Here is a 57,671-nt window from a genome sequence, read left to right on the forward strand (position 1 = left end):
TGACAACCTAATGCAGAGGATGGTGCAGGCACAACCTTGTTATATCAAAAATATTAGTAATTAAATGCCTAAGTCAAAAAAACTATTTAGCCACGCAGGCCTATTTGGGTCTGGCTACACTCAATCAAAAACTAGAAAGACATGACGAAAGCGTAAAAAACGCTAAAAGTGCTCTATCTCTGGCCACTTCCAACCAGTTTTACAGAGAAGTTGTTATGGCCAATGAAGTACTTTCTAAGGCTTATGAAAATTTAGGGTTGTACGAACAGGCTTTAACGAGCAACCGCACTTTGCTGAACGTAAAAGATTCTATTTTTACGGTAGATAAACTAAAAGCAGAAGCCAAAACTTCGGACAAAATTCAGTTTGATTTTATGGGAGCTGAAATAAAACGGCAAGATAAAAAAATAGAAGAATTAAGTGCCTCTGCGAGTCGATCTGAAATTACAGCCATATTAACCTCTGCTTTTTTAATCATCATTTCCATTTTGGCAGTTTCGCTCTATCGAAATAATCAAATAAAACTTAAAACCAACGATTTACTTCAAACCAAAAACAACGAACTGCAATCTGCACGAGACGCCGCATTATTGGCTATGGAGGCAAAATCTAACTTTTTATCTACCGTAAGCCATGAGCTGCGCACCCCTTTGTATGCGGTTACCGGTTTAACCCATCTTTTGTTGGAAGAAAATCCGAGCAAAGGGCAAATGGAACACCTTAAGGCATTAAAATTTTCAGGAGACTATTTGCTTAATTTTATTAATGACATTTTACAAATCAATAAAATTGATGCCGATAAACTAGAAATGTTGAGTGTAGAAATGAACCTTAAAAAGGTGATAAACGATGTTATTGGTTCCCTACAACAAAGTGCAAAAGAAAATAACACCAAAATAATTTTAGATTACGACAAAGACATTCCGCACCAACTCATGAGCGATCCTGTGAAGCTAGGTCAAATTTTGATGAATTTATTGGGAAATGCCATAAAATTTACTAAAAATGGGGCGGTTTCAATTACGGTGAAACTTCTTAAAAAAATGGAGGACGAGGTACGCATTTATTTTGAGGTTAAAGATACCGGCATTGGGATTTCTGTAGATCGACAAAAAAACATATTCGATAGTTTTGAACAAGGTTCCATCCAAATTAATAGGGAATATGGTGGTACTGGCTTGGGACTTACTATTGTTAAAAGCTTATTAGGTCTCTTTGGAAGCAAAATAGAACTTCAAAGTGAATTCGGGAAAGGAAGTAGCTTCTTTTTTGAGCTTCAATTAAAAAGCAAGGATGATATTTTAGATGATATTCCTTTTGAAATAAGTCCCAAAGAATACGATCTTAAAGGATTGCATCTGCTCTTGGTAGAGGACAATAAAATAAATCAAGTAATAACCAAAAAAATGCTGCAAAAAAAAGAGATGAGTTGCGATATTGCCAACCATGGTATGGAAGCGGTTCACTTGGCAACGCATAATCATTACGATTGCATTTTAATGGATATTCATATGCCCGGTATTAGTGGCGAAGAGGCTACTCGGCAAATAAGGCAATTTAACTCCGATGTCCCCATTATTGCCCTTACCGCCATTTCCTTAGACGATAGTCTCGAAAGTTTTTACGCTGCCGGATGTAACGACGTTGTTACAAAGCCTTTTAAGCCGGAGGTGTTTTATCAAAAAATTGGGGAAAATGTATTTCATTCAAAATCCAAGAAAACTAGCGTATAGCCTTCCGAATGGCCTCTAAAAAATGAGCCTCATCGTCTCCTAAAAATTGATGTGCAATTTCCAAATAATACAAATTTTTTACCTTTCCCTTTAACTTTACAAAATCTTTTTCAGTAGTAAGTACCCTAGTTTTGGTATTTAAAAGCGCAATGTCTGCTTGGGTAAAATAATGATGATCCGCGTAGCGCATATGATCTGTTCGTAGTCCACGCTGTGCAAGATAGTTTAGCATGGGGCTAGGATTAGCAATGCCTGTAACCACCGTAAGCGGTTCATTCAGAAAATTACCTAACGTTACGGGTTGTGCCCCACCTTTAAGTTCATGGTGATATTGCAATGTACTAAATAGTACTTTTTGATGGGGCAAAGGATGCAATTTTTTGGTAATAACGGCTCGTTCGGATTTTGATAGTGTCTCCGGACATTTGGTAACCACAATGACATCCGCTCGTTGGGAAGCACTACGGCTATCTCGCAAATTTCCGACAGGCAAATAGCAATCATCTGCGTACAAATTAGGGTAAGCGGTAAGCAACACCCTAAAACTGTAGTTCACCTTTCGGTGCTGAAAGGCATCGTCCAAAATAATAAGCTCGGGCTTTTTTTGTCGTTCTAATGCTGCAATGCCGCGTGCCCTATTACCGTCTACTGCCACAGATAGCTTGGGGAATTTGCGATAGATTTGATAGGGCTCATCGCCCAACGACTCCACAGTTGAGGTAGCATTGGCTAAAAGAAATCCCTTAGATTTCCTTTTGTAACCCCTGCTCAGCACGGCCAATTGCATATCGTTTTGCAAGGCGCTTATCAAAAATTCTACCATGGGTGTTTTTCCTGTGCCACCCACACTAAGATTGCCTATACACACCGTAGGCGTTGTAAAAGATTTCGAAGCAAAAATACCGCTATCGAAAGCCCGGTTGCGCACAAACACAATAAAGGCATACAACAGGGAAAAGGGATAACCTAATTTTCTCAATCCTTTCATCGGAACGAAATTATAATATTTTATCTTTGAAAATCGTATAAAACCACAAAATGATTGTAAACGAGCTTACTGCCATCCTGGAAGAATTGGCACCCCTAGCCTATGCAGAGGACTTCGATAATGTAGGGCTCCTAGTGGGGCACCCTGATATGGAAGTCACCGGCGTATTAGTAACCTTAGATACGTTGGAGGCTGTAGTAGATGAGGCTATAGAAAGGAAATGCAACCTCATTATAAGTTTTCATCCCATTATATTTGGCGGCCTTAAAAAGCTAAATGGCCATAATTATGTAGAACGCACCGTGCTAAAAGCCATTAAACACGACATAGCCATTTATAGCATGCACACGGCACTAGATAACTGTCCGTGGGGTGTAAATGCAAAAATTTCCGAAATCTTAGCACTTACAGATACGCGCATTCTTATTCCTAAAACAGGAACCATTAAAAAACTAATCGTACATGTTCCACAGGAAAGTGAAGAAAGCGTACAAACGGCTTTGTTTACTGCGGGCGGAGGTACCATTGGTAACTACAGTCATTGTAGTTTCGGTGTTACGGGATTAGGCTCATTTAAACCCAACGCTCATGCGAATCCTGTTAAAGGCCACCGAGGTGAAGTACATGTAGCCAAGGAAACGCAATTGCACATCACCTTTCCCAGCGATCGAGAGTCGCACATAATGCAAGCGCTTTTTAACAGCCACCCCTATGAAGAGGTAGCCTACGAAATAACTACCCTAGATAACACCAACCAAAACATAGGTATGGGAATGATTGGCAGGCTTCAACAACCCATGGAAGAAGCGGTTTTCTTGGACTTTCTTAAAGAACGTATGAAAGCCTCTGTAATACGCCATTCTGCCCTATTAGGGAAAAAGATACAAACCGTAGCCGTTCTGGGTGGTAGTGGTGCTTTTGCTATTGCCAACGCCAAAAAGGCCGGCGCAGATATTTTTGTTACCGCCGATGTAAAATACCATCAATTTTTTGAAGCCGAAGGAAAAATGATCATTGCGGATCTGGGACATTATGAAACTGAGCAGTTTACAAAAAACCTCATAGTTGATTATCTTACAAAAAAAATCCCTAATTTTGCAATCGCTAATTCAGAGCGCATAACAAATCCAATCAAGTATTATTAGATATGGCCACAAAGACAGAAATAACAGTTGAAGAAAAATTACGAGCATTATACGATTTACAATTAATAGACTCCAGAATAGATGAAATTCGTAACGTTAGAGGTGAATTACCTTTAGAAGTAGAAGATTTGGAGGATGAAGTACTTGGGCTAAAAACGAGACTGGATAAGCTAAAAACGGATTTAGATACGATCACGTACGAGATAAACGCCAAAAAAAACTTGATCGATGACGCCAAAATCCTAATGAAAAAATACACAGAACAGCAAAAGAATGTACGAAACAGCAGGGAATTCAACTCCCTTACAAAGGAGGTTGAATTTCAGGAATTGGAAATACAATTGGCCGAAAAAAACATCAAAGAATTTAAAGCACAAATAGAGCAAAAAAAGGAAATCATTGCTGAAAATAAAGAACGTCTTGCCGAAAGGGAAAACCACTTAAAGCACAAGAAAAGTGAACTAAATGCCATATTGGCCGAAACAGAAAAGGAAGAAAAAGCCCTTATCGCCAAATCATTAGAATTCCAAGAGGAAATTGAAGAGCGATTGGTAAGCGCCTACAAGAGAATTCGAAGCAACGTAAAGAACGGTTTGGCTGTAGTACCCATTGAGCGTGGTGCTTCCGGAGGATCTTTTTTTACCATTCCGCCACAGGTGCAAGTAGAAATAGCCTCGCGCAAAAAAATTATTACTGACGAACACAGTGGCCGTATTTTAGTAGATCCCGTATTGGCCGAAGAAGAACAGGAAAAAATGAACACTTTGTTTGCTAAATTTTCTTAAGGTTAGTGGTTAACTTAGGTGTACCAATAATCGCGCTTTAGCACGTATCAACTTTAAAACCATCCCTCAAAGGATGGTTTTTTGTTTAAAGCAAACTTAGTATTTTATCTTCAACCACTTTGCTGTCCCAAATTTTAGCTATTTGGGGCATTTTCATTACCTCTTGCATAATTTTTTCCTGCGCATCCCCTTCTGCTAAGGCCTCGGCATAAGATTGCTCTGAAAAGGTAACCCGAGCATATAGCGGTACCCATTTGTCCGGATATTTGTTCGCAAAATGTTTTTCTATTTTTTTCTGAAGTAAGAACTGAGCATCTGCTGTCTTGCTACTCATTTCCTTAAAATTCCGATAACTCAATTCGGCTATGGCATCGGCATTGGGTTTTCGCAATTGCTGATAGTGGCTAAAAATAGTTTCCCAATCATCGCCATGCCGCTGTGTTAAGCGGTACAACTCATAAATATCTTCAAAGCCTGCGTTCATTCCTTGCCCGTAAAAAGGAACTACGGCATGTGCCGCATCGCCTACCAAAGCCACTTTGTTCCAGTATGTCCACGGATAACATTTCATAGTTACCATGGCACTGGTTGGGTTTTTAAAAAAATCATCTAAAAGATGATCTATATCGCCCATTACGTTTGGGAAATAGGTAGTAAAAAATGCCTTTGCGGATGCCTTGGTGTTTAGACTTTCAAAAGAATGAGGCCCTTCAAATGGTAAAAAGAGCGTGCAGGTAAAACTTCCATCAATATTGGGCATGGCAATAAGCATAAAATTGCCTCTAGGCCAAATATGAAAAGAATTCTTATCTAATTTATGACTGCCGTCCGCATTGGGTAAAATGGTCAATTCTTTATAGCCTACATCAATAAATTCCTGTGCATAATCAAACCTGCTTTGGCGTTGCATTTTATGACGCACTCTGGAAAATGCCCCATCACAACCAAAAATAAGGTCAAAATCATATTCTTGCCATTCCCCTTTTTCGCTTGCTCCTGTATATACTTTTGCTTCGGCCAAATTCACATCCCACACACGCTCTTCAAACCTAAACGTAGTGCCGGCTGCTTCGGCAAAATCTACCATTTTTTGGTTTAGCAATCCTCTTGAGGTAGACCAGATGGCTTCGTCTTCCATTCCGTATTTTTGATGATACTCCGGTTTACCCACCACATGCATGGTTCGTTTATCTAGAGGTATGGCAATCTTTTTAATCGCATCTACCAAACCAACGGGATCTAACGCCTTCCAGCCTCTGTTGCTCAATGCTAAATTAATGGAGCGACCCGAAAATTGTACGTTACGGATATCGGGACGGCGATCAAAAACAGTAACCTCATGGCCCAATTTTCGCAAGTAAACCGCCAATAAGGATCCTACCAATCCGGACCCAATGACGGCTATGTTTTTTGATGTTTGCTGCATATGCGTACTAAAAATAAGATGGTAAGGGATAAATGTACTAAAATAAAACTACGTAAGACCTCAACCGAACACTGCACCAAAAGCGCAAGACATCTTTTAAAAAAACACGCCAGATAATCCGAAAGTTCCTTTTATACGTATCTATAGTACATTCCGCTCAGGCGTCCATATATATTAAAGTCCTTTGAATATGCATATTCAAAGGACTTTTCTTTTTCTTAAGTTAATCTATTGCTACTTTGCAAAGCGCACTAACGAAAATCCTTTTGGTTTGGCAACGATCCCTAAGCCGCTCCTAATGGTATTCGTAGCATTTAGGTTCCACCCTCGTTACATCCGTATAGCACAAACACTTCGGATTAAAACAACGGGGCACCTCATTAGCGGCTCCAGTTAAAAACCCTCCTATTCTACTATGCCATCAACAATACCGTAGGCTACGGACTCCTCAGCATCCATCCAATAATCGCGATCGAGATCTTTCATGACCCTGTCATATGGTTGCCCACAATTTTCAGATAAAATCTGAGCGCCAATCTCTTTGGTTTTAATAATTTCACGTGCCTGAATCTCAATATTAGAAGCCTGTCCTCTGGCACCACCACTGGGTTGATGTATCATGACTTTAGCATGAGGCTGTATAAACCGCCTGCCCTTTTTTCCTACCGAAAGTAAAATAGACCCCATAGAAGCTGCCAATCCGGAACAGACTGTAGAAACCGGACTTTTCAGCGACTTAATGGTATCGTAAATTGCAAAACCCGAGGTAACATAACCTCCCGGACTATTAATGATCAATTGTATTTCTTTATGATTTTCCAAATCCAAAAACAGCAACCGATCTATCACGTGTTTGGCAGAATCATCATCTACCATACCCCAAAGAAATACTTTTCTTTCGGAAAGTAATTTTTCATCAATCGCTTCTTGTATTTTTCCTTTTTTTGAACTCATATCGTATCTTCTTAATTGAGTTTCAAAATTAATCATTTTATTGAGAATAGCCGATGCGATAATCCTTTCGATTTATACTTTTATAAAATGAAAAGCTACTATCTTTGAAAAAAACAGTGTAATGAAAACTAAACTAAGCATTCCGTGTTTCCTTCTACTTCTCCTAACCGCCTGTAAAACAGAAAAAAAGTCGGACAGCACCCCTTTAGAAAAGGAGCAGTCTATTTTAGAAAAAGTAGCCTACGCTCACGGGTTTCAACATTGGAAAAACGTAACTAAATTACAGTTTACCTTCAACGTAGAACGAGATACTTCCCATTTTGAACGCAGCTGGGTATGGTATGTAAAAACCAATGACGTTTTGGCCTTATCTGGCCAAGACACCCTGAGGTACAATCGCAGACAGATGGACAGTGTGGCTCTAAAAACCAATGGCGGCTTTATCAACGACAAATATTGGCTCATGGCACCTTACAATCTGGTGTGGGACAAGGCGAACTTTACCTACAAACACCACCCGGAAGCCCTAGCACCGATCAGCAACAAACCCATGCAAAAACTGACTATTGTGTATGGCAACGAAGGCGGATATACGCCCGGAGATGCCTACGATTTTTTCTTTGAAAATGACTTTCTCGTAAAAGAATGGAACTTTAGAAGAGGAAACGCCGACGAACCTTCTATGAGCACTACCTGGGAAGCCAATATAGAGGCCAATGGCCTAGTGCTTAGTACCGTCCATAACAATGCGGAAGGCAATTTCAAACTGCATTTCACAGGAATTGTAGTAGAAGCCAATTAATCCCAGTGGCAAAGCCAAGCTCATTAGCGCAACTATTTTCGGTGCAAAAAAGATATTTGTATTGTAATAAATCCTCAGAAAAGTCGCTGTTTTGGCGTTACCCAAGGGTCAGGCTTTCCGTTTTCATCTTTTTTTAAGGGTAGCCTTAAAAAAAGGATGTCCACTGCAATCCTTAACGCGGGGCATGCGGGCAATCCCGAACTATCGCTTTCGGTGAAGCGTTAGTGTGGCCAATAACACTAAAATAGCGCACCCCAAAAGGGCTATAAAACTGAGTTTCAAGGAGGCACTTTCCGCTATAAAACCCAAAACCACGGGACCCAACAAAAACCCGGAATAGCCCGTACCGGCAATAAAAGAGACGCCTTTAGAAGACTCTACCCCTTTTATAGTACCTCCTAAACGGAATAATTCGGGAATAATAGCCGAAAATCCGAGGCCAATAAATCCAAATCCAAGGATGGCCAAATAGGTGTAGGTTGTAAGTACCAATATGTAGCCCACGATCGCTAAAAATATACCTACTGCCACCAGAGGTATGGACCCCATGCGGGCACTAATACTATCCCCCATAAAACGTCCAAGAGTCATGGTCACCGAAAATGCCAAAAATCCGGTACCGATTAAAACCTCAGGCGCCCTACTTATTTCTTGGAGGTAAAGCCCACTCCAATCTACAATGGCACCCTCACTTCCCATAATCACAAAGGATATGATGCCAATAACCAATAAGGGTTTAAAAAGTGAAAAATTAAAAGGTTCCTTTTCTATAGGTGCGGCCACCACATTGCGATATTTTTTATAAAAAAAAAGATTCACCAAGAGTACCAAGGCTATGGCGAGTACCATGTGAATCAAGGGATTCCCAATTACAGGAATCAAAAAACTACCCAAACCGGCCAAAACACCCCCCAAACTAAAAAACCCGTGGGCGGCAGACATAAAGTGCTGCTTGTCTTCCTTTTCTATTTCGGTTACCAAGGTATTCATAGAAATATCCGTGAAGCCATGGGTTGCCCCCATGAGATACAAACCCAACATTAAACCATACAGATTGGGTGCCAATAACGGTAATATACCCGAAACTGCAATGAGTACTACTCCTACCGAAGTGGCTTTGCCCACCCCAATTTTATTGATAATCTTGGAAGCTACCGGAAACGAGGTAAAAGAACCCAATGCCAAACAAAATATGGCAATACCCAAACTAGCCTTGTCGATACCTAAATTTTCCTTTACCGTAGGAATGTAAATCGCCCAAGTGCCAAAGAGTATATTAAGGCTGGCAAAAACCCAAGCCGGCCCAAAATAGCGTGGGTTAGAAAGAATGACCAAAAGTGATTTCATAGTGTAGTGTAAGGGTTGGTTACTAGCATAAAGCTCGATGTAAAACTACTAAAAAAGAATGTTTATATCCTTAGTGCATAGACAACAGTCCCGCTTTAAGAATTTGTCCAAAATGAAACATATCGGCATAAGAGCAATAAAACGGTGCGGGTGCCAAACGAATTACATTAGGTTCCCGCCAATCGGCAAGAACACCATGGCGCATAAGGTATTGAAATAAGGATTTTCCTTGACCATGTAACAATACGGATAATTGACAACCCCTTTCTTTTGGCGTAATTACTTCAAAAGAACCCTGCGTCTCAACACCAATTTCGAACAGCACAAATTCTAAATACGCCACCAGCACATCGCGCTTTTTTATAAGTGCCTCCATACCGACCTCTTCAAAAAGCTCTAACGATGCCAAATAAGGCGCCAAAGATAATACCGAAGGGTTACTCAATTGCCAAGCATCGGCATTTTCTATAGGTTCAAATTGGGGTTTCATCAGAAATCGGGTTTCCTTTTTGGTACCCCACCAGCCTTCAAATCGCTGTATCTCGGAATTTTTATGATGTCTTTCATGAATAAAAATGCCGGAGGCATTACCGGGGCCGCTATTCATGTATTTATAACTGCACCAGGCCGCAAAATCAACCCCCCAATCGTGAAGCGCTAAGGACACATTCCCTGCGGCATGTGCCAAATCCCATCCCACAAACGCCCCCACGGCATGCCCCGCTTTTGTAATTTCTGCCATACGGAAGACCTGTCCGTTGTAATAATTGACACCACCTATGAGCACCAATGCCAATTCGTCTCCCACCGCATTAATGGTGGTCAGGAAATCTTCGGTACGCCAATGATGTTCTCCGGGTCTTTTTTTAACTTCTACGATAGCCTCGTCAGGATCCAGCCCATGAAAGCGGACCTGACTTTGCAACATATACTGATCCGAGGGAAAAGCCTTTTCTTCGCAAATAATTTTGAAGCGCTTTTTTTCCGGACGGTAAAAAGAAACCATCAACAAATGCAGATTAACAGTGAGCGTATTCATTACCGATATTTCTTCCGGTTTGGCTCCCACGACCTTTGCCAAAGGCTTTGCCAATCGTTCGTGGTAATCCCACCATGGTTTCTGGGCATGAAAATGGCCTTCCACTCCCAATGTCTTCCAATCATGCATTACCTCATCTACAAACTGTTGGGTGCGTTTGGGCTGTAATCCCAGTGAATTACCTGTAAAATAGATCACATCTTTTCCGTGCAATTGAGGAAAATGAAAAGCATCTTTGTAAGCCCTTAGTGGGTCTTGCGCATCTAATTGAGTAGCATAAGCAAGCGTATTTTGGAACGACATCATTCTATTTTTAGCAAAAATACAATTTCAAAGGTGATAAATCTTTCTTTTCCGATACCACTGCCCTACGCTAATCGCATTTGTAGTATATGCTTTCTAAATCCGGCCTTTTCATAGGCCTTTATCGCCGCCGCATTATCGCAGTACACCGTAAGTCTTATTTCGTATAGCCCTTTGGACGCAGCCCAAGCTGTTAGCGCTTCTATTATCTTTTTATTGATGCCCTTTCCACGGTGTTCCGGAACGGTGTACATAAACCCCAAATTCACATATTCTTCATGATTTAGATAATGCCGTGCCCTTTTAATGGTGGCATGGCCCGATCCTACCAAAACCCCATCATCTTCTGCTACAACTACGACTGCCCTATCCGAGGCTATAAGTTGTGCTAGATTATAATACGATATCGTTCCATCTCTTAGGGTAAGGTCGTAAGGTCGTTCGGCGGCGATCACGCCTTGTTCAAAGTGCAATAAAGCCTTAAGATCGGATAAAACCGCTTCTCTTATCCTAATTTTTTTGTCCATTTCTCATGTTTTTTAAGAACAACGCCATCTTATGTTGTGCTATAATAACACAAATTTCAATAATTTTAGCCAAAAATACGAGATGCACTTTCTCTCTGAAGATTTAGAAGACTACATTATCCAAAACTCCCAAACCGAACCCGATGTTTTACGGGAATTAACTCGGGAAACCCATTTAAAGGTTTTACGACCGCGTATGATTAGTGGGCATTTTCAGGGTAGGGTATTAAGTATGTTATCTAAAATGATACGCCCAAAAACAGTGTTGGAAATTGGCACCTATACCGGGTATTCTGCTATTTGCTTGGCTGAGGGTCTTCAAGTAGGAGGTGTGCTGCACACCATAGATACAAACGCAGAGTTATTTCCTATACAACGTAAGTATTTTAAGAAAAGTGGATTTGGCACTCAAATTATTCCACATACGGGCGACGCCTTGACTGTTATCCCAAAATTGGATTTGATTTTCGATTTAGTTTTTATTGATGCAGAGAAAACAAGCTATGACGCCTATTTTGAATGTGTGCTTCCTAAAACGAGACCGGGCAGTATTATTTTGTCGGATAATGTGTTGTGGTCAGGAAAGGTGGTAGCTCCTTTAGATGCCACGGACAAGGCAACAAAATCTTTAGTAGATTACAACAAAAAGTTGAAGGAAGACCCCCGTGTAGAAACCGTACTATTGCCTATCCGCGACGGACTTACCCTTTCGAGGGTGCGGTAATTCGCACATGAATGGTATAGATTGCAATGGCAGAAAGGGTACCTACCAATACTCCTACAAGGATATCTAACGGAAAATGTACGCCGACATAAATGCGACTTGCCGAGAATAACACAGGCCAAAGGTAAAAAAGCCATACCCATTTTATTTTACGCCTCAAGAACAGCACTATCAGCGTGGTTATCGCAAAAGAACTTGCTGCATGTCCGGAAAAAAAACTGTAATCTGTAGGGGTATGCAGAATCCGAATTAACGCATTTAATTCCACATCATTACTGGGGCGCAGTCGGGCCACATATTCCTTGGTTATAAAAGTAAAGAGCAACACAAAACCAACGAGAACCAACACGGTAAGAAACATGTGAAAGGCTTTTTTTTTGGGAAATTTTAGAACTAAAAGGAGAAAGAATATAATAAAAAGCGGAATCCAAGTCGTAATTTGGGTAATGATCGTCCAAAAGGCATCATAGGTTTCTATCCCGAGGCTGTTAAGGTATACAAAGGTGTTTCTGTCCCATTCTAACAGTTTTTCTAACATTTGTTATTTCCGCTTTATGACACCGGTAACATCTTCTACGTTTTTCTTTACTTTATCTATTCCTTCTTTGATATCTTTTGTAAAACTGGTGTCTATACCCTGCTTATCGGCACTTTTCTGAATTTCTTGTTTAATGTCCTCTGTCGCATCCTTTAATTGCCGCATCCCTTTTCCGAGACCTTTGGCAATTTCCGGTATCTTATCTGCCCCAAAAACCATAACCACAATAAAGAGAATAAAGAAAATCTCTCCGCCACTAATAAATAAAAAAGTCATTGCAACCATACCACAAATATAATGAGAAGTTTTTCAGTTGAATAAAAAAAGCCCCATAATTTATGGGGCTCGTTGGGGAAGAATTTTATTTTAGAAAACCAATTACACAAAATCGCCTTTACTGACCTCTAATTTGTTCTTTGAACGAATCAAATTCGGACTTGGTATCTTTTTTTGGCCAGGCATTATTGGTGACATCAATATCGGCTGTTTCCGCCCTGGGGTCTACCACAATACCAACCAGTTCTTTTTGACTGGCAATGACCCGTTTAAAATCGGCATCGCTTTTTCTCCATATTTCCGCCGGATAGGTGATTTGTTCGGTGCTGCCATCCGCATAGGTATACTCCACTATTAACGGCATTGGCAATCCTCCCGTTTTTTCATAAGTGATCTCATAGAAATATTTAGGCTCTTTTACGGCTGCTCTTTCTGCTGCGGTTAGGTTATCCATCATAAACGCCTTTAAATTTTGAGATACCTCTGAAGGGGTTTTCCCAACTAAACTAGCATCTTCATCGGTGCTGCCCACCTCGGCAAGGTACACCTGAGGCATAATGTCCGCCTCAGTTATATTTCTAGATGATAGATACTCCTGCAATTTCGTTGTAGGCGTATTGGTCACGTGATAGGTTTTTACTTCCTTAACGCCCATATCCACGTAATCCGTTGTATAGAACCAGCCACGCCAAAACCAATCTAAATCTACCGCAGAGGCATCTTCCATGGTGCGGAAAAAATCTTCCGGAGTAGGATGCTTAAATTTCCAGCGATTAGCATAGGTTTTAAAAGCATGATCAAAAAGTTCCCTGCCCATAACCGTTTCTCTTAAAATATTGAGTGCTGTCGCCGGTTTGCCATAAGCATTAGGACCCAATTGAAAAACATTTTCGGGATTTTCCATGATGGGTGCTATCGTACTCTGATCGCCACTCATATAAGGCACAATTTTAGAAGGATCACCGCGTCGAGAGGGATATTTAGACTCCGGGGCTATAGCTTCCGGATAGGTTTCTCCAAATTCTTGCTCGGCCAAGTATTGCATAAAGGTATCTAGCCCTTCATCCATCCAACCCCATTGGCGTTCATCTGAATTTACAATCATCGGGAAAAAATTATGACCTACTTCATGGATAATTACGCTAAGCATTCCAAATTTTACCCGATCAGAATACGTGCCATCCTCATTGGGTCTTCCGTAATTCCAGCAAATCATGGGATACTCCATGCCTTGGTTTTTGGCATGTACCGATATGGCTTTGGGATAAGGATAATCAAAAGTGTGCTTAGAATACGTTTTTAAAGTACTAGCCACCGCCTTTGTGGAATAGGCTTCCCATAGGGGATTGCCTTCTTTTGGATACATGGATACGGCCATAACATCGCGATTCCCTAACTTTACGGCCTGCATATCCCAAATAAATTTTCGAGAAGTAGCAAATGCAAAATCCCGTACATTTTCTGCTTTTAGTTTCCACGTTTTCTTTTTGTCGGAAAAACCTTTTTCCAGGGCTTCTACCTCGGCTTGGGTTACAATGATAACCGGTTTGTCGTACGATTTTTTTGCCTGTTCATAGCGCGCCAACATCTCTTTGGTATATACTTCTTTTCTGTTCTGCAACTCTCCGGTACCATCTAAAATATGATCGGCAGGAACGGTAATGTTTACTTCGTAATTACCAAAGGGTAGCGCAAATTCGCCATTACCCCAAAATTGGTGGTTTTGCCAGCCTTCAACATCGCTATACACTGCCATTCTGGGAAAGAACTGGGCAATAACATAGGCACGATTACCGTCTTTAGGAAAATACTCGTATCCAGATCTGGCCCTATCTGTGGTATGATCCGGAATATTATACCACCATTTCACCGAGAACGAAATTTTTTCCTTGCTTTTCAAGGGCTGTGGCAGATCAATCCGCATCATGGTCCAATTTACGGTGTAGGTCAGCGCCTTTCCAGCTGCATCTTGCACATACTCAATGTTAAAACCACCATCAAATGAGGGCTCTACATAATTTTTAAGAAAACTTTGGGGCGGAATAGCCTCTGAAATTGCATCGCTGTTCTTTAGCAAGGCTTTAGAATCCTTTGTTCTCGTATTTTGATCTAATTGTAACCACAGAAACTCCAATTGATCGGGAGAATTATTGGTATAGGTAATGGTTTCTACGCCATAAATTTTGGCATTTTTATCGTCCAATTCAATATCCATCTTGTAATCGGCCTGCTGTTGATAATAGGCCGGTCCGGGCGCACCTGATGCTGTTCTAAACATATTGGGCGTTGCAAATTCTTCATACAACTGCTTAAACCTGCTTTGGCTGTAGTGCCCGGGTTCCCGTTCTTTTTGCGTTTCCTCCTGAGCACTTACAAAGGCCACCATAAGACCTAAAATAGCAACTAAATTATAGCTGAGCTTTTTCATAACTGATTTCTGAATTTTGTGCGCCTAAATTAAAGTTTTTTTTACGTAAAATACACATTAATGTTACAAATTTAACAGGCCTTTAGCGCTGCCTCGAACCAGCACAAAACTCTTTTTTCGTTCTTGCACCGTTATATGCACTACATTTTGTTGATCCTCAAACAAATCGTGAAGGACTTCGTTTTGTATTTCTATAGCATTTAGATGTTGAAATCCAATATTAGGCAGCTCCATATAACAAACCATAACATCATTATCCGCTTTTTTTCCGATGAAATCAAAATCCCTTGTGTTACCGTTAATACGCACTGTAAACTTGCTTCGAAGGTACTTTTCTAGATACGCATCGGCCTCCGTAGATTCCAGTTCTGTTCCCAATTGCGCCGTTAGTCCGTAACGCTCCTCCAGCAATTGATCCAGATCATCTGTAAAAATCCGAGTAGTTATTTGCAACGCGTCTTCCTTTTCAGCATACGTAACATGGCTAACGCTGACATAAAATTTATGAGATGGCGAAAAAGCCATCAAGGACAACACTAAAATTAACATCGCTTTTCGTAGCATAGTTCTAATTTTTTATAAGTTCCTAAAATGGCATCGCCTGTAGTTCTTTATTCTCTTCGTATGCCTGGTACATGGATCTATTTTTCTAGGAGATTTTATCAGGGTACGTAAGGGCTTATTCCCAGCCATTGTTTCGTCGATACACCACACTTTTTTTTCGCATATACTCCCAAATTTGTAGTTTATCGCCACGGTCTACCAACCTCTGGAAATGAATATCTATTTCGCAGAAGTACATAAAATCATCGATTTTCGCTAACGGAACTTTTAAATCAGTAACAAAAAGAGAATCGGCATAAAAGGCACGAACACGCTCGGTTCTGGCATATTCCTTTTCCCTTTTTACTTGTTTTTTTAGCATTTTAGTTCTTCCGGTAATGGCATTAATTAACGGATCGAAACTCATTATCGGGTTGGCCGTTGCTGCAAACAAGGCTCTTTCCGACTTGGAAAGTGGACTTACATAAGCGTTGGGCAACCCAACCGAAGCTGCGGTCACCAAAGGATCCATCCGCAGGGATTTGGCATCCAATCCCAAGTCTCCCGACAAGCTGTACGGCCGTACCACCACCTCATCCAATTGCGTAAGCGTTTCTTCCAAAGGGACAAAAATCATACTGCTTTTCAGAATTTCACTGGTAATGACGAGTATTTTTTTTTGGAACTGCACCGCTGAAAACACGAGCGTATCGGCGAGGCTCACGGTTATAGCAAAATAGCCGTCAATATCTGTTATGGTGGCTGTTTTTGTAGTGGTATTTAGCACATGTACCGCAGCGATATCACCATCTGTATGATACACCTTACCTTCTAATTTTTTTTTTTGAAATAATTGTGCCGATACGGCAGTGTAGATCAAAAAAAAACAGAGCAACACTACCCTATTTCTCAGCATTTAAATTCGTTAAATAGATTTTGCTGTGATTGACCAAAAATTCAATCAGTTCAAATTCATTGCTCTTTTTTAAGAGTTCTTGCGTGGGTAATTTTGCATCACAATAAAACAAAAAATCATTGATTTGATCTTTGGGCAAATGTAAATCGGTTATAAAAAATTCATCGTCATATACCTGACGTAGCACATCACTTAATTTTAAAGGCGTTTTCTCGCTTTCCTCCTGGTTCTTAGCCTTGGTTAAGGCTTTAAAAAGGTTGACAAAATTAAGGCCGTATTGCAGTCCTCTGGACGAGGCCGGCATGGCCACATTTTCTACCTCTGTGGCTCGGTCTATTTCGTAATCATATTGCTTAAAACTTTCATTTTGAAGCACTAAAAATCGCGCTTGATCTTCGGGGCTAACAACGACCTCATCTAACTGCGTTACCTTTTCATTCACTTCTACAACCAAGCGATTCTTTTTTAATATTTCCTCCGTAATCTTTACCACTTCCAACTGGTAATTTACAGAGGTAAAAACCAATTCGTCGCCTAATTTAACCCCAATTAAAAATTCGCCATCCTCATTGGTAATGGTAGCCCTTTCTGAGGTGGTATTAATGACATTTTCATTGGGTACAAAGATATTTCTGTACAGTACCTGACCCCGTAATGGACGCCTGTCGTCATCCTGTGCAGAAATAGCAAAGCTTCCCAATAATGTAAGTAGTATAAGTAATTTCTTGTTCATAGCGTTCTTTTACGATTTTTGGAAATTATATTCCTCTTGTGTATAGGTTAGCGCAACCATGCTGCATCAAACGTTTAATTTTACCTCCTTAAATCAGCCGGCAAACGATCATTTTTCTTTCTTTTGTGGTTAAACTTTCCCGAATATAAAGTAAATCTAACTTTAGATCATAAAAAAATAAGCCCTCATTAAACTTTTGTTAATTTCCCTACTAAAGATAGGCATTATTAACGATTTTATACGGTATCTGTAGCCTCTTTTTGGCAATTAGAAGCGAGAATGCTTCGCATTCTTGGACTACATCACTTTGGCGTACATCTATTCTTTTGGCCGTTTATCGTAGAAACTGTTAAAAAAACAATTCGGGAAAAAGTCGACCAATGGCTGTAGCCTTATTTTTACAAATCACTTTATCGGAAATTGGTTTCACTTCAACGCAAAGACAGTATAAATTGCGCCTCTAATAACAATATATCCGTAGATAATTTTATTTTTGTTTGTACCTAAATCCAATGAAATAACTCCGATCTTATGAAAGCAAAACTACTTTTACTGTTCGTTGGTCTCATATGCTATACCTCGGCCATCGGTCAGGTAAAAATTGGCGACAATCCACAAAATATAGATGCCTCTTCGCTCTTAGAATTAGAAAGTAACACTAGGGCACTGGTGATTACACGCATCACTACCGCCCAAATGAATGCCATGAATCCGTTGCAGGGTGCTGTTATTTATAATACGGACACCCAATGTTTGCATTATTTTAATGGGGGGGCATGGCTAAATCTATGCGAGGATCTTGGGCAATCGCGCACCTTTACGGCCAATGCACAAGTAAATCCTATTCCTACCATTGTGATTACCGAAAATCCGGATAACTTAAATTTTGAAGTAGGCCAGATTACAGGTGCCAATATTGTAGATGGTACCATTAATGGTGCCAACGACATACAAGCAGGATCGGTAACACAGAACAACTTGGCACTCAATTCGGTGGGGCGCGACCAATTGGTAGACAATGCCGTGACCCCGGCAGAAATAGACCTATCGGTGGTTACCTTAAACACCTTTACCAATGACGCCGGTTTTATAACCGGTCCGGTAGTGAGTACCGATCCCAATAATGCGATTACCGAAGGCACAGATTTGGGTGCCTTTTATGACGATAGTCTGTTACAAGGGGGAATTAGTACCAATGCCACCAACATTGACACAAACACGACTGCTATAGCTGCCAATGCCACCGCTATTACCAACAATAGCTCAGCTATTGCCACAAATGCAACGGCCATAGCTACGAATGTCGCCAACATCACAACAAACACAACCTATATAGCTGACAATGCATCCGGATTAGCGTTACATATTACGGCCGATGGGGATTTGGATGCTAACAATGAAATTCAGAATTTAGAACAAGTTTTAACACAAGGTAATGCCGCTAATAATGGAATTACTAACCTCACTAACCCGATAAACCCCCAAGATGCAGCTACCAAGTTTTATGTGGACAGTGCCATTACCGTAGCTACGCCCAAGGTAGTAAGTGATGATGTTCCAAACTCAATTATTCAAGGAACCGATGGTGGGGCATTATACGCAGATCCGGATAACGATGCAACTAATGAAATTCAAACCTTGGCGCAGGTACTTGCCGAAGGAGCGAATGCCAATGCTCTTATCCTATCCAATCTAGCAGATCCGGTTGCCGCACAAGATGCCGCTACAAAAGCTTATGTTGATAATACGCTTGCCGCTGGCTCAGGAGAAACCAATACCGCGAGCAATGAAGGTACAGCTGGCGTTGGTGTATTTGTGCAAAAAACAGGAACCAATCTTGAGTTTAGAAACATCAATGCAGGATCCAATCTGGTAACTATTACTGAGGACATGGTTAATAACGAAATTGATATTGATGTCAATGAGACCAATTTAACGATTTCCGAGAGTCAAATTTCAGATCTTAACCATACAGTGGATACCGATGACCAAACAGCAACCGAGGTTCCTGTTGCCGCAACACCCCTAAACTATACGCCTTCGGATCCTAATGTGGAAAGCCATTTGGCTGCCATTGACACTGCTTTAGGTACGGTAGGTACAGGAAGCACGGAAGAAGCCGATGGTATAACCATAACCGGGAGTGGAGCACCGGGTGATGGATTCAAAATAGAACCTTCTCCCATACTTGGTCAGTTCTTGCGCACAGAACCGATAACCGGAAATGTTATCTGGGATGATCTTCCTACAGGTACAGGTGGTGCGGTAATGTCAGATGGATCTACGATTATTGGCGATGGTGTTGCGACAGATTTGGCCGTACCTCTTGGTGGAATAACGACCACACAACTTTTGGATGGTACTGTACAAACCCTAGATATTGCCGATGATGCCGTAACTGCATCCAAAATAAACCCCGATGTGGCTGGAACTGGATTAATTCAAAATGCCATCACAGGAGCTTTGGAGATAGATCCTACCGCTGTTGTGGGCAACGGAAACATCACCTCTAACGACCTTATAGTGGGTGGGGATGTCAATGCCCTATTAGGAAACGTAACGCTCGATATTCTGGATGATGCCGTAACCGCAACCAAAATAAACCCCGATGTGGCTGGAACTGGATTAATTCAAAATGCCATCACAGGAGCCTTGGAGATAGATCCTACGGCTGTTGTGGGCAACGGAAACATCACTTCTAACGACCTTATAGTGGGTGGGGATACCAACGCCTTGTTAGGAAACGTAACACTCGATATTCTGGATGATGCCGTAACCGCATCCAAAATAAACCCCGATGTGGCTGGAACTGGATTAATTCAAAATGCCATCACAGGAGCTTTGGAGATAGATCCTACCGCTGTTGTGGGCAACGGAAACATCACTTCTACCGACCTTATAGTGGGCGGGGATGCCAACGCCTTGTTAGGAAACGTAACGCTCGATATTCTGGATGATGCTGTGACCACAGCCAAAATTCTAGATGCTAATGTAACCGAAGCTAAAATTGCACCCGGTGCAGCAGACCAAATTTTAAGAACGAACGCTACAGGAACCCTTGTAGAATGGGTTGATTTGCCCGTTACCACAGGCAGTACAGAATTGGCTGATCAAAACACCATTGTGGGCGACGGTTCCATTGGCAATGAATTTCAGGTTGCTGATGGCGGTATTACGGCCCAACAAATTGCCAATGATGCCATAACAACCGATAAAATATTAGTAAACAGCGTAACTCCGGCCAAAATTCTCGGTGGTAACGAGGGTGACTTTCTAAGCACCAATGCCGCAGGGGATGCCGTTTGGACAAATGTTATCCCAAACACCATAACCGGAACACCAAACTCTTTATTCTTTGCCAATGCCACAGGGCTCCCTATCACAGCTGAAGATACGGGTTTGCCCGCAAATGAAAGGGCTTTATTTTGGGATCCTGCTGCCAGATCTTCTAGCGGTGCCTTATTTGTAGGATTAAACCCTAGCAGTGCCTTGAGTAATAACGCCAAGATGGTGGTAGCCGAACGCATTATTGGTTTGGCCTATCCACTTCAGTTAGTAAATGAAAGTGACGCCATAGGGGATGCCGTGGGCATGTTGTTTTCAGCATCAACAAACATTAATACCACAACACACGGAAAGGGTGGCCTAGTCTATGAAAGAACGTTGACCAATTCCAGAGGTGATTTTCATTTATTACAGAATCCGGATGCCGATACTACCAACCCTGAACTGGCCAATCATTCCGTACTGACCCTTAAAAATGATGGCAACTTAGTTTTAGGGCCAAATTCTAGAGCCATTGCGACCAACAAAAAGTTACATGTGGAAGGCACCATGAGACTCACAGCGCAGCTTTTTGACGAAAACGACGAATCCGGAACACCAGGACAAGTACTTTCCACAACGGCATCGGGGGTTGATTGGATTGATCTTCCTGCAGGAAGCACTCCATTGGTATTTGACAACACCACCCTTTCCGGAGATGGCTCCATAGCTACGCCATACACCGTTGCCGACAATGCGATATCAGAAATAAAAATCCAAAATGATGCCGTTACTACCGCTAAAATTTTAGATGCCAATGTAACCCCAACTAAAATTGAACCCTCTTTAACTAATGGCCAAGTACTGACTACAGTTGGCGGCATTGCCGTTTGGGAAGACTTACCTCCGGGAGGAGCTATACTGGAGTTTGATTCTGCAACCATTGCAGGGGACGGTTCCATAGCTACACCTTACACCGTGGCAGATGATGGAATCTCCACAACACAAATCGCCAACGCAACTATCTTAGGGGAAGACATCAACCAGATGAGCGCAACAGACGGTCAGGTTCTTAAATGGAACAACACCTCGGGCGTTTGGGAGCCTGCCAATGATTTTGGGAACAATTTTTTTGCAGGTAATGGATTAACCCTAAACGTGAGCACATTCGACGTAAATACAGATAACGCTACTATTGGAATCAATGGTGCTGATAATTTAGAAGTTTTAGACGGCGGCATCACTACCCAAAAAATTGCCGATGATGCGGTTACCACTACCAAAATATTGGATGCCAATGTAACCCCTACCAAACTTGAGCCGGGCAACTCAGGACAATTCTTAAGTACCAATCTGGCCGGGGATGTCGAATGGACAGCCGTAACGCCAGGTTCCGTTTTAGGCACACCGCAATCCCTATTTTTTGCAGACACCGATGGCACCGCAATAACTGCAGAAGCTACAGGATTCCCTTTAAATTTTAGAGCGTTGTTCTGGAATCCAACATCCAGATTTGAAAGCGGTGCTCTTTTTATTGGTTTAAAGCCGGATAGCCCCACTCCCAACCTTCCAGCTGAGCCTTTTGCTAAAGTCGTTATTGCCGAACGATTAAATAATCAATTAGTCTTTCCCCTTAAATTGGTAAATGAAAGCAATGTTAATTTTAACACATCGGCTGGGATCTTATTTTCAACAGAACGGACAGGAACCCACGGGAAAGGAGCCTTAGTATATGAAAGAATGGAAACACAGGGTAGAGGTGATTTCCATTTTTTGCAAAATTCAGATAACAACAATGCAAATCCCAATTTGGCAACCTCTGTCATGACCATCAAAAACAACGGCAATGTCATTATTGCTCCAAATTCGCGAAATTTAACCCCTCAACCCCCTCAAAAACTCTATGTAGGCGGGGATATGCGGCTCACAGAAGGTTTCTTTGATGCTTCAGGGAATCAAGGAGCATTAGGGCAAATCCTTTCCTCTACAGGAGCAGGTACCGCGTGGATAAATCCACCTCCTGCGGGTGGGGGAGGTAATCTTTCGGATACCAACCTTAGTCAAAACGGTGATTTGGTAAGAACCTATGAAATTACCAATGCAACCCAAAGTTTAGTTTTTTCAGGTGCAGGAAATGTAGGTATAGGAAACTTTGGGGGTGCTAATCCAGCTTTATCAAGTGATAAATTGGATGTAAATGGTCAAATAAGAGCTAGACAAGGTTTTGCGGCAAATACTGGGTCTGTAGGTCAACCAAGTTATGGTTTTCATACTGGAGGCGATTCAAATACGGGCATGTATCGTCCGGCAACAGATGAAATCGGTTTCTCAGTCGGTGGAGTTGAAGCTTTACGTGTTGATGAATACTCAATGGGAAACACACAAGTGCTTATTCAAGAAAGATTAGGAATTGGTTTCAATTTACCTCAAAACAGCAATTATTCCGGTGCAAACGTTCATAGCACATTGCAGGTGACTGGTTCCTTTGCCACAGCTATTTTTACAACTTCAGGAAACTTAGGCTTAAACGACACCCATCATACTATAATTCTTGGCGGGAATCATGACATAACGTTGCCTCCTGCTGCCACTTTTGTAGGTAGAATTTATATTATTAAAAACACAACCGGTACTTCACCAACGATTGACTCTTATGTAGATTCGCTTGGCGTTCCAACAACAAACATTCCCGCCGGGGTAATTCATTTACAAAGTGATGGAACGAACTGGCAGCAAATCAACTAAATGAAAAATAGAACCCTCATCGCAGTATTCCTTGTTGGCTTTTTCTCCCAAGCCCAAACCGCCCTGTACAACAGTGGCAACCTGCGTATTCACAGCAATGGGCAATTGGGCTTCCACACCAACCTGATCAACGACAACACCTTCGACCAAAACCAAGGGTTGGCCGGCTTCTATGGCGCCAATGCCCTAAACGTTTCGGGTGCCTTTGTGCCCCAATTTTTTGATGTAGAAGTGGCCGTGACCAACGGCCTGTTTCTTAACACCGGGCTGGCATCCGAGAACAACACCAACTTTATTGTGGGCGATGTAGTTACGCCCCGCAACCAGCCCGATGTTTTTTACCACTTTTTACAAGATGCCTTTTTTGTAGGCGAGGGCAATGCCACCAAAATTGATGGGTATGCCGCGGTGAGCGGGCAACAAAACTTTAGCTTTCCGGTAGGCGATGCCGTATTCTTACGCCCCCTTATTCTAAATGCCACCGGCACTACACCCTTTGCCAAAGCAGCGTATTTTTTTGAAAACCCCAATAGTCCCACTACCTTTCCGGCCTTCGATACGGAACGTAGACCCAGAACACTAGGTCCGGTGAGTACCGTAGAATTTTGGCGGTTAGAAGGCGAGACTTCGGCCAGCATCAGTATCAGTTGGAATGAGCGAAGCAACATTGCTGCCCTTAATGCCGATGTAAACACGATTATCCCCGTGGGTTGGAGCAAAACAGGCAATATTTGGGTTTCGCTGGGTGTTACCGCTCGCGGTGGCGATCTTAGTCAGGGTTTTGTCACCTCAGAAAATTTTGTACCCGACAGTTACGAAATTATTACGTTTGGCAGTTTGGCTACTCCGGAAGACATCCTAACCTTAGACAACTACATTGTAACCCCCAACGGAGACGGCATCAACGATGAGCTCATCATTCCCGAACTGGAACTTTCGCCAAATAACAACGTCCGTATTTTTGATCGCAACGGTCTGTTAGTCTTCGAGATGCAGAATTATACCAATGAGTTTAACGGCTTTGCCAACACCGGAAGTTTGGTCATCAATAGAGAAGCAGGCCTGCCCCAAGGGGTGTATTTTTACTTGGTAAGCCTAGACGATTTAGGCATGGATTTTCAGGGTTTCTTGTATTTAAGCACAAAGTAGGACATAGCTACTTGGATTACCATTTTATACGACCAAAGGAGGTCGAAAAATGAAAGCTGATAGTACACTCAACTAAAAAATAGCAACAAGGAACGCTATAAAAACACCAAAAAAAATTCACTTTCGCCTATTTTAAGTACTTTTAGTTTCTTTTAATAGCACATTTTTTAATGGAATTAGTACTTAAAGAACAGTTGAAAGTGAAAGCCATTCGTGCGGTAGATACCTATGCTGTAAGGCATCCGGTATTGCGTGCCGGAAAACCCATAGACACTTGCGCTTTTGCTGGAGACGACCTCGATACTACCTTTCATTTGGGCTGTTTTTACGAGGATGAACTTATTGGTGTGGCCTCCTTTTTAGAAAATGACCATGCGGAACATCATCTTATCAATGCGGGGCAACTTCGAGGTATGGCGGTACTACAAACACACCAAGGCAAAGGCATTGGAAAAATACTTCTTACCTTTGGAGAGGCGCAATTGCGTACAAAACATAAATCAGTCGTTTGGATGAACGCCCGTGAGGTTGCCGTTCCTTTCTATACCAAATTAGGGTATGCTATTATTGGCAATGTTTTTGATGTACCGGGAATTGGCCCACATTATGTCATGCACAAAACCATAGGCTAAACAACGAAAAACCCAATTTGAATACTAAAAAGATAGAAAAACGCCTCCCGAACTTAATGCCATAACCAACGAATACGCTGTATTTTGTAAAACGCTATCCCATGAAACGAAGATCCTTTATAAAAAAAAGTAGTGCCTCAGGATTAGCACTGAGCCTAGCCCCTAATTTGTTGCTTCCTCAAGGCAATCTTTATTCTACCGCAGAATTAATGGGTAAAGAAAAAATAGCGCTTTTCGGAAAAGACATTAACCTCAGGGAGTCTGCACACCTTTCCTTTTTAGAAATGAAAAAGGCTGCTTACAGTGATGGCTTCAACATAAAAATCGTCAGTGGGTATCGTGATTTTGCGCGGCAGGAAGCTATTTGGGAGCGAAAATACCAACAATATACCGCAGAAGATGGCATGACGCCAATGAAAGCTATCGACAAGATAATCGCTTATTCTACCATTCCCGGTACCAGCCGGCATCATTGGGGTACCGATATTGATATCATCGATGCCTACCCCAGAGTTAACGGCGATGTGCTGGATCCCGCTAAATTTGAAGAGGGTGGGCCTTTTGCGAACTTTAAAAAATGGCTCGATGAAAATGCCAAAAAACACCATTTTTATTTGGTATACACCAACAACCCAAAAAGACGCGGCTTTAAATACGAACCTTGGCACTACAGCTATGCCCCTATTTCTATAGATATGTTAAGTGCGTTCCGAAAAAGAAATATTATGCAACTGATACAGAAGGAAGATTTTGCCGGCAGCGAACATTTTACCTCAGGATTTTTAAGAACCTATATTACAGATAATATATTAGATATTAATCCCGATCTTTTATAAGTATTTTGTATTTTGTTTCGGTTAAAAAACCTTTTCTTCTATGAACAGAGGCAGTTGGAAAATTCGTATTTTCATTGGGTTAGCTATCGTGGCTTTCGCCTTTGTGCAACGCTGTAGCAATAGCGAAACCAATCCGTACACCCAACGGGTACAAAATATCAATATGACGCCGGAGCAAGAAATTGCGATCGGACTTCAAAGCACTCCGGAAATTGCCCAACAACACGGAGGCCTATACCCGGACGATCGTTTACAAGCGCACGTAGACGCCATAGGCAATACCCTAGTTCAAAATAGTATTGCCAAGGATACTCCATACCGGTACGACTTTCATTTATTAGCCGATGAACGTACCATAAACGCCTTTGCCCTTCCCGGTGGACAAATATTTATAACCTATGCTCTGTTTGCACAATTAAATGAAGCACAACTTGCCGGAGTCTTGGGTCACGAAATAGGCCACGTAATTGGCCGGCATTCTGCGGAGCGCATTGCCGAGGGCAGCTTTTGGCAAACCGTAACAATGGGAGCGTCGGTAGGTGCCGATGCCGGAAACATCGTAGGGCAGATAGGCCAAAATACCTTATTAAAAAATGGTAGGGGAGACGAGCTGGAAAGCGACGAACTGGGGGTGCTTTTAATGATGCAATCAGGATACGACCCTCTGGAACTCATCCAAGTTATGAAAATTTTAAAGACCGCTGCCGGTCCCAATCGTGTTCCCGAATTTCAAAGTACCCACCCCGACCCGGAAAACAGAATCGATAAAATAAAAGAGGCCATTAAAAAATATAAAGCGCAATTTTAAATTTAGTGGCGTAAATAATACCGTATTTCCAAAAAAAATTGTAAGTTTGGTATTCCCTCGTATCTTTATCTACCAAAGTTTAACCCCTTATAGCTTTTAAATATGTATTTAAACAGAACTATATGGGCTCAATACTACACTTTAAAAATATTTACGCAGAGGCTTTTGATGATTGCAAGCCGCAGATCGTAGTGGTCTTTCTAAAAATTTATGCCGTATTTTGTGCGGTAATGCTTTTTATGGCGCTTTATGCCTTCTTATACCGGGCATTTACCGGGTTTAATTTCTAGACGATTTTAATCGTATTTTTTCGAAAACTACCAACTATACCACTTTTACTTTGAAAGCCATTGGTAATCCAGTGGCTTTTGTGTTGGTTTGGTAAAGATGAATTTAGACCACAATAGGATTAACTGTCAAAAGTCCCCTTTAGCAAATAGTATAGCCCATGGATAAAAGAACATCAATGGATACGACAAGTTTAGGAAGCATAGCGTCAAAATGATCCTTATTAATGGATAAATTCATTAAAATAGATGCATTTATGATCTTTAGCTCACGGTTTAAACCTTGTGCTTCTATTTTGTTCTCTAAAAAATAAGGTAAAGGATACAGCGATACTTGTATAATCGCATTATTTTTGCAGTAGATTATAAAACAACACCCATGAACAAAAAAGTGATCTTGATGATTTTAGACGGTTGGGGCAAATCCCCAGATCCTAAAGTCTCCGCAGTAGATAAGGCAAATACCCCTTTTATTGATTCCCTTTACCAAAACTACCCCAATGCCAATTTATTGACCGACGGGATGAACGTAGGATTGCCGGAAGGGCAAATGGGCAATAGTGAAGTTGGACACATGAATTTGGGTGCCGGGCGTATTGTGTATCAGGATTTGGCAAAAATAAATCTGGCAGTAAAAGAAAATACATTAAAAGACGAAAAAGTACTTAAAGCCTCCTTTTTGCATGCCAAAGAAAACCATAAGGCCGTTCATTTTTTGGGACTTTATAGCGACGGAGGGGTTCACAGCCATGTATCTCATTTAAAAGGCTTAGTGGAAGCTGCTGAGAATTACGAACTTGATCAGGTATTTATTCATGCCTTTACGGACGGTAGGGATGTAGATCCGAAAAGCGGCAAAGGCTTTTTGGAAGATTTAAATGCATTTTTGAAAACGAAAAAGGCCAAATTAGCCACCGTAATAGGTCGTTATTACGCCATGGATAGGGATAAACGATGGGAGCGCGTAAAGTTGGCCTATGATCTCTTAGTGCACAGTTTGGGAGAAAAAACCCAAAATGTAACCGATGCCATACAAAAAAACTACGATGAAGGTATCACCGACGAATTTATTAAACCCATCGTAGTTACAGATGCACAAGGTGTTCCTCTTGCACATATAAAGCCAGACGATGTGGTGATCTTTTTCAATTTCAGAACCGATCGTGGTCGAGAACTTACCCAAGTACTGCATCAAAAGGATTTCCATGAAGAAAACATGCATAAATTACCGCTCTATTATGTAACGCTTACCAATTATGACGATTCCTTTAAAGGGGTTCATGTCGTTTACGATAAGGATAACATAAGCGAAACCCTAGGCGAAGTATTGGCTCGCGCCGGAAAAAAACAAATTCGTATTGCAGAAACAGAAAAGTACCCGCACGTGACATTTTTCTTTAACGGAGGCAGGGAAATCCCTTTTGAGGGTGAGGAACGCATACTTTGTCCATCACCAAAGGTGGCTACCTATGATTTGAAACCAGAAATGAGTGCCTTTGAGATACGGGATGCTATTATACCCGAGCTTCGTAAAGGCGAGGTAGATTTTGTATGTCTCAATTTTGCCAATCCGGATATGGTAGGACATACCGGCGATATGAATGCCGCCATAAAAGCCTGCGAAACGGTAGATCGATGTGCTCAGGCTGTTATTACAGCAGCATTAGAAAATGGCTACACGACACTCGTTATCGCAGATCATGGAAATTGTGAAACAATGATAAACCCGGATGGTAGTCCTAATACGGCGCATACTACCAATCCCGTACCCTTAATTCTGGTAGATCCTGAATTAAAAGTCATAAAAGACGGTGTTTTGGGCGACATTGCACCTACCATCTTACATCTAATTGGGGTACCGCAACCGGAGGCCATGACCCGTAGTTCCTTGATTTAAAAGGATGTATTACTAATAGTTCTTAAAGGCTTTTTACCAATTTATAGGATTCTTGTACCTTTACCGCTATGATCGTTTTAAAAACACCTGAAGAAATAGAACTGATGCGCGAAAGTGCCTTGGTAGTTTCCAAAACATTGGGCATGTTGGCTGCCGAGATAAAGCCTGGCGTTAATGCGCTTTATCTAGATAAATTGGCCGAAGAATTTATACGGGAACAAAAGGCAGAACCCGGTTTTTTGGGTATGTATGGCTTTCCGAATACCTTAAATATGAGTCCGAACGCTCAGGTAGTACACGGCATACCCAATGCCGATCCGCTGCAAGAAGGCGATATTATTTCAGTAGATTGTGGGGCGTTAAAAAACGGCTATTACGGCGACCATGCCTATACCTTTGCAGTGGGCGAAGTTGCTCCGGAAACCCTAAAGCTCCTTCGGGTAACTAAAGAATCATTGTATGCGGGAATCCGTGAATTTCGCTATGGGAATAGGGTTGGCGATGTGGCTTATGCCATACAAAACCATTGTGAAAGTCATGGTTATGGTGTGGTTAGGGAATTGGTTGGACACGGATTGGGTAAAAAATTGCACGAAGGACCAGAAATGCCAAATTATGGGAAACGAGGTCGCGGAAAAAAATTTCAAGAGGGCATGGTTGTGGCTATAGAACCGATGATTAATATGGGTACACACCGGATTAAACAATTAAAAGACGGTTGGACCATTCTTACAGCCGATGGAAAGCCCAGCGCGCATTTTGAACACAACGTAGCCCTTGTAAACGGCAAACCGGAGCTGCTTTCCACTTTTCAATACATTTATGATGCCTTGGGCATACAAAGTACGGAAGAGGCCGAATTTCGCCAGAAAAAATTACAATTCTAATAGTAATTGTAACCCTCTAACCTACCCGTACAAAGGTGTTTTTAGAATGAAAAATCTGTTTCGCTACCTACTTAACCATATTCCCAGACCAATCTTAATATCGCTTAGTTATTTGGTTAGGCCCGTGTTAGCCCTTTGGTATAGCGGAACTGCATTTACAGACCCCATAGACGGCAAACAATTCCGGTCTTTTTTACCGTATGGGTACGAGCGTACGCGAGAAAACGTGCTATCTCCTTCCACATTATCATTGGAACGCCACCGCCTCTTGTGGCTCTATTTAAAAAACGAAACGAATTTTTTTACAGATGCGCTAAAGGTGTTGCATTTTGCACCTGAACAGGCTTTTTACCGTCGTTTTAGAAAATTGAAAAATCTGACGTATACCACCACAGATTTAAACTCGCCTTTGGCCGATGTAAAAGCGGATATATGTGATTTGCCCTTTCCCGATCACAGTTTTGATGTTATTCTGTGCAACCATGTCTTGGAGCATATTCCCGATGATAAAAAGGCCATGAAAGAGCTCTACCGTGTGCTGAAACCTAATGGATGGGGAATTTTTCAGGTGCCGCAAGAGTTAAATAGGGAAACTACTTTTGAAGACCATAGCATTACCGATAAAAAGGAACGCGCCCGGATTTTTGGGCAGTACGATCATGTACGTATTTATGGTCGCGATTATTTTGATACGCTGCGAAACGTAGGTTTTACAGTTACAGAGGTCGATTATACCGCTGCGCTCTCACCACAGCAATTAGAAACGTACCGCTTGGCCAAAGGTGAAATTATCCCTGTAGTAACTAAAAAAGCCTAGAAATCGAAACCTTTTTTTGCGTTAAGGATTGCAGTGAAAATCCTTTTTTTGGCGATTTCCAAAAAAAGATTGCAACGGAAAGCCTGACCCTCCGGGAAACGCCCAAAGAGAAGCGCTTCATTTTACTTAGTGCATCTACGGCAGCATCCGCTTTTTGAAGCCATCGCTTATAAATTCCTGTTCTTCCCCATGCTGATCTATGTAAATGATATACACTTCTAATGCAGTTTGCGCTGCGACCAATTTAAGGCTATCGTCTAAATTCATAGCCATAAATGCCGTGGCGTAGGCGTCTGCCAGTGCGCAATTATCGGCGATCACTGTGACGCTTACTACATTAGAATTTTTGGTGAATCCGGTGATGGGATCTACCGTATGCACATATTTTATGCCCGTTATGGGGTCTATTCTAAATTTTCTGTAATTTCCTGAGGTGGCCAAGGCCGCATTTTTTAGTGCAACGATATGTTTTAGAGAACCACTTCCTTCATCCTTCGGATTTTCTATACCTACTGTCCACGCTTTTTGAGATTGTTTGTTCTCTCCCTTGGCTCGTATTTCGCCACCAACTTCTATCAAATAATCTGAAATGTTGTTTTGATCTAACAACAAGCCCAGCTGATCTACGGTGTATCCTTGGGCAATGGCATTAAAATCGAGTTGCATTTGGGGATGTTCTTTTTTGATCTTATTTTTTTGGGTAATCCCTATTTTATCCAAGCCTACAAAGGACAAAAGGCTATCTACTTTGCTAGAATCCATTTGCACCTCCTTTCCGGGACCAAAACCCCAAGCATTCACCAAGGTGCCTACGGTAGGATCAAAATACCCGTTGGTGGCTTTATGCACCTCTTTGGACAACTCCAAAACCTCTCTAAACATATGATCCACCACCACAGTAGTATCTCCGGTATTGATTTTACTGATATCGGAATCGGGCCTGTAGGTAGACATGGACTTATCTACGGCCTGAAAAACCTGATTTATTTCTTCTTGCAACTCCAGTTCTGTTGCGGCAAAAAAAGTGATGTGAAAGGTAGTGCCTTGTGCCGCTCCTGTGTAGAAATTTTTGACAGGTTTGTGCAATGTGCCGGTGCACGAAACCATAAGTGCACCAACCACAAAAAAGGCATACAACCAGACGCTATACTTGGATAAGTCCATCATAATCTACAATATAGGGTTCATTTAAATACACCGGCAAATCTTGATTGGCCGCATTGGATAGGCCCACGCCCGCATAATAGGTACGACCATGCTGTGCCTTAGCATGTTTTTTAATTTTATTCAAAAGCAGATGATCCCATTCTCTAGGATTGTTGGGATGGATTACCGGCCGAACCACTATAAAATGCAACTGCTTGTCTTTGAGACACACAAATTGTGGATTTTTATGCAAGGCGCTATTGACCCCCATGAATTCATAGCCCTCTGCCTCCAGCATTCTGCCAACGATATTCATAGCCAAATTATGAAGTTCTTGTAGTGTTAATGCCCTCAATGAATATGTATTATAAAAAAACCGATATTGCGATATCGGTTTTTACTTCTTTTTGAATTAATTATGCGTTTCTATCCGCCAAAATCATCAAAACGGATATGTTCATCGGGAATACCGTAATCCTCACCCATCTTCTGTACCGCTTTGTTCATTAACGGAGGACCACAGAAATAAAGTTCAATATCTTCGGGGGTTTCGTGTTTACTAAGATAATGATCTATAACACAGTTGTGAATAAACCCTACAAACCCATCACCCGGAGCATCCAAACTTTCCTTTACTTTCCAATTATCTTCGGGTAAAGGCTCTGAAAGTGCTAAATAAAATTTAAAGTTTGGAAATTCGTTTTCCAGTTTTCTAAAATGATCCAAATAGAATAATTCGCGCTTAGAACGCCCTCCGTACCAATAGGTTACCTTTCGATTGGTTTTTAATGTTTTGAAGAGATGGTACAAATGAGACCGCATAGGTGCCATACCGGCACCGCCACCCACGTAAAGCATCTCCGAATCGGATTCGTTGATGAAAAATTCGCCATAAGGCCCCGAAATGGTTACCGGATCTCCTTTTTTCAAAGAAAAGATATAGGAAGAAGCGACGCCCGGATTTACATCCATCCAACCATTTTTTGCCCTGTCCCACGGGGGTGTGGCAATACGCACGTTCAACATTATTTCGCGCCCTTCTGCCGGATACGATGCCATGGAATAGGCTCTTTCCACGGTTTCCGGATTCTTCATTACCAAGGGCCACAGGTTAAACTTATCCCATTCTGCCTGAAACTTATCGGGTGCTTCATGTTCTTCCGGGTGTGCTGTAATATCGATATCCGCATATTTTATTTCGCAGGCAGGTATTTCAATTTGGATATAGCCACCGGCTTTATAGCCCATATCTTCCGGAATTTCTACGACAAACTCCTTTATAAAAGAAGCCACGTTATAATTACGAACTACCGTTCCCTGCCATTTTTTTATGCCAAAAACAGCCTCTGGAATGGTAATTTCCATATCTTGTTTCACCTTTACCTGACAGGCCAAACGGGCACCTTCATTTAATTCGCGCTTTGAAAAATGCGGGGTTTCCGTAGGCAAAGCTTCACCTCCACCGGAAATTACATGGCATTCGCATTGAATACACGTTCCGCCACCTCCACAAGCGGAGGGTAAAAATACTTTTTGATTACCTAAAGTGGACAATAAGGAATTTCCGGAGGAAACCACTAATTTTTTTTCACCATTAATGGTAATGGTAACAGGTCCCGAAGGGGATAACTTTTCCTTAGTAAATAGCAATAATGCCACTAACAACAGTAATAGTGCCATAAAGGCTACTACGGTAATCAAAATTGTTCCAACAGTACTGGTAGCTAAAATCATGTTTACTCTTTTTGGGCATTGGTATATGAAACGGAAACCTCCTCAATTTCGGTTTCTACTTTCTTTTCTTCCTCTTTAATTACCGTGTTAACCGGTTCTTTGGGTGCTGCATCATCGCCACCGGTTAGCATGCCGCCAAAACTCATAAAACCTATAGCCATAAGTCCGGTGATGATAAAGGTAATTCCCAAACCTCTTAATGGTGGAGGTACATTAGAATACCGTATTTTTTCTCGAATGGCAGCGATAGCCAAAATAGCCAAAAACCAACCTATTCCGGATGAAAATCCGTAGTTAAATGCCAATCCCAAAGTCTGAATGTCTCTAGATTGCATAAACAAAGAACCTCCTAAAATAGCACAGTTTACTGCTATTAATGGGAGAAAGATACCTAATGAATTGTACAGTGCAGGTGAAAATTTTTCTACTACAATTTCTACCAACTGAACCATGGTGGCAATTGTAGCTATAAACAAAATGAACGACAAGAAACTGAGATTATAGTCCGCATATTCTGGACCCAACCAAGAAAGGGCACCGTCTCGAAGCAAATATTGGTCTAACAGCCAATTTAGAGGTACTGTTACGGCCAATACAAAAATAACCGCGGCTCCCAATCCTACCGCAGTTGTCACTTTTTTAGAAACTGCAAGATAGGAGCACATTCCGAGGAATGTAGCAAATACCATATTATCTATAAATATGGACTTAAAAAATAATTCTATATGCTCTAACATACTTCTAGTTTTCTTCGATTAATGCCTTGTTTTTGGAACGCTGCACCCAAATGATGAGTCCAACCACAATAAGTGCCATGGGCGATAGTAACATAAAACCATTGTTTTCATAGCCTATGGCGTACAATCCTGTTTTAGCAATTGGATCTCCCAACACTTTAATACCTAGGAGTGTTCCGGAACCTAATAGTTCTCTAAAAAACCCTACAATAACTAAAATTAACCCATAGCCCGCGGCATTACCAATACCGTCTAAAAAGGATTGCCATGGTTTATTTCCCAGAGCAAAAGCCTCAAAACGACCCATGATAATACAGTTGGTAATAATAAGACCAACAAAAACAGAAAGGGTCTTGCTTAACTCATAGGCAAACGCCTTAAGAACCTGATCTACGATAATCACCAAAGCGGCCACCACTACTAATTGTACGATGATCCTAATTTTAGAGGGAATTACGTTTCTTAAAAGAGAAATAACAACGTTCCCTACGCCCAGTACAAATACCACTGAAATGGCCATTACAATAGAGGCCTTTAACTCGGCTGTTATTGCCAATGCAGAACAAATACCTAACACTTGAATCGTTATCGGATTATTATCCGCTAAGGGGTCTAGCAATAATCCTTTGTCTTTTTTTGTTAATAGTGCCATGTGTTACTTTTTTATTCTAATATTTTCTAAATAATCCTTGTAGAGGTTGAGGCTCTGCTTTATCATCGCAGTTACGCCATCACCTGTAATGGTAGCACCCGCCAAGGCATCGACCGCATTATCTTCTTTATCCTGATTTAAGGGATCATTATTCCCTTTCGCCACTTTAATTCCGGCATATTCCGAACCATCCAAAATGGATTCTCCTAAAAAATCATCCATAAAATAGCGTTGTTTTATATTGGCTCCCAATCCGGGTGTTTCCCCTTTATGATCAAAATAAACCCCTTGAACGACTAAATTTTCATCTAACGAAACGAAACCCCAGATGGCATCCCAAAGGCCTTTGCCCAGCATGGGAATGATATAGTATTTTTTACCTTCTTTCTCTCCTATAAAGAGTGGAAGTTTCCGAACATTTCCTTTTTTCGCAGCGGTTTCTTGTTGTTTTAAATCGATTAGATACGCTTCATCGTCTTTGATGATTTCGTCTCCTTGAATCACCAACTGTTCTGTAATGTATTTAGAAAATTCATCGGCTACTCTGTCGGTAGGCACAAAATTGACACTGCCTTCTCCCTCATTCTCGTTAACCCCCATTGCATATAAAATGTTCTGCTGCTTTTCTAGCTTCTCATTTTGTTTTATTCTTGGACTTAGGGAAGATGCTAAAAATGCCAAAACAGAACCTACAATTACCACCATAATACCGGCAAAAATTACCGTGTATCCATTTTTCTCTGTATCTACTGCCATAATTAAACGGTTTCTACTTTTAATTTTTCTTCTTTACCGAGGCCGTCCTTAGGAAGGATAGTTGCGCTTTTAAGTCGCTTAAGACGTCTATTTACATTGCCTCTAATTACATAATGATCTATGGTAGGTGCAAATACATTCATGAGCAAAATGGCCAGAAAAACACCTTCGGGATAGGCCGGATTAAATACCCGGATCATTACCGAGATAAACCCTATTAAGAATCCGTAAATCCATTTTCCTTTATTGGTCTGCGAACCGGTAACAGGATCGGTAGCCATAAAAACAATCCCGAATGCCAAACCACCTACAATAAGATGTTTCCAAAAGGTGAACTCCATGAGACCATAGAACTTACTGGTATTGGTAATCCATCCTGCGTCTACGACTCCGTTAAAAATTAATCCCATAAGTAAGGAACCCAATACGGCACTAAGCATAATGCGCCAACTTGCGATTTTGCTAAAAATCAGAAACAAGCCACCTAAAAGAATGAGAAAGGCTGAGGTTTCTCCTACGGATCCGGGAATAAAACCAAAAAACATATCCGAAAGCGAATAGGGAAATTCGTTACCGTTGCCCTGTGCTAAATAGCCTAAAATTGTTTCACCGGAAATGGCATCGGCAGTACCAGCTCTTTCGACGGCTCCGTGAACCCAAACCTTATCACCACTCATCCAAGTAGGATAGGCAAAAAACAAAAAGGCTCGTATGGTCAAGGCCGGATTAAGGATATTCATTCCGGTGCCCCCAAAAACTTCCTTGCCTATTACCACGCCGAAAGCCACGGCGACCGCCAACATCCACAAGGGCGTATCTACCGGTATAATTAACGGAACCAACATCCCCGTTACCAAATACCCTTCTTCTACTTCATGTCCTTTGATTACGGCAAACAAAAACTCTATCGCAAGACCTACTCCGTAGGATACCACCACTAAGGGCAAAACCGTTATTGCACCAATCCAAAAGTTATCGAAGGTTAAAAAATGTTCCCAAACCGAGAAATTTGATGGAAAACCATTAATAGCCGCATAGTGCTGATATCCTGCATTGAAAATACCAAAAAGCAGTACCGGAACCAAGGCGAGAATTACAGTATTCATGGTACGCTTTAAATCATCGGCACCACGAATGTGCGCACCCGAATGTGTGGTTTCGTTAGGCGCATATAAAAAGGTATGAAGGGCATTAAACGCCGGAGCCATTTTTTTACCCTTGAATTTCTCCTTGGTTTCGTGTAATTTTCTTTTTAAGCTCATTTTTATCCTATTTCTTTCTGTAACAAATCCAATCCTTCCCTTATGATCTGCTGATGGGGTTGTTTGGACACACAAACAAACTCTGTAAGTGCAAAATCTTCGGGTGCTACCTCGTACAAGCCCAATTGTTCCATTTCATCCAAATCTTTCACCATACACGCTTTTAGGAGCTGCAAGGGATAGATGTCCATTGGGAATACTTCCTCGTACAGTCCGGTAACCACAAAGGCGCGGTGCTCGCCATTAGTATTGGTATCTAAATTGTATTTCTTCTTGGGCTGCAACCATGAGAAAGTGAGTGCTCTAGTAGTCGATATTTTATTAAATACCGGTTTATTCCAACCAAAAAACTCGTAATCATCTCCTTCCGGTATAGCACTTACGGTGTTGTTATAATACCCCAAATACCCATCTTGACTGGTTTTGAGCCCTGTAAGTACATCCCCATTAATCACTCTGAATTTTTCTTCATTTACGCCACTGGCATACAAAAACGTGGCGATTTCGGTTCCTATTTTTGTTTTGTAATAGTGTGGTTTTTTTACTACTGAACCTACCAAGGCAATGGTGCGTTCTGCATTGAATTTTCCGGTCAACAATAATTCACCAATGATAATTAAATCTTGCGGGGTTACCGTCCAAACTACTTCTCCCTTATTAATAGGGTCAATTTTGTTGATTTGCGTCCCCACCAAGCCTGCTGGATGTGGGCCAGATACTTTATGAAGGACGATATCTTTCAACTTAGCTAATGGTGAATTACCGGAATCACCAACAGAAACATGTACTTTACCAGTTGTTAATTTAGAGAGTGCTGTAACTGCCGCTTGCAATTCCACTTCCCGACCTTGTAAGATATAATTAAAATCGGCTGCCAAAGGAGCTGTAGCATAACCCGAAATAAAAATCGACTTAGGTGTGCGGTCTGCATCTGCAATAACATCATATGGACGTTGCTTTACAAAAGGCCAACAACCCGATTTTAAAAGATACGCCTTGATCTCTGACGCGGATGATTTTTCAATATTTAAGATAGGGTGCGAAACATATTCTTGGGTCTTATCTGCAAGAATTTTCAATTGTTCTATTTTTCTTCTGGCACCTCTTTGCACTTCCACCAATTCGCCACTCACAGGAGAGACAAACAACACATCTTCCCTATCTTTATGGTAAAAAAGCGGTTCACCGGCTTTAATTTCGGCACCTTGCTTCACTATCATTTTTGGGGAAATACCATGAAAATCTGAAAGATTTATGGCATAAACATTACTTAATACGGCTTTGGAGGTAGTTTCTTCTGCTGCTCCAACAAGATTAATGTTCAAGCCTTTTTTAATCCGAATGTCTTTAGACATATTATTGTAGACCTTAGGTTAACAAAATTTGAGCAAAAATAGTACTTAAAAGAAAGTTTTCATAATAAAAGATCATAAATTTAGCGTTTGCATTCGGGTGTATTTAGCACCTTTTCTTTTTGTTTATCTTTATCCCTTAATTTTATTTTAAATGCCCATTTCTTTTAAACATTTTATTTTCCTTTTTGTAATGCCTTCGCTATTTGCACAGGTACAAGAGGAGGTTAACGAACCTCCTTACATAAAATCGATAGTCTTCCGTGGAGGTACTGAAGATCAATTTCCCATTGTACAATTAGGAGAAACCATCACCTTAGAATTTGATGATCTCACCGCAAGCGAACAGGATTATTATTACAAAATAAAACATTGCGATTACGATTGGACTCCATCTTCCCTATTAAAGTCGCAATTTCTCGATGGGGTAGACAACCAGCGCATCATAGATTACATCAATAGTTACAACACCCTGCAACCTTTTAGCAATTATAGATTAACCATCCCCAATGATCAAGTGCGCCTGAAGGTTAGCGGCAATCATATATTAGAGATTTACAATGCGTACGATGAACTTATATTCTCGCGCCGGTTTGTTGTCTATAACGATTTTGTAAAAGTGGGCGGTGTGGTACGACGATCCCGGGATTTTGAGTTTATTAACGATAAGCAAGTAGTTCATTTTACTATAAATCCAAACAGTTTTCCCTTGATAAACCCCAAAACCGAGGTAAAAGTAAGCCTATTGCAAAATTATTTTTGGCCAACGGCTATTCACGATATTGCACCCCAATTTACCATAGGCAATGAACTGGTATACCGCTATGATCGCGAAACCAGTTTTTTTGGAGGGAACGAATTTTTGTATTTCGATACCAAGGATCTGCGTGGACCAAGTTCGGTGATTGGCCGTATTGAACTTACCGACATTTACAATCAATTTCTGTTCACTGATAGGTACAGGTACGACCGGCCCTATACCTATTATCCGGATATCAATGGTGATTTTGTCATTAGAACCCTGCAAGGAGTAGACAATGTGCGTGAAGCCGAATACACCAGAGTACATTTTAGTCTTCCGTACACCCCAGAATTAGGGCTGAATGAAGTGTATGTATTTGGAAAATTTAACAATTACACCCTCGATGAAACCAACAAAATGCGGTTTAATGAAAAAACCGGTAACATGGAAGTTGCCCTTACCCTAAAGCAAGGCTTCTACAATTACAAATATGTGGTAAAAGAAGACGATGGCACTATTGATTTAAACACGGTTGGCGGCAATTTTCATTTTACAGAAAACAATTACTTAATCCTGGTTTATTTTAGAAAATTTGGTGATATTTACGACAGTATTATTGGGGTGGGTTCTGCAAATTCCAGAACCATAAGCAACTAAAAGCAATACACCATAGCATGCTTTAGGTACCATTTCCTAAGCACGTACATCCGACGAAAAGGTAGTTATAGCGAAAAATGAAAGTCGCAGTACAAATTACCGGATAGTTTCATTATCTTGCCTCACGTTTTCAAAATTCTATATCTTTAGAGGCTTTTCTAATTTTAAATTTACGATTGTGCTATGACAACGCAAGTCACCAAGGGCATCAAGGTTTCCGTACTTACAAGTTTTGAGGGCACATTTTTCAAAAACTATAAGATGCATTTCGCCTTTGGCTATACTATTACCATAGAAAACCAAAGTAAAAATCCGGTGCAACTTACCTCTCGCCATTGGAAGATATACGATGCACTTAATGATTTAGAATTGCTGGACGGTGACGGCGTTATAGGAAAAAAGCCTGTTATACGCCCCGGCGAATCGCATACCTATAGTTCCGGTTGTCTTTTAGCTTCACCTTTAGGCACCATGAAAGGACATTATAATATGGTAAATTTAACGTCTACCGAAAAATTTAGAGCCGTTGTGCCCGCCTTTCATTTTAGTGCTCCTATTGTACTGAATTAACCCCTTTTTCGACCCATTTTTTTTTAAACCCTATTGCTTTTAGTACCTTTGAAGGAACTCTAAATATAGTTTATCATGGGAAAAGGTTTTTTCGAAGTTCCTGAAGCAATCAACGAACCAATTAAAAATTATGCGCCGGGCTCACCTGAAAGAAAGGCCGTGCTTGAGGCATATAAAAAATATTATGCCGAAACAGTAGATGTGCCACTTTATATTGGTTCCGAAGAAGTACGTACCGGAACTACGAAGACCATTTCGCCTCCTCATGACCACCAACATAGTTTGGGTACATATCACTTAGCAGATAAAGTACACGTTAGCCAGGCCATAGCCAACAGCCTTGGTGCTAGAAAAGCCTGGGCCGCCATGGCTTGGGAACAAAGGGCTGCCATTTTTTTAAAGGCTGCTGCACTGATTGCCGGACCGTACCGGGCAAAAATAAATGCAGCGACCATGTTAGCCCAATCCAAAACCATTCACCAAGCGGAAATTGATGCGGCTTGCGAATTGATAGATTTTCTTCGCTTTAATGTCACTTTTATGGCACAGATTTACGGTGAACAACCCGAATCTGCCGAGGGTATTTGGAATCGTGTAGAATACCGACCCCTTGAAGGTTTTGTTTATGCCATTACGCCCTTTAATTTTACGGCGATTGCCGGAAATTTACCTGCCAGTGCAGCCATGATGGGAAATGTAGTGGTGTGGAAACCCAGCGACAGTCAAATATTTTCCGCTAAAGTGATTGTCGATGTATTTAAGGAAGCCGGTCTTCCGGATGGCGTAATCAATGTCGTTTACGGTGATCCTGTAATGATTTCGGATATCATACTAGACAGTCCCGATTTCTCCGGTTTGCATTTTACGGGCTCTACTCATGTATTTAAAACACTATGGAAGCAAATAGGCCAAAATATAAACCGCTATAAGACCTATCCCCGCATAGTGGGAGAAACCGGCGGAAAGGATTTTATCGTAGCCCACCCCACAGCAAACAGTAAACAGGTGGCAACAGCCATCGTTAGGGGTGCCTTCGAATTTCAAGGACAAAAATGCAGCGCAGCTTCCAGAGTTTACCTTCCTAAATCTTTGGCACAACCTATTCTTAATTTTGTGAAGACCGATCTGGCTTCGTTCAACAAGCCGGGATCGCCCGAAGATATGCGCAACTTCATCACAGCGGTGATCCATGAGGCCACGTTTGATAAATTGACCGCCTATATCGATCAGGCGAAAAACGATGCTGATGCAGAAATTATTGCCGGTGGTACTTATGACAAATCGACAGGATATTTCATTGAACCCACGGTAATCCTAACCACAAATCCGAAATACACCACCATGGTAACCGAATTGTTTGGTCCCGTGGTTACCGTTTACGTGTACGAAGATGTACAATGGGCCGAAACCTTACAATTAATAGACGAAACGTCGGAGTATGCTCTTACGGGTGCAGTACTGTCTCAAGATCGGTATGCGATTGAAGAAGCCACCAAGGCACTTCAGAATTGCGCCGGCAACTTTTATATCAACGACAAGCCTACGGGTGCCGTGGTTGGACAGCAACCCTTTGGTGGTGCTCGGGCATCGGGCACCAACGACAAGGCAGGTTCTATGCAAAATTTGTTGCGATGGGTTTCGCCTCGGCTAATCAAAGAAACTTTTGTTACCCCAGAGGATTATCGATATCCGTTTTTGGGGTAATTAAGCGTTGTAAACAAAATATAGAAGACCAAAAAAGGCAATAATTTTGGGTGGTACTTTTAGTTTGGGCAAGTTAGACCATTACAAGCAATACCATTAAAATCTTGTCAGGGAACCCATATTTAAAGAAATTATTCCATAGAACGATTCATTACTAACCGGTTGTTCAACATTTAAAATGATCCGAATCAAGAATGTAAATATCGAACTGAATGACTTGAGTATAAATCTGAATTCAATGTCGGAAAATCTCAAAAATGACTTTGAGCGGTATAAAGCTAAAAAGAGGAAAAAGCGGAATTTAGATTTTAGTGAAACCGAATGGGAATATTTGATTCAAGCTGGCGGAATTCTATGGATTTTATTTGACAATTATTTCGGACAGTTGGACAAAAAACTTCAGAACATAATTGGCGACTGGAAAAGTGAAAATAAAGCATCTTACAATCCGAGTTGGGCAAAAGGGAAAACATTTGAGAATGTTTGCAAAAAATGGATTGACAATTTTGACTGGATTCTGAAATCAAACGGAACGACAAACTCTTACGCAATCGGAATGAAAACACTTGCGGATTATATAAATAAAATAAAAACGTAGCACCACAATGTGTAACGGAGATTACGGTGGAATTCCTAATCGGAATTCACGCCAATTTTCGACCTTTCCACACAGCGGAAAGCTTAGTTTGTAATTGCCCGAAGTTGTGCTTATACGAGCGGTTATTAATTTTAATTTTTTAGTACTTATTTGATACTAAAATCTTCATTAATTGCCTCGGTCCTGAAGGAAGTAATGAAGGTTTCTTCGATTTACCCTTTAAGTCAGAGCAAAAATTGAAGGAATTAAGTCAAAATAAACAAAGGGAATTACATATTTATAGATGATTTACACCACGGGCTATATATAAATTACAAGGTACCTAAATCGTTTTAACGATGTAATAATTAGCCGTTATTCGGAGTTCAACGATGTTTATGCGCACTTAGAAATGGTCTATTCCAACGTTTTTATTACCCTAATCTTCTTACCCTAATAAAAGGATAAACGTGTAGCGAGAATGGATTATTGAGTCCAAAATAGTTGTTTTTTATCCCTATTTCCATACCATCATTAAACTTAGTTTAAACATTTATTGCCTTACGGATGGGGGTAATTATAAACTTTTCATCTACCATATAGCCAAAGCGCCGTAAAAGCGAACGAAATCGAAGCAAGCTGACGAGCCCATTAAATGAAAAACGGTAAGCAAAATCCGTGGCATGGGGCGAAGCGTTCGTATTATACCTGCCACAAAAAAAAAGGAGATTAATTGACCCTCAAACGCAATTTTAATGTAAAGTTTACGTTAATTAATTGTAAAATAACCGTAAATTATTTTACCTTTAGCATCAATTTAAAATTAAGGAGAAGATGATGAGCGAACGCACCAGCAAAAATCAGGGAGAAAAAAATATATTTTCAATTTTCACCAAGGTAGCCAATTTTGTAAAAAATTACGCCAAAAGGTGTAGAGAATCATACTACTCCATGTTAAGTCTGTAGGTTACCCTCTATACTTTAGGGGCAGATAGACTACTTTTTTAGTTTCAAAAAATTCCTCTTCAAAAAAATCAGAAAGATTATAAATCTGAACCGTTTTATATTCTTTGAGTTCTTCTTCCAAATCGCCTCCCTTAAGGTAAAAAATACCATTTCGCTGTTCGTGCATAGATTTCTTTTTTATGCGATCTTTCACCCAATGCACAAAAGTAGGCATGGCAGCCACTGCCCTACTCACCACAAAATCGTATTGCGTGGTCATGGTTTCTACCCTCACATTGTGGCATTCCACATTGGTAAGTCCTAGACCGGACACCACCTCCTGAACTACTTTTATTTTTTTTCCAACCGCATCAATTAGCGTAAACGATACGTCGGGAAATAGAATGGCCAAAGGAATACCGGGAAATCCACCACCGGTACCCACATCGAGTACCGAAGAACCTGCTTCAAATTGAATCACTTTTGCAATACCCAGAGAATGCAGCACATGCCGCAAATAGAGTTCATCAATATCCTTCCTAGAGACTACATTAATCTTTAGATTCCAATCTTGATATACGTATTTTAATTGATCAAATTGTTGTTTTTGAAGATCTGTTAGATGTGGAAAATACTTAAAAATAATTTGGCTATCCATATAAAAAAGGATTAAAACGAGAACACAAATATCCTGTTTTATGAAGATATTATACCTAAAACTTTAAAAAATCCGTTATCTTTACGTAAAGATTTAGTTATTATGAACAAAATGTTAATTCGATTTTCCAGAAAAGATTCCGGAGAATTCTTCAAAACTCTTAACAATAGAGTAAATGACTATTTTAAAGAGAATAATTTAAAAAAAACAGGCAACTGGCGCTTGCATTTAAAAACCATTGTCATGTTTGCGCTTTTTTTAACGCCCTACTTTTTAATTCTTACACTAAACCTTCCCAATTGGGCTAATTTGTTATTGACCATTATTATGGGTGTGGGTATGGCCGGTGTAGGGATGAATGTAATGCACGATGGCAATCACGGTTCGTATTCCAACAAAAAATGGTTGAACAAAATTATGGGTGGAAGCATCTATATTTTGGCGGGAAACGTGTACAACTGGCAAGTGCAACACAATGTACTGCACCATACTTACACCAATATACACGATCATGACGAGGATATGGAAGCAGGTAGAATACTACGTTTTTCAAAGCATGCCGAGTGGAAAAAATACCATAAGTTTCAACATTTTTATTCTGTATTTCTATATGGGCTTTTAACATTCAATTGGGCTATTACAACGGATTTTCAGCAGATGTATCGCTACATGAAACGTAAGCTGAGCTACGGAAAATTGCCCAGCCCGGCAATAAATTGGAGTACGCTGGTCATCACCAAATTACTCTACATCACCATTTGGATTGTGCTTCCGCTGCTTCTTGTAGAAATTGCTTGGTGGAAAGTACTCCTTGGCTTTTTTATTATGCACTATGTAGCAGGCGTTATTTTAAGCGTTGTTTTTCAATTGGCGCATATTGTTGATGCAGCCGAAACGCCTCTCCCTGATCAACATGGTTCCATGAAAAATACCTGGGCCATTCACCAATTGTTTACTACGGTTAACTTTGGAACTAAAAACCGCATTGTTAATTGGTTTACTGGAGGATTAAACCATCAGGTAGAGCATCATATCTTTCCCAACATAAGCCATATACATTACACAAAAATTTCCAAAATTGTGAAAGAGACGGCAAAAGAATTTAATTTGCCCTACAATGAATATAAAACTACAAGAAAAGCTATAATTTCGCACTTTAAACATTTAAAAGCATTGGGACAAAAGCCCAATCTCCAGTTACAGTAAATTATACGCAACTCATGAAGGAATATTTATCCGATAGAATTAACACCATGTCTACATCGGCCACCTTAGCTATGGCCGCAAAAACAAGAGAATTAAAAAGTCAAGGAAAAGATATCATTGGGCTAAGCTTAGGCGAGCCCGATTTTAACATTCCCGAATTCATTAAAACCGCCGCAAAGCAAGCTATAGACGACAACTACAGCAGCTACTCACCCGTAGATGGCTATGGCGATTTAAAACAAGCGATAGCCCATAAATTTAAGAGAGATAATAACCTTACCTATGCCTTAAATCAGATTGTGGTTTCTACGGGAGCCAAACAATCACTGGCCAATGTAGCTATGGTGATGCTAAACCATGGCGATGAAGTAATTTTACCTGCACCTTACTGGGTAAGCTACAGCGATATTGTAAAACTGGCCGATGGCGTGCCCGTAGAGGTACCGACAAGCATTGAGGCCGATTTTAAAATGACCCCGGAACAACTGGAGCAAGCAATTACCCCAAAAACCAAAATGATTTGGTTTAGTTCCCCCTGCAACCCTACGGGATCGGTCTACAGTCGAACAGAATTAGAAGCCTTGGCCGCTGTTCTAAAAAAACATCCGCAGATTTTTGTCGTTTCCGACGAAATATACGAGCATATTAATTTTGTAGGTGGGCATGTAAGCATTGCAGAAATTGATGGTATGTACGATAGGACAATTACCGTAAATGGGGTATCTAAAGCCTTTGCCATGACCGGTTGGCGTATTGGGTATATAGGAGCGCCCAAATGGATTGCAGACGCCTGTACTAAATTTCAGGGACAAATAACGAGTGGAGCCAATGCCATTGCGCAAAGAGCCACTATTACCGCCTTAGAAGCACCTGTTTCTTCCATAAAATTTATGATTGATGAATTTCATAAAAGACGGGATATTGTATTACAATTATTGGGAGAAATTGATGGGTTTAAACTCAATGTTCCGGAAGGCGCTTTTTACGTGTTTCCGGATATTTCCAGTTTCTTTGGAAAGATGATAAATGGCGTTCGTATAAACAATGCATCCGATTTCTCTATTTATTTACTGGAACACGCCAACGTAGCCACAGTAACAGGAGAGGCCTTTGGAAGCGATAATTGTATCCGTATTTCGTATGCTGCCTCTGAGAAAGAACTAAGGGAAGCTATGGCCAGAATAAAAGCAGCGGTGCAGGGTTAAAACTATTGCCACTATTGGTGAATGTATGTCCATTTTCTAGGAACGTTTTTTCTGTTAGATTTGTAATATGCTGGCCAAAACTTAAAAATCAGTTTGGGATGGATGTGATAACAGCCGTACATGGACAACAGAAACTGGAAGTACTAAAAAATTTTGTGAAAGCTTAAATTACCGAATAAACTCCGACTCATCGTCGGAGTATTATTTTTTTATGGCGATACAAAAACTACTTCAAAAAAAATGATTGCTACCTTGTTTTATAATTAATTTGTATCTTCCGAAATAGTATGACTACTGCACCTAAGCCTCAGGATGAACAAGCCAACAACCCTTTACATGGCGTTACCCTTTTACATATTTTAGAGCATTTAGTAGCATTATATACATGGGAGGAACTTGCCCAAAAGATCAATATCAATTGTTTTAAAACAAATCCTTCTATAAAATCCAGTCTCACATTCTTGCGAAAAAATGAATGGGCTAGAGAAAAAGTGACACAATTGTACCTTCTTTCATTTAAAAAATAACCGTAATATGGCTTTTAATATTGTGCTCGTAGAACCTGAAATACCAATGAATACGGGAAATATTGGAAGATTGAGTTTGGCATCGGGCTCCCATTTGCATTTGGTAAAACCCTTCGGTTTTGAATTGGATGATAGGCGACTTAAAAGAGCAGGTTTAGATTATTGGCCACACCTAAGCCTCTTTATTTATGAGAATTTGGACGAGTTTCTTAGCACCCATCAAGATAAAGAAATGATCTACTTTTCCAGTCGCGCCGAAAAAACACATTGGTCTATCGATTTTAAAGATGAACAGTTTTTCGTATTCGGAAAAGAATCGATAGGGCTAACACCCAAAATCACAACGCAAAACAAGGAGAATTTGTATAAAATACCCTTGTACAGCCCACATATTCGGAGTTTAAATTTAGCAAATGCCGTGGCTATTGTGGTGTATGAAGGGCTTCGTTATGTACAAAGGAATCCTTAATCGGCTCCCTAGGTAAAAGATACAACAATATCTCTGTTACCGTGTGCGTATGCAATAGTCTATTTTAGTATCTTTAGGCGTAATCCAAAACGCAATAATGAATACGATCAAAATTATCCCTTTCGCATTAGTACTCGGTCTACTCGTTAGTTCCTGTAATAACAACCCTAAGATGGCACTTGCAGAGCCACCAACCGATGTGGCATTCCAAATTCCTGAAAACTTTATTTTGGAAGATTTGTACCATCCCAGTGCACATGAGCAAGGTTCCTGGGTAGCATTGGCTGAAGGACCTGACAACACCATTTTTGCCTGCGATCAGCGTGGAAAAATTTATCACATAAAAATACAGGAAATAGGAGCTTTGCTTACCCAAAAAGAGGTAAAACCCTTAGCGTTAGAAATCGGTGAAGCCCATGGATTGCTATGGGCGTTTAACAGTTTATACGTCGCCGTAAACAAACGTTGGGATACAGAAGAACCTCTGGAGAACCAAAATGGCAGTGGCATTTACAGGCTAACAGACACTACTAAAGATGGGGAGTTAGATAAGGTTGAACGGCTTCTGAAACTGGAAGGCGATGGCGAACACGGCCCTCATAGTTTTGTACTTAGTCCGGACGGGACGGAAATTTATTTTATTGCCGGCAACCATACCTTGATTCCTGATGAGGTAAAAAACAACAGCAGATTACCCAAAAACTGGGGCGAAGACAATTTATTTACGCCTTATTTGGATGCTAGAGGGCATGCCAATGATATTAAAGCACCGGGAGGTTGGATTAGCAAATTTAGTCCAGACGGTTCTAAGTGGGAGTTAATCGCTGCCGGGTTTAGAAATCCTTTTGATTTGGCTTTTAATCAAGACGGAGAATTGTTTACCTACGATTCGGATATGGAATGGGATATTGGGATGCCATGGTACCGCCCTACTCGTATTTGCCACGTGAGCAGTGGTGGTGAGTTTGGCTGGCGCACGGGATCGGGGAAATGGCCAGATTACTATCCGGATAATCTTCCGGCGGTACAGAATATGGCGCAAGGATCGCCCACTGCCGTCTTGTCGGGTGCTCGGCTCAATTTTCCAAGTTCGTATAAAAACGGCCTTTTTGTAATGGATTGGAGTTTTGGAACCGTGTATTATATTCACTTAAAACCTTCCGGAAGTAGCTATACAGGAAAGAAAGAAGAATTTTTATCTGGCGTGCCACTACCCCTAACCGATATGATTGCCGGTACAGATGGTCATTTGTATTTTGCCACCGGTGGGCGCGGACTAGACTCGCATCTTTATCGCCTTCGTTATATTGGGGATCCGGCAACTGCCACCGAAACGCCATCTGACCCAGAAGCCGAAAATTTGCGAGCCCTACGGAAATCTATTGAGCAATATCACAGTAGGGTTTCTCCCGAGGGCGTAACACTCGCTTTTAAGCATTTGGATCATGAAGATCGACATATTCAGTATGCCTCCCGCGTGGCCTTAGAGCATCAACCGGTGGCCGAATGGCTTCCGCTTTTTTTGAAGGAAACCAAGTCCGAAAAGATCATACAGGCCGCCATTGGCCTTGCCCACCAAGGGGATAAAGCACTTCAATCAACCATCATAAAAAAACTTAATGCCCTCGATTGGAAATCGCTTTCGTCATCGCAACAAATCGGGTTAACAAGAGCGTATCAACTGCTCTTTATACGAATGGGTGCACCCCAAAATGCCGAGCGCATTGCTATTATTCAAAAACTAAAACCGCATTTTCCGAGCGACCAGCTTCCATTAACCAGAGAACTGGCGCAGCTCATGCAATTTCTTAAAGCCGAAGGTACTACTGAAATTTTGGTGGGCTTATTGGACGCCCACACCAAAGCCAATACCGCTAACAAAGACCAGTATTTATCGGAAGAAGTTACGTTGAGAAGCGAACAATACGGCCAAACCATACGCGATGTATTAGACAAAATGCCACCCAGTGAGGCTATTTTTTATGGGGTTTTATTGAGTCACGCCGACAAAGGTTGGACCCAATCCTTACGAGAAACTTACTTTAGTTGGTTTTTTGATGTGCTTGGTGCCAAAGGCGGTCGAAGCTTTAAACCTTTTATGGAAAATGTGAGGCAGCAGTCCATAGCGTATGTGCCGGAAAAAGAAAGAGCCTATTTTGAGGAACTGTCCGGAGTATATGCGCCAAACACCTCATTGACCGATTTGCCGCAACCCATAGGGCCAGGTAAAAACTACAGTGGTGAAGATATGGGTAAACTACTTTGGGGTGGCCAACTTAACACCTATAAAGGTACTGTGGCAGATGGAGAAAGGGCTTATCAAGCCGCATTATGTGTGGTATGCCATAGAATACGTGGCGAAGGAGGTGCCACGGGACCGGATCTAACCCAAGCCCATACCAAGTTTGGAAGTTATGATTTGTTGTTTGCAATTTATAGCCCCAATGATGAAATTTCGGATCAATATGCATTTACCCTATTCCATCAAAAAGACGGCACTAAAATAGCGGGTCGAATTTTATCTGAGGTGGGCGACTCTATCACCTTGCTGCCCAATCCATTTAACGAAAGTTATGCCGTAAAACTAGCGAAAAATGCCATAGAGAAACGCGAACTTTCTCCGGTATCCCCTATGCCTCCCGGATTGCTGAATCGACTCAATGAACAAGAAATTATCGATCTTTTTGCGTATTTGCAATCGGGTGGCGATGGTAGCCATGAGATTTACACCAAGGAAAAAAGCGCCAATTAACGAAGTTAACCCATATTGCGACAGGTATTAATCCGCTTTTGACCCTTTTATCCCATGACAATTTGCTATTTTTGCAAGCAATGAACCGTGGCAGAAAATCATGAACAAAGTTAAAATAGCACCCTCGCTTTTAGCAGCCGATTTTGGCAACTTGCAGCGCGATGTCGAAATGGTGAACCAAAGCGCGGCCCATTGGCATCACATTGATATCATGGATGGGGTTTTTGTGCCTAATATATCCTATGGGATGCCGGTGGTAAAAGCTATAAACTCCTATGCCACCAAACCGTTGGATGTACATTTGATGATTGTAGATCCCGATAGATATATTGCCACTTTTGCGGCTCTCGGAGCGGCCATTTTAACGGTGCACTACGAAGCCTGTACCCATCTGCACCGCAGTATCCAAGCCATAAAAGCCGCCGGTATGAAAGCGGGCGTGGCACTAAATCCACATACGCCTGTTACACTGCTTCAAGACACGCTAAAAGATATCGATTTGGTGCTCATTATGAGTGTTAATCCGGGATTTGGCGGACAAACGTTTATCGAAAACACCTATCGCAAAATTGAGCGTTTAAAAAGTATGATCTTGCAACAAAAAACGACAACCTTAATAGAAGTAGATGGCGGGGTTACCCAGACCAATGCCAAAGCTTTGGTTGATGCCGGAGCGGACGTATTGGTGGCCGGAAGTTTTATTTTTAACAGTGTAGACCCCATACAAACGATTGCTTCTTTAACAGAAATTACTTCCTAATGCAGTTATTTGATATAATTATTGTGGGCGGAGGTCCCATAGGCATTGCTTGTGGACTAGAAGCTAAAAAGAAAGGGTTAAGCTATCTGATTATTGAAAAAGGCCCCATTGTTAATTCTTTGTTCCATTATCCGGCGAATATGCAGTTTTTTTCTTCGTCGGAACGACTAGAAATAGATGAGATCCCCTTTATAAGCAAAGAAGCGAAACCAAAACGAGATGAGGCTTTGGAGTACTATAGGCGTATTGTTACCGGCAACAAACTCCAAATAAACTTATTTGAAACGGTAACTTCCATATACAAGTCTCAGGACCATTTTGAAGTCGTTACAGATAAACAAAACTATAAGGCTTTTCATATCATTATTGCGACAGGATTTTATGATATCCCTAATCTATTGAACGTGCCCGGTGAAGACCTTCCCAAAGTATCGCACTATTATGACAACCCTCATTTTTACGCCAATCAAAAAGTAGCTGTTGTTGGTGCCAGCAATTCTGCCATAGATGCAGCCTTGGAATGTTGGCGAAAAGGCGCCGAAGTAACCCTAGTAATTCGTGGGAATGAAGTAGGGCAACGGGTAAAATATTGGGTTCGCCCGGATATTGTAAATAGAATTGAGGAAGGCAGTATAAAAGCCTATTATAACGCTACAGTGAAAGAAATACATCCACAGACGCTAAAACTAAATACGCCCGAGGGTATCGTGGTTATACAAAATGATTTTGTTTTGGCATTAACAGGTTATAAACCCAATTTCGAATTTTTACAGCATTTAGGAATTGCCTTATCTGAGGATGAAAAACGACTTCCACAGTACAACCCAGATACTATGGAGACAAATATTCCGGGCATTTACCTGGCCGGGGTCATTTGTGGGGGTATGGAAACGCATAAATGGTTCATAGAAAATTCTCGAATTCATGCGCCTACGATAATAAATTCCATATTAGCCAAAAGCAAGGTCTAAAAAAATTGGACGTAAGTGCCGCTTTTTTATCACTCAATAATATGGCTTTCAACACTTTTACCAAAGAATATTATTTTGAAATCACCTTACCCAGAGCGCAGGTTTTAGCTAAAACAATCCTCCAAAAAACAAGTGACACGCAATAAAACCAATGACCGATAAAATTATCCCTACCAGAAAAACAGTAAAGGATTTGCGCAATAATCGAAACTTTGCATCTATAGTTTTTCCTAAGTAATAGGTATCCTTGGCTATTGTTCTGTATAATTCATCGCCTTGATCCATAAGTTCGGTAATATTCTTTACGTATTCGCCTTCGGAAAGTTCGTTAAAATTACCGTAGAACATTAAATTATTTACTTCTCGGGCTCCGTGTTTACACTCGGGTCGGGTGGCGAAAATGGCATAGGTGATGGAAATTAAATTGGTTGTTAAAATCATTACCGCTGGTATAATGAGATGCGGATCTTTGTCCAGCTGATTCATAACTGTACCAATAATTATGGACAGAATAATCGCATTAATCGATATTAAAATATGTGATTTCCGATCAATCATTGTATTTAGCGTATACTGATTCTTAGAAACCAATCTAAAAAAAGTTTCTACACCTCGTTCAGATCTGGGATCAATACTTTTAAGTTTCTTCTTCAATAGTTTTAATCCCTGTTTATCTAGATCTAAAACTCCTTTTACATCGGAACTACCCAATGTTTCATTACGCTGTTCGCTCATAATAGGTTTCTTTACATAAAATAGGTGTTTGGTACTTCTTTTGGCACCTGACCAATATAGGTGTTTTTTTGCGCCTCGTCTATAATACGTGCCTTTACCTTTTCATTAATTTGAAGCATTAAGGCTTTCTTAAGTTGCAATTGCACCTCTTTGTCTAAAATTGGTACTATAACCTCTATGCGGTGATCTAAATTGCGGGTCATAAAATCGGCAGATCCCATATACATTTTTTCATCACCTCCGTTACCAAAAACGTAGACACGCCCGTGTTCTAAATACCGATGCACAATACTGGTTACCCTTATATGCTCGCTTTGATGGATTATTCCGGGCACCAAGCAACAAATTCCCCTAACAATTAAACGTATTTTTACACCGGCATTGTTGGCTTTATAGAGTAAATGTATCATTTTTTCGTCTTGTAGGCTATTCAATTTTAAAATGATATAGGCCTTCTTTCCTTTTAACGCATTGTTAATCTCGGTGTTTATGAGTGCGCTAAAAGAAGAACGTGTACTAAACGGAGAGACAATGAGATGATGCAAGCTGGGGTGTCGAAGCCTCCCCTGTAACACCTGAAAAACCTGATCGATTTCTGAGGTAATCCCGTTATGGGCAGTATAGAGTCCAAAATCGGTATACACTTTAGCCGTCTTTTCGTTAAAATTCCCTGTACCTACATAGCCATAGGCCTTGGTTTGTTTACTTTCCTTACGCAGGATGTACATTATTTTGGAATGTACTTTAATGCCGGGCTGGCTATACTGAACGGTAGCGCCATTACGTTCTAAAAGCGTACCCCACTTCAAATTATTTTCTTCATCAAACCGTGCTTTGCACTCCATAAAAGCATACACTTTCTTCCCGTTTTCCAGTGCTGTTATCAATGTCTTAGCTACTTCAGATTCCTCAGAAATTCTATACAGTGTTATTTTTATTTCAGTAACGGCCGGGTCATGGGCCGCTTCATGAAGCATCAAAAGTAGATCATCAAAAGCATCATAGGGAAAATAAGACAACCGATCTTTGGCTTTTATGGCATTAAATCGGGATGAAAAAGACGTAAATTCCGATTTCAATTGTGGTGTAAATGCTTCATATTCGGGCACTATGGCCTCGGGGTTGGGAAACTTAAAAAAGTCTTTAAAATTATGATAGCGCCCTCCCTTTATGATATCAATTTTATCAATATTCAATACTTCTTGCAGGGCATTTAAAAGGTCCTCGGGCATTTTATTGTCCACCAACGCTCGGGTAATCTGTCCGGTATCCCGATGTGGTAAAGCCGCCTTTATTTTCTCAACTAAATCGCCAGAATATTCATCATCGATGTACAATGCTGCATCTCTAGAAATTTTTAGGGCATAAAGCGTAGATTGAAACTTTTTAGTGAGGTAATACTTGAAGATATCGTCTATAAACGTAATACAATGCTTGCCTGACGTTTTTGAAAATGTATAAAATCGGGGAATATGGTGTGGAATTTTTACCAAAATCAATTTTTGATCCTTAGAAAGTGCCGTTAAATAAAGGCATTCATTCTCTGGAGCATAGGTGACTTTAGGGTTGTGTATAGGCATTATATTAAACTTCAATTCGGTACGTTCTAACTGATCTACAAGTTGCAAGGCTTCGGCTTTTTGAGCCTTATTAAATTTTGAATGACCTATAATTTGTATCCCTATAGATTTTAATTCGGGTATAATTTCCTTTCTATAAATACGCCCAAAATACTGCTGCTGCCGGTCTACTTGTTTCTTAATTTCCTTTAATAGTTTTTTAGGTTTGGAAATCAATCGTTTTCTTAATGGCTTTTTCAGCTGCTTAATTTGCCGTATTTCCGATACACGTACCTTGTAAAACTCGTCTAAATTGGAAGAAAAGATGGCCAAAAAACGGATGCGTTCTAACAAAGGATTCCTTTTATCCGCTGCTTCTTGCAACACTCTGTGGTTAAACCGGAGCCAAGAAAGATCACGATTATAAAAGGTCTTGGAATAAAGAGACATGATATTACAATTTAAATCGGACTCCTGTCCTAAAATACGCACTATTGCTGTCACTTAAAGATGCTACTGTTCTATTTCTATTATTTCGTAAGCTGGCATTACTACTTAAAATGAACGAGGTATTCATGAAAAATTCCAAATGTTGGTTGTAATGGTACTCATACTGCAGCCCGGAAATTAATACGGCCATGTTAATTTTATCTGCCGTTCGGCCATCAGAAATTTGTATATTATCTTGAATGTTAGACGTAAATCCATCCAATTCAGCGACCCATTTTAAACGGTTTTTTTTGGAAAAATGGTATTGTAGGTTCGCTTTAGGCACCCCAAGATTAAAAGACCAATCGGGTCTAAATTTGCGATAGTAACTTATAAAAGGCAACGGAAATGGAAACCCTCTATTGCCCGAATAAGAGGCTCCAAGAATAAGCCGAAAAGGTCTCGCAATGGTATTATCGTTTCTTTTATCGTTAATAAAAACGACATCACCGGAAAATACCACATCTTCTAAATTTAATTGCTTTACTAAGTTAGAACTCACACCAGGAGAAAAGCGGGCTGCAAAACGCCAATCTTCATTTAACTTAAAAGAATACCCAATACTGAGATCGAGTAATTGAAAATCTTCTAATACATCAATATCAAAGGTGGTAATATTCTCATTAAAAGAGAGTTCTATTTTACTATAATCTAAACCCACAAAAAGATATTTTCCTTTACTGAGACGAATAGGATAATTAAAAAGACCCCTAAGACGTGTATAGCCCACTTCCGAATTTCCTTGGGGGAGCCCCGTAAAATTTATGGCTGCCAAATCCGAAAATTGAGCACAATTTTGTTGTGCTAATAAAATGCAGATTATGGTTGCCCCAAGGAGTTTTTTGCCCATTTTATTTTTTTGAATCTTTCATAGAACTATCATAAAAGAAAAGGTTGACTGAATTATAATTTGCGTTTAAATTGTATCCCCCTGCATGTAAATCGGATTTTGCTTGGTTTTATTGCCGGAAACAATTTGATGCGTGTAAAAATGTGGCATATTTATGTGAAATTTATCATAGATGGGTTTTGGAATACCAAGATCGGCAATTCTAATGTCAGTAGATAAGGGTAACGTATTAAGAATGGCTTTTGGTGCAGCCAAGGTTAAAATTTGATGGGCCTTAAAATAGGTCCCCTCGCCATTTTCAGAAATACCGGTTGGAAGATCCAAGGCTATTCGATATGCCTTGCATGCATTAGCTTCATCAATACCTTTTAAAAACGCGGGTGCTAAAGGCAATCGTTGCGAGAAACCCAAATAGGCATCTACCCATATATCAGGGTTTTTAATTTTTTTTTTGGTAGCACCAAACGCCAATGCCCTTTTTAACTGTGCCAAAGGCAATGCCTTAGTGATAGTAACCGCAAGATCCAGATATACCTTAAATCCCCAAGCGCTCAATCTACGAGCAGCCACAAGACCTCCACCCCCATTATTGCCATTGCCTACGCCGATACGAATTTTTGTAGAAAATGATGCTTTTTCTGCAATTAAACGAGCCAACTGAAGTCCCGCATTTTCCATCATAAGTTCAATGTGAAGTCCGTAATGGGTTACAGCAAGGTAATCCATTTCTTTAAAGGCTTCCAAAGACAAGGTTTCAGACGGGTTAAAGTGATTGTGCGGAATCATCCAATTTCATGAATTAGGTTTGGTTAAAATCGATCTGCATTTGTACGCTATCATTCTTTTGTCCCTTAGGCTTCCTTAAAAGAAGTATACTGTATTGGTTCGTTAATCGTGGTATTGCTTACAAGGAAACCCCCAATCCAAAAACAAATCTCCCGCCATCGGATCCGTTAAAATAACCGAAATTGGCCGAAATGGCACCCAAACCATTAACCCAAAAAGAGGTGCCCGGACTCGTATGCCATTTTTTAGAGTCGTCATTTTCTGTCCACACACGGCCATGATCAAACCCTAACGAAATTCCATAGCGCAAGGGTATCAAGTTTGTTCTAATTTTTCCCAATACAAAACGGATATCTGTGTTTTGATAAAATGCATATTTTCCGACGAAACGTTCATTTCGAAAGCCTCTTAGGCCATTATTTCCTCCAATCTGAGCCCCGTGATAAAATTCAAAATCATCCCCCAATATGAGTTCTCCCGCCATTTTGGTGGCAAAAACCACCGCGCCACTTTGCGTGATCCTATGGGTAATACCAAAGGAGGGTTGTATGTACGCAAAACTATTATCCGCATTGGTATTATCGATATTGGTTTTGTAACCGGCAGTGAGTTCTATATCTAAGGCAAGGGTGGGATATGAAGCGTTGTCTTCATTTAAAAATTGATACGAAATTTCACCTCCGCCATAGACTTGTTTTTCAAAAACGGTGCTATTTGGTGCTAGCGTATTTACAAAGCGTCCGTTCGTGTTTTCCAATTCAAAAGATTCTATTAGGGGTTTAATATGAAAGGAGCCTCCATTTTTGCCTCTGTAGATAAGACTGGTGGCGACCTTCCATTGTCGTATTCGAGTTCTATTAAAATCTAATTCTACGGCATCCCTGTCATAGGGCGTTTCATTTCCAATTCCGAAAAAGTTAATCGAAAAATTGGGACTGGTATACAGCCCTTCAACGGCAAAGTTCCAGTTGTGAAAAATGTTAGAAAATTCGCCCCTGTAACTAAAATCATATCCTGAAGTAGCGGTGTAATAGGAAGCACTAAAGCTATGCTTCTGCGTGAATGGATTTCCTTGTATGCCATTAAAGGTATAATTATCTAAAACTCCCAAGCGCACGCCGTCATCCGGATTAAAGGCAATAAGCGGAAGTATCTGATTGGTACTATGTTTCATTTTAGTATGGTCAAAATCATTAATTTCATAATCATCGACCAGCCATTTTTTGGATCCCTTTTGAACGATGGTGTTTGGTTTCGATTTGTAGTCGTACAGCTTCACTCTTTTGGTGTTTCTAAAATCGTAAACGTCATTTTTACGACCCCCTACTATTTTAATATCAA

At 40.8% G+C, this 57,671-nt stretch carries 51 protein-coding genes (1 of these 51 running past the window's edge); 25 read left to right on the forward strand and 26 right to left on the reverse strand.

The annotated features are described in order from the left end of the window. The first annotated feature begins 104 nt into the window (after positions 1-104). Entirely contained in the window at positions 105-1,733 is a 1,629-nt protein-coding gene (locus U1E44_RS11265; protein ID WP_322931190.1) for an ATP-binding protein, read from the forward strand. On the opposite strand, the gene lpxK is transcribed toward U1E44_RS11265, so the two are convergent. Then, the gene (gene lpxK, locus U1E44_RS11270) at positions 1,723-2,721 is read right to left on the reverse strand and encodes a tetraacyldisaccharide 4'-kinase (RefSeq protein ID WP_322931191.1); all 999 of its coding nucleotides are present in this window, start codon (positions 2,719-2,721) and stop codon (positions 1,723-1,725) included. The two genes, U1E44_RS11265 and lpxK, sit on opposite strands and share 11 nt — an antisense overlap. Positions 2,722-2,771: 50 nt before the next feature. Between lpxK and U1E44_RS11275 the strand changes: the two genes are divergently transcribed. Then, positions 2,772-3,866: a Nif3-like dinuclear metal center hexameric protein gene (locus U1E44_RS11275; protein ID WP_322931192.1), complete on the forward strand. Its 1,095-nt coding sequence runs from the start codon at positions 2,772-2,774 to the stop codon at positions 3,864-3,866. A gap of 2 nt (positions 3,867-3,868) precedes the next feature. Beyond that, positions 3,869-4,651: a zinc ribbon domain-containing protein gene (locus U1E44_RS11280; protein ID WP_322931193.1), complete on the forward strand. Its 783-nt coding sequence runs from the start codon at positions 3,869-3,871 to the stop codon at positions 4,649-4,651. Between the two features lie 85 nt (positions 4,652-4,736). On the opposite strand, the gene U1E44_RS11285 is transcribed toward U1E44_RS11280, so the two are convergent. After that, a complete protein-coding gene (locus U1E44_RS11285) occupies positions 4,737-6,077 on the reverse strand; it encodes an FAD-dependent oxidoreductase (protein ID WP_322931194.1) in 1,341 nt (446 codons plus the stop codon). 405 nt (positions 6,078-6,482) lie between these two features. Next, positions 6,483-7,067, reverse strand: coding sequence for a ClpP family protease (locus U1E44_RS11290; protein ID WP_322931195.1), 585 nt, complete (start codon positions 7,065-7,067; stop codon positions 6,483-6,485). A gap of 85 nt (positions 7,068-7,152) precedes the next feature. On the opposite strand from U1E44_RS11290, the gene U1E44_RS11295 reads away from it, so the two are divergent. Next, positions 7,153-7,833 carry a hypothetical protein gene (locus U1E44_RS11295; protein WP_322931196.1) on the forward strand — a complete coding sequence of 227 codons (681 nt, stop codon included), beginning with the start codon at positions 7,153-7,155 and terminating at the stop codon, positions 7,831-7,833. Between the two features lie 201 nt (positions 7,834-8,034). Here U1E44_RS11295 and U1E44_RS11300 read toward each other — a convergent pair whose 3' ends face one another. The 3 genes from U1E44_RS11300 to U1E44_RS11310 all read right to left on the reverse strand — a co-directional run bounded on the left by U1E44_RS11300 (position 8,035) and on the right by U1E44_RS11310 (position 11,049). Beyond that, entirely contained in the window at positions 8,035-9,180 is a 1,146-nt protein-coding gene (locus U1E44_RS11300; protein WP_322931197.1) for an MFS transporter, read from the reverse strand. A 70-nt stretch (positions 9,181-9,250) separates the two neighbouring features. Then, entirely contained in the window at positions 9,251-10,522 is a 1,272-nt protein-coding gene (gene kynU / locus U1E44_RS11305) for a kynureninase (RefSeq protein WP_323673888.1), read from the reverse strand. 65 nt (positions 10,523-10,587) lie between these two features. After that, a complete protein-coding gene (locus U1E44_RS11310) occupies positions 10,588-11,049 on the reverse strand; it encodes a GNAT family N-acetyltransferase (protein WP_322931199.1) in 462 nt (153 codons plus the stop codon). Between the two features lie 82 nt (positions 11,050-11,131). On the opposite strand from U1E44_RS11310, the gene U1E44_RS11315 reads away from it, so the two are divergent. Then, the gene (locus tag U1E44_RS11315) at positions 11,132-11,773 is read left to right on the forward strand and encodes an O-methyltransferase (RefSeq protein ID WP_322931200.1); all 642 of its coding nucleotides are present in this window, start codon (positions 11,132-11,134) and stop codon (positions 11,771-11,773) included. On the opposite strand, the gene U1E44_RS11320 is transcribed toward U1E44_RS11315, so the two are convergent. From U1E44_RS11320 to U1E44_RS11345, 6 genes are all read right to left on the reverse strand, one after another. Beyond that, entirely contained in the window at positions 11,751-12,311 is a 561-nt protein-coding gene (locus U1E44_RS11320) for a phosphatase PAP2 family protein (protein WP_322931201.1), read from the reverse strand. The two genes, U1E44_RS11315 and U1E44_RS11320, sit on opposite strands and share 23 nt — an antisense overlap. A 3-nt stretch (positions 12,312-12,314) precedes the next feature. Beyond that, positions 12,315-12,596, reverse strand: a complete 282-nt coding sequence (locus tag U1E44_RS11325; RefSeq protein ID WP_322931202.1) for a Sec-independent protein translocase subunit TatA/TatB — start codon at positions 12,594-12,596, stop codon at positions 12,315-12,317. Between the two features lie 109 nt (positions 12,597-12,705). Then, on the reverse strand, positions 12,706-15,015 hold the full coding sequence (locus U1E44_RS11330) for a M1 family metallopeptidase (RefSeq protein ID WP_322931203.1): 2,310 nt from the start codon (positions 15,013-15,015) through the stop codon (positions 12,706-12,708). A gap of 63 nt (positions 15,016-15,078) precedes the next feature. Beyond that, positions 15,079-15,579: a DUF6702 family protein gene (locus U1E44_RS11335; protein ID WP_322931204.1), complete on the reverse strand. Its 501-nt coding sequence runs from the start codon at positions 15,577-15,579 to the stop codon at positions 15,079-15,081. Positions 15,580-15,694: 115 nt separating this feature from the next. Continuing rightward, entirely contained in the window at positions 15,695-16,474 is a 780-nt protein-coding gene (locus tag U1E44_RS11340) for a carboxypeptidase-like regulatory domain-containing protein (protein ID WP_322931205.1), read from the reverse strand. Then, positions 16,461-17,207 carry a hypothetical protein gene (locus U1E44_RS11345; protein ID WP_322931206.1) on the reverse strand — a complete coding sequence of 249 codons (747 nt, stop codon included), beginning with the start codon at positions 17,205-17,207 and terminating at the stop codon, positions 16,461-16,463. The genes U1E44_RS11340 and U1E44_RS11345 overlap by 14 nt, the downstream gene beginning before the upstream one ends. Before the next feature lie 531 nt (positions 17,208-17,738). Here U1E44_RS11345 and U1E44_RS11350 point away from each other — a divergent pair. The 9 genes from U1E44_RS11350 (at position 17,739) to U1E44_RS11390 (ending at position 30,529) form a co-directional block, all read left to right on the forward strand. Continuing rightward, positions 17,739-23,216, forward strand: a complete 5,478-nt coding sequence (locus tag U1E44_RS11350; RefSeq protein ID WP_322931207.1) for a beta strand repeat-containing protein — start codon at positions 17,739-17,741, stop codon at positions 23,214-23,216. After that, a complete protein-coding gene (locus U1E44_RS11355) occupies positions 23,217-24,365 on the forward strand; it encodes a gliding motility-associated C-terminal domain-containing protein (RefSeq protein WP_322931208.1) in 1,149 nt (382 codons plus the stop codon). A gap of 170 nt (positions 24,366-24,535) precedes the next feature. Then, entirely contained in the window at positions 24,536-24,997 is a 462-nt protein-coding gene (locus U1E44_RS11360; RefSeq protein ID WP_322931209.1) for a GNAT family N-acetyltransferase, read from the forward strand. Positions 24,998-25,098: 101 nt separating this feature from the next. Further along, positions 25,099-25,833, forward strand: coding sequence for a M15 family metallopeptidase (locus U1E44_RS11365; protein WP_322931210.1), 735 nt, complete (start codon positions 25,099-25,101; stop codon positions 25,831-25,833). Between the two features lie 40 nt (positions 25,834-25,873). Then, positions 25,874-26,641: a M48 family metalloprotease gene (locus tag U1E44_RS11370; protein WP_322931211.1), complete on the forward strand. Its 768-nt coding sequence runs from the start codon at positions 25,874-25,876 to the stop codon at positions 26,639-26,641. 122 nt (positions 26,642-26,763) lie between these two features. After that, positions 26,764-26,931 carry a DUF6747 family protein gene (locus tag U1E44_RS11375; RefSeq protein ID WP_322931212.1) on the forward strand — a complete coding sequence of 56 codons (168 nt, stop codon included), beginning with the start codon at positions 26,764-26,766 and terminating at the stop codon, positions 26,929-26,931. 376 nt (positions 26,932-27,307) lie between these two features. Further along, on the forward strand, positions 27,308-28,825 hold the full coding sequence (gene gpmI, locus U1E44_RS11380) for a 2,3-bisphosphoglycerate-independent phosphoglycerate mutase (RefSeq protein WP_322931213.1): 1,518 nt from the start codon (positions 27,308-27,310) through the stop codon (positions 28,823-28,825). 68 nt (positions 28,826-28,893) lie between these two features. Then, positions 28,894-29,712: a type I methionyl aminopeptidase gene (gene map, locus U1E44_RS11385; RefSeq protein ID WP_322931214.1), complete on the forward strand. Its 819-nt coding sequence runs from the start codon at positions 28,894-28,896 to the stop codon at positions 29,710-29,712. A 46-nt stretch (positions 29,713-29,758) separates the two neighbouring features. Further along, a complete protein-coding gene (locus tag U1E44_RS11390; RefSeq protein ID WP_322931215.1) occupies positions 29,759-30,529 on the forward strand; it encodes a class I SAM-dependent methyltransferase in 771 nt (256 codons plus the stop codon). Positions 30,530-30,664: 135 nt separating this feature from the next. Here U1E44_RS11390 and U1E44_RS11395 read toward each other — a convergent pair whose 3' ends face one another. From U1E44_RS11395 to U1E44_RS11430, 8 genes are all read right to left on the reverse strand, one after another. Further along, on the reverse strand, positions 30,665-31,696 hold the full coding sequence (locus U1E44_RS11395) for an FAD:protein FMN transferase (protein WP_322931216.1): 1,032 nt from the start codon (positions 31,694-31,696) through the stop codon (positions 30,665-30,667). Further along, positions 31,674-32,030 (reverse strand): hypothetical protein, encoded by a 357-nt coding sequence (locus tag U1E44_RS11400; protein WP_322931217.1) that lies wholly within the window; start codon positions 32,028-32,030, stop codon positions 31,674-31,676. The genes U1E44_RS11395 and U1E44_RS11400 overlap by 23 nt, the downstream gene beginning before the upstream one ends. Before the next feature lie 71 nt (positions 32,031-32,101). Beyond that, the gene (gene nqrF, locus U1E44_RS11405; RefSeq protein WP_322931218.1) at positions 32,102-33,409 is read right to left on the reverse strand and encodes an NADH:ubiquinone reductase (Na(+)-transporting) subunit F; all 1,308 of its coding nucleotides are present in this window, start codon (positions 33,407-33,409) and stop codon (positions 32,102-32,104) included. Positions 33,410-33,411: 2 nt separating this feature from the next. Further along, positions 33,412-34,146, reverse strand: a complete 735-nt coding sequence (nqrE, locus tag U1E44_RS11410; protein WP_322931219.1) for an NADH:ubiquinone reductase (Na(+)-transporting) subunit E — start codon at positions 34,144-34,146, stop codon at positions 33,412-33,414. A gap of 4 nt (positions 34,147-34,150) precedes the next feature. Then, a complete protein-coding gene (locus U1E44_RS11415) occupies positions 34,151-34,798 on the reverse strand; it encodes an NADH:ubiquinone reductase (Na(+)-transporting) subunit D (protein WP_322931220.1) in 648 nt (215 codons plus the stop codon). Positions 34,799-34,801: 3 nt separating this feature from the next. Next, positions 34,802-35,554: a Na(+)-translocating NADH-quinone reductase subunit C gene (locus tag U1E44_RS11420; RefSeq protein ID WP_322931221.1), complete on the reverse strand. Its 753-nt coding sequence runs from the start codon at positions 35,552-35,554 to the stop codon at positions 34,802-34,804. Between the two features lie 2 nt (positions 35,555-35,556). Next, positions 35,557-36,816: an NADH:ubiquinone reductase (Na(+)-transporting) subunit B gene (locus tag U1E44_RS11425; RefSeq protein WP_322931222.1), complete on the reverse strand. Its 1,260-nt coding sequence runs from the start codon at positions 36,814-36,816 to the stop codon at positions 35,557-35,559. A 2-nt stretch (positions 36,817-36,818) separates the two neighbouring features. Further along, complete coding sequence (locus tag U1E44_RS11430) at positions 36,819-38,171, reverse strand: Na(+)-translocating NADH-quinone reductase subunit A (RefSeq protein WP_322931223.1); 1,353 nt, start codon at positions 38,169-38,171, stop codon at positions 36,819-36,821. Positions 38,172-38,322: 151 nt separating this feature from the next. Between U1E44_RS11430 and U1E44_RS11435 the strand changes: the two genes are divergently transcribed. From U1E44_RS11435 to U1E44_RS11450, 4 genes are all read left to right on the forward strand, one after another. Beyond that, the gene (locus tag U1E44_RS11435) at positions 38,323-39,567 is read left to right on the forward strand and encodes a type IX secretion system plug protein (RefSeq protein ID WP_322931224.1); all 1,245 of its coding nucleotides are present in this window, start codon (positions 38,323-38,325) and stop codon (positions 39,565-39,567) included. A gap of 183 nt (positions 39,568-39,750) precedes the next feature. After that, positions 39,751-40,137: a Co2+/Mg2+ efflux protein ApaG gene (gene apaG / locus U1E44_RS11440; protein ID WP_322931225.1), complete on the forward strand. Its 387-nt coding sequence runs from the start codon at positions 39,751-39,753 to the stop codon at positions 40,135-40,137. Between the two features lie 75 nt (positions 40,138-40,212). Further along, positions 40,213-41,841, forward strand: coding sequence for an L-glutamate gamma-semialdehyde dehydrogenase (gene pruA / locus U1E44_RS11445; protein ID WP_322931226.1), 1,629 nt, complete (start codon positions 40,213-40,215; stop codon positions 41,839-41,841). A gap of 238 nt (positions 41,842-42,079) precedes the next feature. Next, positions 42,080-42,439, forward strand: coding sequence for a hypothetical protein (locus U1E44_RS11450; RefSeq protein ID WP_322931227.1), 360 nt, complete (start codon positions 42,080-42,082; stop codon positions 42,437-42,439). A 946-nt stretch (positions 42,440-43,385) separates the two neighbouring features. On the opposite strand, the gene rsmG is transcribed toward U1E44_RS11450, so the two are convergent. Then, a complete protein-coding gene (gene rsmG, locus U1E44_RS11455; RefSeq protein ID WP_322931228.1) occupies positions 43,386-44,021 on the reverse strand; it encodes a 16S rRNA (guanine(527)-N(7))-methyltransferase RsmG in 636 nt (211 codons plus the stop codon). Between the two features lie 102 nt (positions 44,022-44,123). Between rsmG and U1E44_RS11460 the strand changes: the two genes are divergently transcribed. The 7 genes from U1E44_RS11460 to U1E44_RS11490 all read left to right on the forward strand — a co-directional run bounded on the left by U1E44_RS11460 (position 44,124) and on the right by U1E44_RS11490 (position 51,911). Beyond that, positions 44,124-45,227 (forward strand): fatty acid desaturase family protein, encoded by a 1,104-nt coding sequence (locus U1E44_RS11460; RefSeq protein ID WP_322931229.1) that lies wholly within the window; start codon positions 44,124-44,126, stop codon positions 45,225-45,227. 14 nt (positions 45,228-45,241) lie between these two features. Further along, positions 45,242-46,432 carry a pyridoxal phosphate-dependent aminotransferase gene (locus tag U1E44_RS11465; RefSeq protein ID WP_322931230.1) on the forward strand — a complete coding sequence of 397 codons (1,191 nt, stop codon included), beginning with the start codon at positions 45,242-45,244 and terminating at the stop codon, positions 46,430-46,432. 287 nt (positions 46,433-46,719) lie between these two features. Continuing rightward, the gene (locus tag U1E44_RS11470) at positions 46,720-46,959 is read left to right on the forward strand and encodes a VF530 family protein (RefSeq protein WP_322931231.1); all 240 of its coding nucleotides are present in this window, start codon (positions 46,720-46,722) and stop codon (positions 46,957-46,959) included. Between the two features lie 7 nt (positions 46,960-46,966). Continuing rightward, the gene (locus U1E44_RS11475) at positions 46,967-47,428 is read left to right on the forward strand and encodes a tRNA (cytidine(34)-2'-O)-methyltransferase (protein ID WP_322931232.1); all 462 of its coding nucleotides are present in this window, start codon (positions 46,967-46,969) and stop codon (positions 47,426-47,428) included. A gap of 97 nt (positions 47,429-47,525) precedes the next feature. Beyond that, entirely contained in the window at positions 47,526-50,180 is a 2,655-nt protein-coding gene (locus U1E44_RS11480; RefSeq protein ID WP_322931233.1) for a c-type cytochrome, read from the forward strand. Between the two features lie 100 nt (positions 50,181-50,280). Continuing rightward, positions 50,281-50,940, forward strand: coding sequence for a ribulose-phosphate 3-epimerase (rpe, locus tag U1E44_RS11485; protein WP_322931234.1), 660 nt, complete (start codon positions 50,281-50,283; stop codon positions 50,938-50,940). After that, a complete protein-coding gene (locus U1E44_RS11490) occupies positions 50,940-51,911 on the forward strand; it encodes a YpdA family putative bacillithiol disulfide reductase (RefSeq protein WP_322931235.1) in 972 nt (323 codons plus the stop codon). Before rpe ends, U1E44_RS11490 begins: the two co-directional genes overlap by 1 nt. A gap of 108 nt (positions 51,912-52,019) precedes the next feature. Here the strand turns inward: U1E44_RS11490 and U1E44_RS11495 are convergent, their stop codons facing one another. From U1E44_RS11495 to U1E44_RS11515, 5 genes are all read right to left on the reverse strand, one after another. Beyond that, positions 52,020-52,646 (reverse strand): Pycsar system effector family protein, encoded by a 627-nt coding sequence (locus U1E44_RS11495; RefSeq protein ID WP_322931236.1) that lies wholly within the window; start codon positions 52,644-52,646, stop codon positions 52,020-52,022. 11 nt (positions 52,647-52,657) lie between these two features. Next, entirely contained in the window at positions 52,658-54,655 is a 1,998-nt protein-coding gene (ppk1, locus tag U1E44_RS11500; RefSeq protein WP_322931237.1) for a polyphosphate kinase 1, read from the reverse strand. A gap of 4 nt (positions 54,656-54,659) precedes the next feature. Continuing rightward, complete coding sequence (locus U1E44_RS11505) at positions 54,660-55,544, reverse strand: DUF6268 family outer membrane beta-barrel protein (RefSeq protein WP_322931238.1); 885 nt, start codon at positions 55,542-55,544, stop codon at positions 54,660-54,662. Positions 55,545-55,610: 66 nt separating this feature from the next. Then, positions 55,611-56,330: an NAD(P)H-hydrate epimerase gene (locus U1E44_RS11510; protein ID WP_322931239.1), complete on the reverse strand. Its 720-nt coding sequence runs from the start codon at positions 56,328-56,330 to the stop codon at positions 55,611-55,613. A 118-nt stretch (positions 56,331-56,448) separates the two neighbouring features. Continuing rightward, a protein-coding gene (locus U1E44_RS11515; protein WP_322931240.1) for a hypothetical protein crosses the window boundary here: on the reverse strand, positions 56,449-57,671 show its end. It continues 2,332 nt past the right edge of the window; the window shows 1,223 of its 3,555 coding nt (coding positions 2,333-3,555); its start codon lies off the right edge, out of view; it ends in the stop codon at positions 56,449-56,451.

Source organism: Aurantibrevibacter litoralis (assembly GCF_034651555.1).
Lineage (GTDB): Bacteria > Bacteroidota > Bacteroidia > Flavobacteriales > Flavobacteriaceae > Aurantibrevibacter > Aurantibrevibacter litoralis.

Excerpts from the sequence above, each read along its gene's own strand:
- lpxK (WP_322931191.1), bottom strand. The coding sequence starts at position 2,721 with ATGAAAGGATTGAGAAAATTAGGTTATCCCTTTTCCCTGTTGTATGCC.
- U1E44_RS11275 (WP_322931192.1), top strand. The coding sequence starts at position 2,772 with ATGATTGTAAACGAGCTTACTGCCATCCTGGAAGAATTGGCACCCCTA.
- U1E44_RS11280 (WP_322931193.1), top strand. The coding sequence starts at position 3,869 with ATGGCCACAAAGACAGAAATAACAGTTGAAGAAAAATTACGAGCATTA.
- U1E44_RS11285 (WP_322931194.1), bottom strand. The coding sequence starts at position 6,077 with ATGCAGCAAACATCAAAAAACATAGCCGTCATTGGGTCCGGATTGGTA.
- U1E44_RS11290 (WP_322931195.1), bottom strand. The coding sequence starts at position 7,067 with ATGATTAATTTTGAAACTCAATTAAGAAGATACGATATGAGTTCAAAA.
- U1E44_RS11295 (WP_322931196.1), top strand. The coding sequence starts at position 7,153 with ATGAAAACTAAACTAAGCATTCCGTGTTTCCTTCTACTTCTCCTAACC.
- U1E44_RS11300 (WP_322931197.1), bottom strand. The coding sequence starts at position 9,180 with ATGAAATCACTTTTGGTCATTCTTTCTAACCCACGCTATTTTGGGCCG.
- kynU (WP_323673888.1), bottom strand. The coding sequence starts at position 10,522 with ATGTCGTTCCAAAATACGCTTGCTTATGCTACTCAATTAGATGCGCAA.
- U1E44_RS11310 (WP_322931199.1), bottom strand. The coding sequence starts at position 11,049 with ATGGACAAAAAAATTAGGATAAGAGAAGCGGTTTTATCCGATCTTAAG.
- U1E44_RS11315 (WP_322931200.1), top strand. The coding sequence starts at position 11,132 with ATGCACTTTCTCTCTGAAGATTTAGAAGACTACATTATCCAAAACTCC.
- U1E44_RS11320 (WP_322931201.1), bottom strand. The coding sequence starts at position 12,311 with ATGTTAGAAAAACTGTTAGAATGGGACAGAAACACCTTTGTATACCTT.
- U1E44_RS11325 (WP_322931202.1), bottom strand. The coding sequence starts at position 12,596 with ATGGTTGCAATGACTTTTTTATTTATTAGTGGCGGAGAGATTTTCTTT.
- U1E44_RS11330 (WP_322931203.1), bottom strand. The coding sequence starts at position 15,015 with ATGAAAAAGCTCAGCTATAATTTAGTTGCTATTTTAGGTCTTATGGTG.
- U1E44_RS11335 (WP_322931204.1), bottom strand. The coding sequence starts at position 15,579 with ATGCTACGAAAAGCGATGTTAATTTTAGTGTTGTCCTTGATGGCTTTT.
- U1E44_RS11340 (WP_322931205.1), bottom strand. The coding sequence starts at position 16,474 with ATGCTGAGAAATAGGGTAGTGTTGCTCTGTTTTTTTTTGATCTACACT.
- U1E44_RS11345 (WP_322931206.1), bottom strand. The coding sequence starts at position 17,207 with ATGAACAAGAAATTACTTATACTACTTACATTATTGGGAAGCTTTGCT.
- U1E44_RS11350 (WP_322931207.1), top strand. The coding sequence starts at position 17,739 with ATGAAAGCAAAACTACTTTTACTGTTCGTTGGTCTCATATGCTATACC.
- U1E44_RS11355 (WP_322931208.1), top strand. The coding sequence starts at position 23,217 with ATGAAAAATAGAACCCTCATCGCAGTATTCCTTGTTGGCTTTTTCTCC.
- U1E44_RS11360 (WP_322931209.1), top strand. The coding sequence starts at position 24,536 with ATGGAATTAGTACTTAAAGAACAGTTGAAAGTGAAAGCCATTCGTGCG.
- U1E44_RS11365 (WP_322931210.1), top strand. The coding sequence starts at position 25,099 with ATGAAACGAAGATCCTTTATAAAAAAAAGTAGTGCCTCAGGATTAGCA.
- U1E44_RS11370 (WP_322931211.1), top strand. The coding sequence starts at position 25,874 with ATGAACAGAGGCAGTTGGAAAATTCGTATTTTCATTGGGTTAGCTATC.
- U1E44_RS11375 (WP_322931212.1), top strand. The coding sequence starts at position 26,764 with ATGGGCTCAATACTACACTTTAAAAATATTTACGCAGAGGCTTTTGAT.
- gpmI (WP_322931213.1), top strand. The coding sequence starts at position 27,308 with ATGAACAAAAAAGTGATCTTGATGATTTTAGACGGTTGGGGCAAATCC.
- map (WP_322931214.1), top strand. The coding sequence starts at position 28,894 with ATGATCGTTTTAAAAACACCTGAAGAAATAGAACTGATGCGCGAAAGT.
- U1E44_RS11390 (WP_322931215.1), top strand. The coding sequence starts at position 29,759 with ATGAAAAATCTGTTTCGCTACCTACTTAACCATATTCCCAGACCAATC.
- U1E44_RS11395 (WP_322931216.1), bottom strand. The coding sequence starts at position 31,696 with ATGATGGACTTATCCAAGTATAGCGTCTGGTTGTATGCCTTTTTTGTG.
- nqrF (WP_322931218.1), bottom strand. The coding sequence starts at position 33,409 with ATGATTTTAGCTACCAGTACTGTTGGAACAATTTTGATTACCGTAGTA.
- nqrE (WP_322931219.1), bottom strand. The coding sequence starts at position 34,146 with ATGTTAGAGCATATAGAATTATTTTTTAAGTCCATATTTATAGATAAT.
- U1E44_RS11415 (WP_322931220.1), bottom strand. The coding sequence starts at position 34,798 with ATGGCACTATTAACAAAAAAAGACAAAGGATTATTGCTAGACCCCTTA.
- U1E44_RS11420 (WP_322931221.1), bottom strand. The coding sequence starts at position 35,554 with ATGGCAGTAGATACAGAGAAAAATGGATACACGGTAATTTTTGCCGGT.
- U1E44_RS11425 (WP_322931222.1), bottom strand. The coding sequence starts at position 36,816 with ATGAGCTTAAAAAGAAAATTACACGAAACCAAGGAGAAATTCAAGGGT.
- U1E44_RS11430 (WP_322931223.1), bottom strand. The coding sequence starts at position 38,171 with ATGTCTAAAGACATTCGGATTAAAAAAGGCTTGAACATTAATCTTGTT.
- U1E44_RS11435 (WP_322931224.1), top strand. The coding sequence starts at position 38,323 with ATGCCCATTTCTTTTAAACATTTTATTTTCCTTTTTGTAATGCCTTCG.
- apaG (WP_322931225.1), top strand. The coding sequence starts at position 39,751 with ATGACAACGCAAGTCACCAAGGGCATCAAGGTTTCCGTACTTACAAGT.
- pruA (WP_322931226.1), top strand. The coding sequence starts at position 40,213 with ATGGGAAAAGGTTTTTTCGAAGTTCCTGAAGCAATCAACGAACCAATT.
- U1E44_RS11450 (WP_322931227.1), top strand. The coding sequence starts at position 42,080 with ATGTCGGAAAATCTCAAAAATGACTTTGAGCGGTATAAAGCTAAAAAG.
- rsmG (WP_322931228.1), bottom strand. The coding sequence starts at position 44,021 with ATGGATAGCCAAATTATTTTTAAGTATTTTCCACATCTAACAGATCTT.
- U1E44_RS11460 (WP_322931229.1), top strand. The coding sequence starts at position 44,124 with ATGAACAAAATGTTAATTCGATTTTCCAGAAAAGATTCCGGAGAATTC.
- U1E44_RS11465 (WP_322931230.1), top strand. The coding sequence starts at position 45,242 with ATGAAGGAATATTTATCCGATAGAATTAACACCATGTCTACATCGGCC.
- U1E44_RS11470 (WP_322931231.1), top strand. The coding sequence starts at position 46,720 with ATGACTACTGCACCTAAGCCTCAGGATGAACAAGCCAACAACCCTTTA.
- U1E44_RS11475 (WP_322931232.1), top strand. The coding sequence starts at position 46,967 with ATGGCTTTTAATATTGTGCTCGTAGAACCTGAAATACCAATGAATACG.
- U1E44_RS11480 (WP_322931233.1), top strand. The coding sequence starts at position 47,526 with ATGAATACGATCAAAATTATCCCTTTCGCATTAGTACTCGGTCTACTC.
- rpe (WP_322931234.1), top strand. The coding sequence starts at position 50,281 with ATGAACAAAGTTAAAATAGCACCCTCGCTTTTAGCAGCCGATTTTGGC.
- U1E44_RS11490 (WP_322931235.1), top strand. The coding sequence starts at position 50,940 with ATGCAGTTATTTGATATAATTATTGTGGGCGGAGGTCCCATAGGCATT.
- U1E44_RS11495 (WP_322931236.1), bottom strand. The coding sequence starts at position 52,646 with ATGAGCGAACAGCGTAATGAAACATTGGGTAGTTCCGATGTAAAAGGA.
- ppk1 (WP_322931237.1), bottom strand. The coding sequence starts at position 54,655 with ATGTCTCTTTATTCCAAGACCTTTTATAATCGTGATCTTTCTTGGCTC.
- U1E44_RS11505 (WP_322931238.1), bottom strand. The coding sequence starts at position 55,544 with ATGGGCAAAAAACTCCTTGGGGCAACCATAATCTGCATTTTATTAGCA.
- U1E44_RS11510 (WP_322931239.1), bottom strand. The coding sequence starts at position 56,330 with ATGATTCCGCACAATCACTTTAACCCGTCTGAAACCTTGTCTTTGGAA.